This window comes from Nocardiopsis sp. NPDC057823 (assembly GCF_042797335.1).
Lineage (GTDB): Bacteria > Actinomycetota > Actinomycetes > Streptosporangiales > Streptosporangiaceae > Nocardiopsis > Nocardiopsis changdeensis.
Genome location: NZ_JBHVLR010000025.1, coordinates 1 through 55,981, shown reverse-complemented (window position 1 = coordinate 55,981; position 55,981 = coordinate 1). Strand labels below are relative to the sequence as shown.

Annotated in this window: 48 protein-coding genes (1 of these 48 cut by a window edge); 20 read left to right on the top strand and 28 right to left on the bottom strand. The window is 74.4% G+C overall.

Annotated features, from left to right (window positions below):
• From ACFVNO_RS28500 to ACFVNO_RS28485, 4 genes are all read left to right on the top strand, one after another.
• On the top strand, window positions 1–377 hold the 3' portion of the coding sequence (locus ACFVNO_RS28500) for a GreA/GreB family elongation factor (RefSeq protein ID WP_220563555.1). It extends 115 nt beyond the left edge of the window; only the last 377 of its 492 coding nucleotides appear in the window; its start codon lies beyond the left edge, outside the window; its stop codon occupies window positions 375–377.
• A gap of 251 nt (window positions 378–628) precedes the next feature.
• Entirely contained in the window at window positions 629–1,684 is a 1,056-nt protein-coding gene (locus ACFVNO_RS28495) for a medium chain dehydrogenase/reductase family protein (RefSeq protein WP_378897185.1), read from the top strand.
• Between the two features lie 28 nt (window positions 1,685–1,712).
• Window positions 1,713–2,804, top strand: coding sequence for a histidine kinase (locus tag ACFVNO_RS28490; RefSeq protein ID WP_355268753.1), 1,092 nt, complete (start codon window positions 1,713–1,715; stop codon window positions 2,802–2,804).
• Window positions 2,801–3,409 carry a response regulator transcription factor gene (locus ACFVNO_RS28485; protein WP_355268751.1) on the top strand — a complete coding sequence of 203 codons (609 nt, stop codon included), beginning with the start codon at window positions 2,801–2,803 and terminating at the stop codon, window positions 3,407–3,409. The genes ACFVNO_RS28490 and ACFVNO_RS28485 overlap by 4 nt, the downstream gene beginning before the upstream one ends.
• A 6-nt stretch (window positions 3,410–3,415) precedes the next feature.
• Here ACFVNO_RS28485 and ACFVNO_RS28480 read toward each other — a convergent pair whose 3' ends face one another.
• The 5 genes from ACFVNO_RS28480 to ACFVNO_RS28460 all read right to left on the bottom strand — a co-directional run bounded on the left by ACFVNO_RS28480 (window position 3,416) and on the right by ACFVNO_RS28460 (window position 8,246).
• Window positions 3,416–4,138, bottom strand: coding sequence for a DUF6882 domain-containing protein (locus ACFVNO_RS28480; RefSeq protein WP_355268749.1), 723 nt, complete (start codon window positions 4,136–4,138; stop codon window positions 3,416–3,418).
• Between the two features lie 93 nt (window positions 4,139–4,231).
• A complete protein-coding gene (locus tag ACFVNO_RS28475; RefSeq protein WP_355268747.1) occupies window positions 4,232–5,026 on the bottom strand; it encodes an ABC transporter in 795 nt (264 codons plus the stop codon).
• Window positions 5,023–5,961, bottom strand: a complete 939-nt coding sequence (locus ACFVNO_RS28470; RefSeq protein WP_355268745.1) for an ATP-binding cassette domain-containing protein — start codon at window positions 5,959–5,961, stop codon at window positions 5,023–5,025. The genes ACFVNO_RS28475 and ACFVNO_RS28470 overlap by 4 nt, the downstream gene beginning before the upstream one ends.
• Window positions 5,962–6,123: 162 nt before the next feature.
• Window positions 6,124–7,716 (bottom strand): MFS transporter, encoded by a 1,593-nt coding sequence (locus ACFVNO_RS28465; protein ID WP_378897178.1) that lies wholly within the window; start codon window positions 7,714–7,716, stop codon window positions 6,124–6,126.
• 11 nt (window positions 7,717–7,727) lie between these two features.
• Window positions 7,728–8,246 (bottom strand): NAD(P)H-dependent oxidoreductase, encoded by a 519-nt coding sequence (locus ACFVNO_RS28460; protein WP_378897175.1) that lies wholly within the window; start codon window positions 8,244–8,246, stop codon window positions 7,728–7,730.
• A 144-nt stretch (window positions 8,247–8,390) separates the two neighbouring features.
• Between ACFVNO_RS28460 and ACFVNO_RS28455 the strand changes: the two genes are divergently transcribed.
• The gene (locus tag ACFVNO_RS28455; protein ID WP_378897172.1) at window positions 8,391–11,621 is read left to right on the top strand and encodes a BTAD domain-containing putative transcriptional regulator; all 3,231 of its coding nucleotides are present in this window, start codon (window positions 8,391–8,393) and stop codon (window positions 11,619–11,621) included.
• Between the two features lie 25 nt (window positions 11,622–11,646).
• Here the strand turns inward: ACFVNO_RS28455 and ACFVNO_RS28450 are convergent, their stop codons facing one another.
• Window positions 11,647–12,381 (bottom strand): dienelactone hydrolase family protein, encoded by a 735-nt coding sequence (locus tag ACFVNO_RS28450; RefSeq protein WP_355268737.1) that lies wholly within the window; start codon window positions 12,379–12,381, stop codon window positions 11,647–11,649.
• Window positions 12,382–12,644: 263 nt separating this feature from the next.
• Between ACFVNO_RS28450 and ACFVNO_RS28445 the strand changes: the two genes are divergently transcribed.
• Entirely contained in the window at window positions 12,645–13,826 is a 1,182-nt protein-coding gene (locus ACFVNO_RS28445; protein ID WP_355268735.1) for a beta-1,3-glucanase family protein, read from the top strand.
• A gap of 58 nt (window positions 13,827–13,884) precedes the next feature.
• Here ACFVNO_RS28445 and ACFVNO_RS28440 read toward each other — a convergent pair whose 3' ends face one another.
• Window positions 13,885–14,970 carry an enoyl-CoA hydratase/isomerase family protein gene (locus tag ACFVNO_RS28440; RefSeq protein WP_378897167.1) on the bottom strand — a complete coding sequence of 362 codons (1,086 nt, stop codon included), beginning with the start codon at window positions 14,968–14,970 and terminating at the stop codon, window positions 13,885–13,887.
• Between the two features lie 188 nt (window positions 14,971–15,158).
• On the bottom strand, window positions 15,159–15,605 hold the full coding sequence (locus tag ACFVNO_RS28435; protein WP_355268731.1) for a MarR family winged helix-turn-helix transcriptional regulator: 447 nt from the start codon (window positions 15,603–15,605) through the stop codon (window positions 15,159–15,161).
• 76 nt (window positions 15,606–15,681) lie between these two features.
• Between ACFVNO_RS28435 and ACFVNO_RS28430 the strand changes: the two genes are divergently transcribed.
• A complete protein-coding gene (locus ACFVNO_RS28430; protein ID WP_355268729.1) occupies window positions 15,682–16,089 on the top strand; it encodes a nuclear transport factor 2 family protein in 408 nt (135 codons plus the stop codon).
• A 76-nt stretch (window positions 16,090–16,165) separates the two neighbouring features.
• Complete coding sequence (locus ACFVNO_RS28425; RefSeq protein WP_355268727.1) at window positions 16,166–17,461, top strand: MFS transporter; 1,296 nt, start codon at window positions 16,166–16,168, stop codon at window positions 17,459–17,461.
• 12 nt (window positions 17,462–17,473) lie between these two features.
• Here ACFVNO_RS28425 and ACFVNO_RS28420 read toward each other — a convergent pair whose 3' ends face one another.
• Window positions 17,474–18,076, bottom strand: a complete 603-nt coding sequence (locus ACFVNO_RS28420; protein ID WP_220563569.1) for a TetR/AcrR family transcriptional regulator — start codon at window positions 18,074–18,076, stop codon at window positions 17,474–17,476.
• 452 nt (window positions 18,077–18,528) lie between these two features.
• Between ACFVNO_RS28420 and ACFVNO_RS28415 the strand changes: the two genes are divergently transcribed.
• Together ACFVNO_RS28415 and ACFVNO_RS28410 are read left to right on the top strand one after the other, a co-directional pair.
• Entirely contained in the window at window positions 18,529–19,629 is a 1,101-nt protein-coding gene (locus ACFVNO_RS28415) for a sialidase family protein (RefSeq protein ID WP_355268724.1), read from the top strand.
• A 1-nt stretch (window position 19,630) separates the two neighbouring features.
• Entirely contained in the window at window positions 19,631–19,915 is a 285-nt protein-coding gene (locus ACFVNO_RS28410) for a ubiquitin-like small modifier protein 1 (protein ID WP_378897160.1), read from the top strand.
• 113 nt (window positions 19,916–20,028) lie between these two features.
• On the opposite strand, the gene ACFVNO_RS28405 is transcribed toward ACFVNO_RS28410, so the two are convergent.
• Complete coding sequence (locus ACFVNO_RS28405; protein ID WP_378897157.1) at window positions 20,029–21,237, bottom strand: DUF418 domain-containing protein; 1,209 nt, start codon at window positions 21,235–21,237, stop codon at window positions 20,029–20,031.
• Between the two features lie 608 nt (window positions 21,238–21,845).
• Between ACFVNO_RS28405 and ACFVNO_RS28400 the strand changes: the two genes are divergently transcribed.
• From ACFVNO_RS28400 to ACFVNO_RS28390, 3 genes are all read left to right on the top strand, one after another.
• Window positions 21,846–23,018, top strand: coding sequence for a sensor histidine kinase (locus ACFVNO_RS28400; RefSeq protein ID WP_378897152.1), 1,173 nt, complete (start codon window positions 21,846–21,848; stop codon window positions 23,016–23,018).
• Between the two features lie 52 nt (window positions 23,019–23,070).
• A complete protein-coding gene (locus tag ACFVNO_RS28395; RefSeq protein WP_355268716.1) occupies window positions 23,071–23,709 on the top strand; it encodes a response regulator transcription factor in 639 nt (212 codons plus the stop codon).
• 168 nt (window positions 23,710–23,877) lie between these two features.
• On the top strand, window positions 23,878–24,891 hold the full coding sequence (locus ACFVNO_RS28390; protein WP_355268714.1) for a zinc-binding dehydrogenase: 1,014 nt from the start codon (window positions 23,878–23,880) through the stop codon (window positions 24,889–24,891).
• 305 nt (window positions 24,892–25,196) lie between these two features.
• On the opposite strand, the gene ACFVNO_RS28385 is transcribed toward ACFVNO_RS28390, so the two are convergent.
• Window positions 25,197–26,654, bottom strand: a complete 1,458-nt coding sequence (locus tag ACFVNO_RS28385) for an SDR family NAD(P)-dependent oxidoreductase (RefSeq protein ID WP_355268712.1) — start codon at window positions 26,652–26,654, stop codon at window positions 25,197–25,199.
• A gap of 136 nt (window positions 26,655–26,790) precedes the next feature.
• Here ACFVNO_RS28385 and idi point away from each other — a divergent pair, with 136 nt between their 5' ends.
• Together idi and ACFVNO_RS28375 are read left to right on the top strand one after the other, a co-directional pair.
• On the top strand, window positions 26,791–27,327 hold the full coding sequence (gene idi / locus ACFVNO_RS28380) for an isopentenyl-diphosphate Delta-isomerase (RefSeq protein ID WP_355268710.1): 537 nt from the start codon (window positions 26,791–26,793) through the stop codon (window positions 27,325–27,327).
• A 159-nt stretch (window positions 27,328–27,486) separates the two neighbouring features.
• Window positions 27,487–28,182 (top strand): HAD family hydrolase, encoded by a 696-nt coding sequence (locus ACFVNO_RS28375; RefSeq protein WP_378897146.1) that lies wholly within the window; start codon window positions 27,487–27,489, stop codon window positions 28,180–28,182.
• A gap of 40 nt (window positions 28,183–28,222) precedes the next feature.
• On the opposite strand, the gene ACFVNO_RS28370 is transcribed toward ACFVNO_RS28375, so the two are convergent.
• The 10 genes from ACFVNO_RS28370 to ACFVNO_RS28325 form a co-directional block, all read right to left on the bottom strand.
• Window positions 28,223–28,537, bottom strand: coding sequence for a DUF6221 family protein (locus ACFVNO_RS28370; protein ID WP_220563579.1), 315 nt, complete (start codon window positions 28,535–28,537; stop codon window positions 28,223–28,225).
• A 150-nt stretch (window positions 28,538–28,687) separates the two neighbouring features.
• Complete coding sequence (locus ACFVNO_RS28365; protein ID WP_355268706.1) at window positions 28,688–29,533, bottom strand: glutamate ABC transporter substrate-binding protein; 846 nt, start codon at window positions 29,531–29,533, stop codon at window positions 28,688–28,690.
• Window positions 29,534–29,559: 26 nt separating this feature from the next.
• Window positions 29,560–31,158, bottom strand: a complete 1,599-nt coding sequence (locus tag ACFVNO_RS28360; protein ID WP_378897142.1) for a hypothetical protein — start codon at window positions 31,156–31,158, stop codon at window positions 29,560–29,562.
• Window positions 31,118–31,840, bottom strand: a complete 723-nt coding sequence (locus tag ACFVNO_RS28355; RefSeq protein WP_378897139.1) for an FHA domain-containing protein — start codon at window positions 31,838–31,840, stop codon at window positions 31,118–31,120. Before ACFVNO_RS28355 ends, ACFVNO_RS28360 begins: the two co-directional genes overlap by 41 nt.
• 9 nt (window positions 31,841–31,849) lie before the next feature.
• Window positions 31,850–33,196 carry a VWA domain-containing protein gene (locus tag ACFVNO_RS28350; RefSeq protein ID WP_355268700.1) on the bottom strand — a complete coding sequence of 449 codons (1,347 nt, stop codon included), beginning with the start codon at window positions 33,194–33,196 and terminating at the stop codon, window positions 31,850–31,852.
• Window positions 33,180–34,799 carry a protein phosphatase 2C domain-containing protein gene (locus tag ACFVNO_RS28345; protein ID WP_378897137.1) on the bottom strand — a complete coding sequence of 540 codons (1,620 nt, stop codon included), beginning with the start codon at window positions 34,797–34,799 and terminating at the stop codon, window positions 33,180–33,182. Before ACFVNO_RS28345 ends, ACFVNO_RS28350 begins: the two co-directional genes overlap by 17 nt.
• A 17-nt stretch (window positions 34,800–34,816) precedes the next feature.
• Window positions 34,817–37,411, bottom strand: coding sequence for a tetratricopeptide repeat protein (locus ACFVNO_RS28340; protein ID WP_355268698.1), 2,595 nt, complete (start codon window positions 37,409–37,411; stop codon window positions 34,817–34,819).
• On the bottom strand, window positions 37,408–38,679 hold the full coding sequence (locus ACFVNO_RS28335; protein WP_355268696.1) for a hypothetical protein: 1,272 nt from the start codon (window positions 38,677–38,679) through the stop codon (window positions 37,408–37,410). Before ACFVNO_RS28335 ends, ACFVNO_RS28340 begins: the two co-directional genes overlap by 4 nt.
• Window positions 38,680–38,940: 261 nt before the next feature.
• Complete coding sequence (locus tag ACFVNO_RS28330) at window positions 38,941–39,504, bottom strand: AAA family ATPase (RefSeq protein WP_378897132.1); 564 nt, start codon at window positions 39,502–39,504, stop codon at window positions 38,941–38,943.
• A gap of 267 nt (window positions 39,505–39,771) precedes the next feature.
• Entirely contained in the window at window positions 39,772–40,938 is a 1,167-nt protein-coding gene (locus ACFVNO_RS28325; RefSeq protein ID WP_355268692.1) for a macrolide family glycosyltransferase, read from the bottom strand.
• A 217-nt stretch (window positions 40,939–41,155) separates the two neighbouring features.
• On the opposite strand from ACFVNO_RS28325, the gene ACFVNO_RS28320 reads away from it, so the two are divergent.
• Complete coding sequence (locus tag ACFVNO_RS28320; RefSeq protein ID WP_355268690.1) at window positions 41,156–41,470, top strand: putative quinol monooxygenase; 315 nt, start codon at window positions 41,156–41,158, stop codon at window positions 41,468–41,470.
• On the opposite strand, the gene ACFVNO_RS28315 is transcribed toward ACFVNO_RS28320, so the two are convergent.
• The 4 genes from ACFVNO_RS28315 to ACFVNO_RS28300 all read right to left on the bottom strand — a co-directional run bounded on the left by ACFVNO_RS28315 (window position 41,467) and on the right by ACFVNO_RS28300 (window position 46,891).
• Complete coding sequence (locus ACFVNO_RS28315) at window positions 41,467–42,243, bottom strand: HdeD family acid-resistance protein (protein ID WP_355268688.1); 777 nt, start codon at window positions 42,241–42,243, stop codon at window positions 41,467–41,469. The two genes, ACFVNO_RS28320 and ACFVNO_RS28315, sit on opposite strands and share 4 nt — an antisense overlap.
• 217 nt (window positions 42,244–42,460) lie before the next feature.
• Window positions 42,461–43,750 (bottom strand): citrate synthase, encoded by a 1,290-nt coding sequence (locus ACFVNO_RS28310; protein WP_220563588.1) that lies wholly within the window; start codon window positions 43,748–43,750, stop codon window positions 42,461–42,463.
• Between the two features lie 706 nt (window positions 43,751–44,456).
• On the bottom strand, window positions 44,457–46,082 hold the full coding sequence (locus ACFVNO_RS28305; protein ID WP_355268686.1) for a peptide chain release factor 3: 1,626 nt from the start codon (window positions 46,080–46,082) through the stop codon (window positions 44,457–44,459).
• A 77-nt stretch (window positions 46,083–46,159) separates the two neighbouring features.
• Window positions 46,160–46,891 (bottom strand): TetR/AcrR family transcriptional regulator, encoded by a 732-nt coding sequence (locus tag ACFVNO_RS28300; protein WP_378897125.1) that lies wholly within the window; start codon window positions 46,889–46,891, stop codon window positions 46,160–46,162.
• A gap of 151 nt (window positions 46,892–47,042) precedes the next feature.
• Between ACFVNO_RS28300 and ACFVNO_RS28295 the strand changes: the two genes are divergently transcribed.
• Window positions 47,043–48,200 (top strand): acyl-CoA dehydrogenase family protein, encoded by a 1,158-nt coding sequence (locus tag ACFVNO_RS28295; protein ID WP_378897122.1) that lies wholly within the window; start codon window positions 47,043–47,045, stop codon window positions 48,198–48,200.
• Window positions 48,201–48,269: 69 nt separating this feature from the next.
• Here ACFVNO_RS28295 and ACFVNO_RS28290 read toward each other — a convergent pair whose 3' ends face one another.
• Window positions 48,270–49,082, bottom strand: coding sequence for an NAD(P)H-binding protein (locus ACFVNO_RS28290; RefSeq protein WP_220563592.1), 813 nt, complete (start codon window positions 49,080–49,082; stop codon window positions 48,270–48,272).
• A 144-nt stretch (window positions 49,083–49,226) separates the two neighbouring features.
• Between ACFVNO_RS28290 and ACFVNO_RS28285 the strand changes: the two genes are divergently transcribed.
• From ACFVNO_RS28285 to ACFVNO_RS28275, 3 genes are all read left to right on the top strand, one after another.
• Window positions 49,227–50,408: a histidine kinase gene (locus ACFVNO_RS28285; protein WP_355268679.1), complete on the top strand. Its 1,182-nt coding sequence runs from the start codon at window positions 49,227–49,229 to the stop codon at window positions 50,406–50,408.
• Window positions 50,405–51,091, top strand: coding sequence for a response regulator transcription factor (locus ACFVNO_RS28280; protein ID WP_220563594.1), 687 nt, complete (start codon window positions 50,405–50,407; stop codon window positions 51,089–51,091). Before ACFVNO_RS28285 ends, ACFVNO_RS28280 begins: the two co-directional genes overlap by 4 nt.
• Window positions 51,092–51,361: 270 nt before the next feature.
• On the top strand, window positions 51,362–52,303 hold the full coding sequence (locus tag ACFVNO_RS28275; protein WP_355268677.1) for a glutaminase: 942 nt from the start codon (window positions 51,362–51,364) through the stop codon (window positions 52,301–52,303).
• A gap of 84 nt (window positions 52,304–52,387) precedes the next feature.
• Here the strand turns inward: ACFVNO_RS28275 and ACFVNO_RS28270 are convergent, their stop codons facing one another.
• Together ACFVNO_RS28270 and ACFVNO_RS28265 are read right to left on the bottom strand one after the other, a co-directional pair.
• On the bottom strand, window positions 52,388–54,082 hold the full coding sequence (locus ACFVNO_RS28270; protein WP_378897116.1) for a serine/threonine-protein kinase: 1,695 nt from the start codon (window positions 54,080–54,082) through the stop codon (window positions 52,388–52,390).
• 246 nt (window positions 54,083–54,328) lie between these two features.
• Window positions 54,329–55,576 (bottom strand): cytochrome P450, encoded by a 1,248-nt coding sequence (locus ACFVNO_RS28265; RefSeq protein ID WP_355268801.1) that lies wholly within the window; start codon window positions 55,574–55,576, stop codon window positions 54,329–54,331.
• Window positions 55,577–55,981 lie beyond the last annotated feature (405 nt).

Below are 55,981 nucleotides of genomic sequence, written 5' to 3'. Positions count from 1 at the left end.
ACGACGGGGGCGCGGGGGGCATCATCCCCGCGCCCCGCTACATTCACGACCCGGCCGTGCGCCTGGCCCGGGTGCAGACGATCGAGCGGCTGCTGCGCGAGGCCGTGGTCGAGGAGGCGGCGCCCGACGACGGGGTGGCCGCGCCCGGCAAGGTGCTGACGATCCGCTACGACGACGAGGAGGACACCGAGGAGTTCCTGCTCGGTGTCCGGGACGCCTCGGTGGCGGACGCGGTGACGGTGTACTCGCCGCAGTCGCCGCTGGGGGAGGCCCTGCTGGGGGCCGTGCGCGGCGAGCGGCGGACCTTCACCTCCCCGCGCGGGGCGGTGATCGGGGTGACGCTGGTGGACGCCGCCCCCTACCGCTCGGCACGCTGACCCCGTCCCGGGGCGGCCGTCCCGGCCGCCCCGCCCCCCTTTTTTCCGCCGCCCTCCTTGACATCCTCCGCTTGTGAGTGTGTACTCACATACATAAGCGGAACCGAAGCGGCCCGAGACGCCACGGACGCCTCTCCGCACTCACGGCCGAACCCGGCCGGACCGCACTGCTGCCCGACCCCGGTCGGGCTCTTTTCGGCCCTGACAAGTGAGTGAGCACTCACAAACGAACCTCGAAGAAGGAGCCACCGATGACCGCCACCGGACACACCGCCCGCACCGCCCTCGAAGCCGTCCTGCACGGCCCCGGCTCGGCCGAGGAGATCACCCTGCGCCGCCGCACCCTGGAGCCCCCCGCACACGGCGGCGCCCTGGTCCGGGTGGAGGCCACCGGCGTCTCCTTCGCCGAGCAGCAGATGCGCCGCGGCAAGTACTACGACCAGCCGCCCTTCCCGTTCGTGCCCGGCTACGACCTGGTCGGCCAGGTGGAGGAGGTCGGCCCGGGCGCCGACCCCGCCCTGGTCGGGCGCCGGGTGGCCGCCCTCACCAAGACCGGCGGCTGGGCCGACCGGGTCGCCCTGCCCGCCGCCGACCTGGTCCCCGTCCCCGACGGGGTGGACCCGGCCGACGCCGAGGCCGCCGTGGTCAACGGGGTCACCGCGTACCGCATGCTGCACCGGCTCGCCCGGGTGCGGCGGGGCGACACCGTGGTCGTGCTGGGCGCCAACGGCGGGGTCGGCTCGCTGCTCGTCCAGATGGCCCGCCGCGCCGGGGCCACCGTCGTCGGCACCGCCTCGGCCCGGCACCTGGAGGCGGTCCGCGCCCTGGGCGCGCTGCCCGTCGACCGCCGGGACCCGGACATGTACGCGCGCATCCGGGAGCTGGCCCCCGACGGCGCGGACGCCGTGTTCGACCACGTGGGCGGGCCCGCCATCACCGACTCCTTCCGGCTGCTGGCCCCCGGCGGGACCCTGGTGTCCTACGGCACCGCCGCCACCCGCGACGAGCAGGGCAACGCGCGGATGCCCGTGCTGGCCCTGTTCGGCCGGCTGCTGCTGTGGAACGCGCTCCCCAACCGGCGCAGCGCGCACTTCTTCAACCTCTGGCAGGGGCACCGCTCCCCCGAGCGCTACCGCCGCCTGCTGGCCGAGGACCTGGGCGCGGTGTTCGCCCTGCTGGCCGAGGGGGCCGTCGCCCCGCCGGTCGCCGCCCGGGTCCCGCTGGAGGAGATCGACCGCGCGATCGCGCTGGCCGAGTCCGGCACCGTCGTCGGCAAGGTCGTCGTCGTGCCCGCGGGACGGGACTGACCGGGCCCGGGCCCGTAGGATGCTCGGCATGGGGCAGGAGCAGGGGACGGCGCGCACCGCGCTGCTCTCGTACGGTCTGACCGCCCTGTTCACCGCGCTGCTGTGGCGGGAGTGGGAGCGGGCCGCGGCCGACTCCGCCCTGTCCCAGGGCGCCACCGTCGCGGCCCTGGGCGTGTACCTGCTGGGGTGCGCGTCCCTGCCCGCGGCCGCGCCGCTGCTCGACCGCACCGCGCGGACGGCCGCCTGCGCCCTGCTCCTCCTGCTCGGCTGTGCCCTGGTCGCCGCGGTGGGACCCCAGCACTCCTGGATCACGATGTTCGCGCTGGCCGCCTGCGCGACCGCCCTGCCCCTGGCCCTGTCCCTGGGCGCGACCGCCCTGGTGCTGGCCGGGGTCGGCACCGCCGCGCTGGCCACCGGCCGGACCGAGGGGCAGCTGGGCGGCCTCGTGGTCATCGCCTCGGTGTCGGTGGCCGTGGCACTGGCCGTCCGCCTGGTGGAGGCCAACGCCGAACTGCGGCGCGGCCGCGACCAGGCGGCCCAGCTCGCGGTCCTGCGCGAGCGTGAGCGGTTCTCCCGCGACCTGCACGACCTGCTCGGCCACAGCCTCACCACGATCGTGGTCAAGGCCGGCGCGGGCCGCCGCATCCTGGAGGCCACCGGGGACACCGCACGGGCCGCGGCCGAACTGCGCGAGCTGGAGGACCTGGGCCGGCGCTCGCTGGCGGAGGTCCGCGAGGCCGTCGCCGGGACGCGGCGGGTCACCCTGGCCGGGGAACTGCTGCGCGCCGGGGCCGCGCTGGCCGCCGCCGACGTCGAGCTGCGCGTCCCCGGGGAGGTCCCCTCCGGCGGCGACGAGGCGCTCGGGTACGCGGTGCGCGAGGCCGTCACCAACGTGGTCCGCCACGCGGGCGCCGGCCGGGTGGAGATCTCCACCGGCCCCGGCTGGGTGGAGGTCCGCGACGACGGGCGCGCCGGCCGGGTCGTCCCCGGCAACGGGCTGGCCGGGCTGGAGCGCAGGCTGGCCGAGCGCGGCGGTACGCTCACCCTCTCCCCCACGCCCGGCGGCGGGCTCACCCTCCGCGCCGAGGTTCCCGTCGAAGAGAGCGGAGGACGCCCGTGATCCGGGTGCTGGTCGCCGACGACCAGGCGATGGTGCGCGGGGCCCTGGCCACCGTGCTCGACCTGGAGCCCGACATCGAGGTGGTGGCCCGTGCGGAGACCGGCGCGCGGGCGCTGGAGCTGGCCCGCGAGGTCCGGCCCGACGTCGCCCTGCTGGACGTGCGGATGCCCGGGGGCGACGGCATCGAGGTGTGCGCCGAGCTGACCCGTGCCCTGCCGGACTGCCGGGTGCTGATGTGCACCACGTTCGGCCGCCCCGGCTACCTGACCCGGGCGCTGCGGGCGGGGGCGGGCGGGTTCGTGGTCAAGGACGCCTCACCCGAGGACCTGGTGGACGCCGTCCGCCGGGTGCACCGCGGGCTGCGGGTGGTCGACCCCGACCTGGCCGTGGCCTCGCTGACCCACGGCACCAGCCCGCTGACGCCGCGCGAGCGCGAGGTGCTGGCCGCGGTGCTGAACGGCGGAGACGACGTGGCGGCGCTGGCCCGTTCCCTGGGGATGAGCCAGGGGACCCTGCGCAACCACCTGTCGTCGGCCATCGGCAAGACCGGGACCCGGACCCGCGCCGAGGCGGCCAGGGTCGCCGAGGAGCACGGCTGGCTCTGACGGGGTTCAGGCGTCGGGCTTGGACAGCGAGGCGTTGATGTTGCCGACCCGGCCGAGGTGGTCGAAGGTGACACGGGCCTCCAGCCCGGGCAGGGACAGGAGCAGCGTGCCCCGCTCCTCGTCGGTGAACCTCGGGGACAGGCCCCGCAGGCGGCCGTACGTGTACAGGGCCCGCTTGTGGTCGGTCAGCCGCAGATCCATCAGCCCCTGCTGGATGACCCTCATGACCCTGGTGGGTTCGGGCTCGGGCAGCCGCAGCTCGGGGTGTTCGATGATGAACGCCACCCGGGTGCCGCCGCCCACCTCGCCGTTGTAGGAGAACCAGCGGCCGGTGAGGAGCTTGGCCGCGTCGGTCAGCTGGCCGACCACCAGGGGCACCTCCCGGGGGGCGCCGGGCAGGGCGTCGAAGGGCACCTCGGCGGCGGCCAGCTCGGGGACGTCGTGCTCCCGGCCGAAGTCGCGGACGGCGGCGCTCAGCGCGGTCAGGTCCGGACGGAAGCCGGAGGGGTTGGCCCAGCCCCACATCCAGGAGCCCGGCCCGGGTGCAGCGCTGCCCAGCAGGTGGAAGCGGTCGCAGACCAGGGGGCGCTCGCCGGAGAACTCGAACCGGCCCTCCTGGAGGTCCACGTTCCAGCTGTGCTCGCCGATGAACTCCTGGAAGTACAGCTGGTGCTCGAAGGACATCAGGGCGGCGTCGTCGAGCATGTCGGGGAGAGTGTGCTTGCTCATGCCCGCGATGCTATGCACCGTGTCCGACACGACCGGACGCCGGGGCCGGGCGGTGCCCGGCCCCGGCGTATCGTCCCACCTCGCGGGCCCGCCTCAGACGTCCTGGCGGCGGACGGCCCGGTCCGCGGCGAACAGGACCAGGGCGCTCCAGGCGACCAGGACGAGCGCGGCGGCCGCCGGGTGGGGACCGTCGGGGCCGGCGATCCCGGCCAGGGAGTGCAGGGCCTCCCCCGGCAGCACCGGCAGCAGAAGGCTCCCGCCGGGGATCCATCCGGCCAGGGTCGGGGCCACCAGCAGCGCCAGGGCGGCGACCACCCCGCCCGCCGTGGAACGGGTCCACAGCGCCCCGGCGGTGGCCACCAGCGCGTGGAACGGCGCCATCAGCGCGGCTCCCGCGACCGCCCGCCACACCGCCGGGTCGGCGGCGTCCCAGACGGGCAGTCCGGCGCCGGACAGGACCAGCAGCGAGACCAGGGCCGCCCCGGCCGCCGCGACCAGGGCCACGGCCCCGGCGGCCGCGGCCACGGTGACGGCGCGGGCGAGGAGCACCCGGCCCCGGTCCGGGGTGACGGTGAAGGTCGTGCGGATCATGCCGGTGGCGTACTCGCCGCCCACCGCGGCGGCCGCCAGCACGGTCAGCACCAGCGCGGCGGCGTCCGCCCCCAGCAGGGAGGCGGTCAGCACGTCGAAGGCGGGCTGGTCGGCCAGGGGCACGCCGGTGGTCGGCTCCAGGGTCAGGCAGAACACGGCGGCGACCGCGAGCGCCAGCCCGACGGCGGCCGCGGCGGCGCGCCGGTCGCGCGCCGACCCGGTCAGCTTCGTCCACTCCGCGGCCACGGCCGCGCCGGTCCCCGCACGCCGCGCTGACCGCTTCGTCGTCTTCGTCATCGCACCCACTCCCCTTCGGCCTCCCCTTCGCCGGCCGCCCCGTCGGCGGCCCGCCCGTTCTCTCCGGTGAGGCGGATGAAGGCGTCCTCCAGGCGGGCCCTCACCGGTACCAGCGCGTGCAGCACGACCCCGTGCGCGGCGGCCAGCTCGCCCACCCGGGCGGCGTCCATGCCGGTGACCTCCAGCCGGCCGTCCCCGGCGGGCGCCGACGCGGCGCCCGCGCGGGCCAGCAGGGCGGACAGGCCGCCCGGGTCCGGGGTGGCCACCTCGACGCGCTCGCGCGCACCGGCCGCCAGTTCGGCGATGCCGACGTCGGCGACCAGCCGGCCCCGGGATATCACCAGCACGTGGTCGGCGGTGGCCTCCATCTCGTTCATCAGGTGGCTGGACACCAGCACGGTGCGGCCCTCGTCGGCGAAACCGCGCAGCAGGCGGCGCACCCACACGATGCCCTCCGGGTCGAGCCCGTTGAGGGGCTCGTCCAGGATGAGCACGCCTGGGTCGCCGAGCAGCGCCCCCGCGATGCCCAGCCGTTGGCGCATCCCCAGGGACAGGTGCCGGATGCGGTGCCCGCCCCGGTCCGCCAGGCCGACCAGGCCCAGCACCTCGTCCACCCGGGCCCGGCCGATGCCCGCGCCGCGGGCCTGCCAGAGCAGGTGGCCGCGGGCGGTGCGCCCGGGCTCCACCGCGCCGGGGTCGAGCAGCGCGCCGACCCGCCGGGTGGGCGAGGGCAGGTCGCGGTAGGGCATCCCGCCGACGGTGGCGCTGCCGGAGGTCGGGGCGTCCAGTCCCAGGACCATCCGCAGGGTGGTGCTCTTGCCCGCCCCGTTGGGCCCCAGGAACCCGGTCACCCTGCCGGGCTCCACCGTGAAGGTCAGTCCGTCCACGGCGACGGTCCCCCCGTAGTGCTTGACCAGTTCCCGTACGGCGATCATCGGTTCCCCCCTGCTGTCGGCCGGTCCCCTCCAGCCTGTCTCGCGGGGGCGCCCCGGACCCGGTCCGTCCGTCAGGACCCGCCCATGACACCTGTCACGGGTGCCGTGGACACCGGAGGGCCGGTGCCGCCCGGGGCGGCACCGGCCCGGACGGCACCGGGGTCAGCCGGCGACGGGCTCTCCTGTCGAGGGCTCCCCGGCCGGGGCGCCCTCCTCCGCCTCGGCTGCCCCCGTGGGCGGGACCCGGCGCAGGGCCACCGCCGCCAGGACCGCGATCCCGACGGCGAGCGCGGCGCTGATCCAGGCCACGGTGGTGAGGGAGGACGTGAAGGCGGCGGCCGCGGTGTCCAGGAGGTCCCGCGCCACCGGGGCGGGCAGGTCGGCGGCGGCCCGCCCCGCGCCCTCCAGTCCGTCGGACGCGTCGGCCGCGGCGTCCGCGGAGACACCCGCGGGCATCGCCCCGGCCATCGACAGCCGGTAGACCGCCGTGCCCACGCTGCCGAAGGCCGCGATGCCCAGGGCCACGCCCACCTCCATCGCGGTCTCGCTGATGGCGGCGGAGGCCCCGGCCTTCTCCGGCGGGGCCGAGCCCACGATGAGGTCCGTGCCCAGCGCCATGATGGGGCTGATCCCGGCGTAGACCAGGGTGAACCCGACCACCACCGTGACGAGCCCGTCCTCGGGCCCCACCCTGGTGAGCAGCAGGAACCCGAGGGTGGCCAGGGCCAGCGAACCGGCCAAAACGTAGGCGGGGCGCACCCGCCGGGCGAGGACGGGGGCCAGGGTGGAGGCGACGACCAGCCCGGCCGCCGACGGGAGCAGCCACAGGCCGGCCACCAGCGGGGACAGCCCGGCGACGGACTGAAGGTACTGCGTGACGAACAGGTAGACGCCGCCGATGAGCAGCAGGCCCAGGAGCATCACGGCCAGAGCGCTGGAGAAGGCGGCCCCGGAGAACAGGCGCAGGTCCAGGAGGGGGTCGCTCGACCGGCGCTGCCGGCGGACGAACAGCAGGCCGAGCACGACGCCGGCGGCGATCGCCGCCAGGGCCTCCGGCTCCGGGCCGTACCCGGCCAGCCGCTTGAGGCCGAAGACCACGGACAGGACTGCGGCCATCGAGAGCAGGACGCCGGGCAGGTCCAGGCGGCCGGGCTCGGGGTCGCGGTACTCCGGGAGCAGGAACGGGGCGGTGGCGAGCAGCAGCGCCATCACGGGGACGGCGAGCAGGAACACCGACCCCCACCAGAAGAACTCCAGCATGAGGCCGCCCAGGATCGGCCCGAGGGCGACGCCCGCGGAGAAGCTCGTGGCCCACACGCCGAAGGCCGGCCCCCGCTGCCGCGGATCGGTGAACATCGTGCTGATCAGTGCGAGCGTGGAGGGCATCAGGGTGGCTCCGGCGATGCCCAGCAGCACCCGGGCGGCGATGAGCATCTCCGGTGTCGTGGAGTAGGCGGCCAGCACGGAGGCGGCCCCGAACGCGGTGGCGCCCAAGAGGAGCAGGCGTCTGCGGCCGATCCGGTCGCCGAGGGTGCCCATGAGGACCAGCAGGCCGGCGACCATGAAGCCGTAGACGTCGATGATCCACAGCCGCTCGGTGGCGGTGGCCCCCAGGTCGGTGCTCAGGTGCGGCAGCGCGAGGTACAGGACGGTGACGTCGAGGGCCTGGAGGGTGGTGGGCAGGCTGAGGACGGCCAGGCCCGCCCAGGCCCGCCACCCCGGCCTCGCGGCGGGGGCGGTGGAGTTCGCTGACATGTTCGTGCCTTTCACGGGGTTCGGGGCCGGCGGGGCCGGAGCACCCGCCGGAGGAGGTGGTCGAGCAGCCGGTCGGCGGTGTCCTCGCACCACCGGTCGGTGGCGGTCCCTCCGTGCAGGGAGGCGGTCATCACCACCGGCCCGACCGGGAGGGAGCGGAGGAGGGCGCCGGCGCGGACGGCGTCGGTGCGGTCGCCCGCTACGACGAGGGCGATCGGCTTGTCCCGCCAGGTGTCCGCGCACCAGCCCACGGCGTCGCGCAGCCCTGCGGGCAGGTCGTCCCCGGCGGTGACGACGGCGAAGGCGTCGGCGTCGGCCAGCCAGGGGGCGAGGTCCCCGACGGCGCAGGGCACGGGCCCGGCGCACGGGTCCGCCGCCTCGGGCAGCGCGGCCTCGGCCAGATCGAGGAGGTCGGCCTCCAGGTCGCCCCGGTGGACGGCCCGGTCGGCGATCCGGACCGCGGCCGCCCGGCCCTCCTCCCCTCCGGCGCCGTCGAAGACGATCGCGACGCGCGGCGGTCCGTCGTCCATCGGCAAGCCCCCTCACCGGTTCGGCGGACGCCTCGTCCGCCCGCTGTGGGACCACTCCACCGGTCGGCGCGCACGGTTCTCCGACGGTTCTCCGACGGTGGACCGGAGGCGGGCCGTGCGCGGCCGCCCGGCTAGGTTGATCCCATGCGTTTCGGGGTGTTGGGGCCGCTGGCCGTGTGGACCGATGAGGGGACCCCCGTCCGCGTTCCCGAGGTGAAGGTGCGGACCCTGCTGACCGCGCTGCTGATGGAACCGGGGAGGGTGGTCTCCGCCGACCGCCTCGCCCACCACCTGTGGGGCGACGACCCGCCGGCCAACCCGACGAACACCCTCCAGACCAAGGTGTCGCAGCTGCGCCGGGCCCTGGAGCGGGCCGAACCCGGCGGCCGGGGCCTGGTGGCCCGGCGCCCGCCCGGGTACGTGCTGGAGGTGGCCGCCGACGGGGTGGACGCCGGGCGGTTCTCGGCGCTGGTCGAGCGGGCCCGCGCGACCGCCGACCCCCGAGCGCGCGCGGCGCTGCTGTCGGAGGCCCTGGACCTGTGGCGGGGGCCGGCGTTCGCGGACCTTCCCGACACCGGTTCGGCCGACGCGGCGGCCGTGCGCTGGGAGGAGCTCCGGCTCACCGCCGTGGAGGACCTGGCCCGGGCCCGGCTGGAGGCGGGCGAGCACGCGCCGGTGGCGGAGGGGCTCGCCGAACGGGTGCGGGAACACCCGCTGCGCGAACGGCTGCGAGCCCTCCACATGCTCGCCCTGTACCGCTCCGGGCGCCCGGCCGAGGCCCTGTCCTCCTACGCCGACCTGCGGGAACGGCTGGCCGAGGAACTGGGGGCGGACCCGGGTCCGGAGGTGGCGGAGCTGCACCTGAGGATCCTGGACCAGGACCCCGGGCTGGCCGGGCCCGCCGCCGCGCACCCCCCGGGCAGGGGCGGCGACCTGCCGGTGCCGCCGACCGCCCTGGTGGGCCGGGCGGCGGAGCTCGGCCGTGTCACCGGGCTGGTGGACCGACACCGCCTGGTCACCCTCACCGGGCCGGGCGGGGTGGGCAAGACCCGGCTCGCCCTGGCGGTGGCCGCGGCGCGCTCCGCGGACCACCCCGACGGGGTGTGGCTGGTGGAGCTGGCCGGGCTGCGCCCGGAGCGGGAGTCCGGCGCCGGACCGGAGGCGGTGGCCGAGGAGGTGGGCGCCGTACTGGGGCTGCGCGGCCGCGGCACCTCCGAGACCGACCCGGTGGCGCGGCTGTGCGACGCCCTCTCCGCCCGGCGGGCCCTGCTGTTGCTGGACAACTGCGAGCACGTGGTGGAGTCCGCCGCCGGCACGGTCACCGCGCTGCTGCGGGCGGCGCCCGGGCTGCGGATCCTCGCCACCACACGGGAGCCCCTCGCGGTGGACGGGGAGGTGCTGGAGTCGGTGGACCCCCTGGACCTGCCCGGCACCGACGACGGCCCCGACGCGGCGCTGGAGTCGGACGCGGTCCGGCTGTTCGCGGAACGCGCCGCCGCGGCCGCCCCCGGGTTCCGGCTGACGGACGACAACGCGGCCGCCGTGGTGACGCTCTGCCGCAGGCTGGACGGCATCCCCCTGGCCCTGGAGCTGGCCGCGGCGCGCATCCGGACCCTGGGCGCTCACGGCCTGCTGGAGCGGATCGACGACCGGTTCCGGCTGCTGGCCGGGCGGCGGCGGGACGCCCCGGCCCGGCAGCGCACCCTGCGGGCGGTGATCGACTGGAGCTGGGATCTGGCCTCGGAGGCCGAACGAGCCGTGCTGCGCCGTCTGTCGGTGCACGCCGAGGGGTGCACCCTGGAGGCGGCGGAAGCGGTGTGCGCCGGCCCGGGGGTGGCCGCCGAGGATGTCTTCGACCTGCTGGAACGCCTGGTGGAGCGGTCGTTGGTGGTGGCCGTACCCGACCCGGACCGCCCGCGCTTCCGGCTGCTGGAGACGGTGGGCGCCTACGCCGCCGAACGGCTGGTGGAGGCGGGTGAACGGGACACGGCCCGACGCGCGCACGCCGCCTACTACACCGCCCTGGCGGAACAGGCGGACCCGTACCTGACCGGGCGGGAGCAGGGCCGCCGGCTGCTCCTGTTGGACGCGGAGACCGCCAACCTGCGCGCCGCGCTGCACCACTCCCTGGAGCTCGGGGACACGGAGACGGCCCTGCGGCTGGCGCTGGCGGGCACCTGGCACCTGTTCCTGCGCGGCCGGTTCGGGGAGGCGCTGCAGAGGTTCGCCGCGGTCGGGGCGCGGACCCCGGGTACGCGGACCGGGTCCCCGTCGGCGCGGGAGGTCCGGGCGGCCTTCTCCCGGGCCGCCCTGGAGCTGTACGTGAACGGGTCCGCCGCCTCCGGGCCCGCCCCCTCCCTCCCGGCCGCGGCGGTGCCCGACGACCCGCCCGGGCGGGCGGCCCTGGCCCGGGCCGTCTGGTTCCTGGGCTCGGCCCACATGGGGTTCGGCGACCTGGGCGTCGCCGAGGAGCTGGTGGGCCGCGCGCTGCGCGACGCCCGCGCCCTCGGCGACACGTGGGTGGAGGCGGCCGCGCTCGCGACCCGGGCGAACATCGCGCACTTCTGCGGCGACCTGCCCGGGCTGCTCGGTGACGGCGAACGGAGCCTGGCCCTGTTCGACGGGCTCGGCGACGGCTGGGGGAGGCTCCAGGCCCTGGACGCCCTCGCCGCCCACGCCGAGATCAGGGGCGACCTGGAGCGGACCGCGGCCCTGCGCCGGGAGGCGGTCGGCGTCGCGGAGGGCCTGATGCTGTGGAGCGAGCTCGCGCGCCACTTGGCCGGGCTGGGCCGCGTCGCCCTGCTGGAGCGGGACTTCGACCGGGCGGACGACTTCCACGGGCGCTCCCTGCGGGTCGCCGTGGAGCACGGCGACCAGGCGGGACAGGAGTTCGCCGCCATCGGCCTGGGCATGGCCGCGCGGCGCCGCGGGGATCCGGACGGGGCCGAGGGGCACCTGCGCCCCTGGCTGGCGTGGAACCTGCGGCTCGGAGCGGAACCCGGAGCGGCGTTCGTCCTGGCCGAGCTGGGGTTCTGCGCCGAGCAGCGCGGGGACGCCGCGCAGGCGCTGGACCTGCACCGGCGGGGTCTGGCCTCGGCGCTGCGCGTCGGCGACCCGCGGGCGGTCGCCCTCGCCCTGGAGGGGACGGCCGGGGCACTGGCCCTCGGCGGGGACGCGGAACGGGCGGCGTCCCTGCTGGGCACCGCGGCGGCCGCCCGGGAGTCGCTGGGCGCGCCCCTGCCGGAGGCCGAGCGGGGGGACGTGGACCGGATCGCCCGGCGCGCGGCCGGTGCGCTGGGCGAGGACTCGTACAAGGCCGCTTTCGCGCGGGGGCGGACCGTCCCGCTCCCCTCCCGGGCGGAGGAGGTCGGCTGACCGGGCGGCCCCCGGGACCGGAGCCTCAGGAGTCCGCGGGAAGCGCCAGGTGCTCGGTGAGGAAGGCGTCGATCCGCTCCCAGGCGTCGGCCGCCGACTCCGGGTGCGGCCCGGTGCGCATCGCCCGGAACACCGGGCGCAGGGCCTTCGGCCCGTTGGGCGCCTCGTTGAGGAAGGAGTGCCCTGCCTCCGGGTACTCCTTGACGTCGTTGGCGACCCCCGCGGCGTCCAGGGCGGCGCGCAGCTCGCCGGCGGCTCCGCGCAGGCCGCCGTCCCGCGCGCCGAAGCTGCCGACGACGGGGCAGGCCCGGTCCAGGGCGCCCTCCAGGTTCCGGGGGATGAACCCGTAGTTGACGGCGGAGGCGTCGAAGTCGGCGACTGTGGCCAGGGCGAACCCGCCGCCCATGCAGAACCCGACCACGCCGACCCGGCCGGTGCAGTCGTCCCGGTCCAGGAGCCACCGCTTGGCGGCGGCGATGTCGGCGATGGCCCGCCCGCGCCCGGAGCGCATGGCCAGGAGCACCCTGACCACGCAGCGGGCCATGCCGCCCTCGCTGTACAGGTCCGGGACGACGGTGAGGTAGCCGAGGCGGGCCAGCCGGTCGGCGTGGGCGCGCATCTGCTCGTCGACGCCCCAGGCCTCGTGGGTGATGACGACGCCGGGCCAGGGGCCCTCGCCCGCGGGAACGGCGAGGTAGGCGCGCAGGCGGGGCGACCCCTCCCCGTTCCGGGTGTACTCGCCAAGGTCGATGTCCGCCACGGCTCCTCCTGGTCCCGGCCCTCCGGATCGCCTACACCCTAGGGCGTCCGCGTTCGGGCGGACCAGTGGCGGATGTCATCGGCCGGGACCGGCGAATGTCACAGGCCACCCTTAAAAGTGACATGAGTCACATCATCACTCCCTCACCACGGACAACGCCGCCCCCAGACGAACACCTTCGGTTACCGGGGTTGACCGGTGCGTTGCCTAATGGTCGTTTAGTTCCCGGTCCTCCACACCCGCTACCTCTGGGGAGACTCACCATGATCGACCGCAGACTGTTCCTCGGCGGCCTCGGGGCCGCCGCCACCGTCCCGCTCCTGGGCACGCTCGGCTGCACCCCCCGGGAGGCCACGGCCGACCTCACCGCCTCTTCCGAAGCGGCCAATCCGGGAGCGCTCCCGGTGGGCTTCCGGAACGAGACCGGGCGGTTCTCCGACGACGAGATCCTCGTCTACGTGATCGGCACCGACCTCACCACCGGGCGGCACAGCCGGGTGGACGCCGACGGCGTCTCCCACCCCGTGAGCCTGGACGACAACGGCCCGGACGGGTACACCGACTACTCGATCCCGTTCGCCGACCTGGCCGGGCTGACCCTGCCGTACATGTCCGGGCGGATCTACCTCTCCCTGGGCGGCCCCCTGCACATCCGCATCGTCACCGACGGCAACGGCGCCCCGGCCCCGCAGCTGCCCGCCGGATGGGTGGAGGGCTCCCCCGGGTTCGACGTGCTGCACGACACCGTCGAGTTCACCCACAACGACGCCGGGATGTTCTGCAACACCAGCATGGTCGACCAGTTCAGCGTGCCCATCGGCATCCGGCTGATCGGCGACGCCGACCAGAGCACCGGGTTCTTCCGCCCCGGCGGACGCGAGGCGGTCTTCCGGACCCTGGCGGCCGACCCCGTGTTCTCGTCCCTGGTCTACGACGACCTGCGGGTCATCGCCCCCGGCCACGCGCTGGACGCCGGCCTCTTCCCGGCCGACTACTTCGACCCCTACATCGACCGCGTGTGGTCGCACTACGCGGGCAACGACCTGACCGTCACCACCAACGCCGGGACCTTCACCGGCCGGGTGCAGGGCGGGCGGTTCGCGTTCGACGGCGGGGTGCGCGCCTTCGACCGGCCCTCCACCCGGGACGTGCTGTTCTGCGACGGCGCGCTGGCCGCCCCCAACGACGGGATCAGCGGCCCGGTCGCCGCGATCCTGGGGGCGGCGCTCAACCGGTCCACCCTGCTCACCGAGTCGGCCCAGCCCACCGACGACCCCTCCGGCTTCTACCTGGACGAGGTCACCAACCGGTACGCGGCGGTCTTCCACGAGAACACCGTGGACGGCAAGGCCTACGGGTTCGCGTTCGACGACGTGGCGGACTTCGCCTCCTACGTCCAGGACCACGGCGCGCAGCGGCTGGAGGTCACCCTCACGGCCTTCTGAGGGCCGCGGCCCGGGGGCGCCGACGCCGGTCGGCGCCCCCGGGCGGGTCCGGCCCCGGTCAGCGGCCGCCTCCCGCGGCGGGCGCGCCGGGACCGGCCAGGCCCAGCGGGCCGTCGGGGGCCGGGCGGAAGTGCCGGGCCACGTCCCGGGCGTCGACCCCGGCCAGGGTGTCGGGTACCCACTTGGGGTGGCGGTCCTTGTCGATGATCTGCGCACGGACCCCCTCGACGAAGTCGGGCGAGTCCAGGGCCGCGCAGGAGACCCGGTACTCCTGCTCCAGGACCTCCGCCAGGCCGGGCAGGTCCCGCGCCCGGCGCAGCGCCTCCAGGGTGACCTTCACCGAGGTCGGCGACTTGGACAGGATCGTGTCGGCGGCCGCGGCCGCCGCCGGGTCGCCGTGGCCGCGCAGCCGCTCCACGATCTCCTCCGCGGTGCCGGCGGAGTAGCAGGCGTCGATCCAGCGCTCGCCGGTCAGGGTCGGGGCGGGAGCGGTCCCCGCGTACCGGCCCACCGCCTCGGCCACGTCCCCGGCCCCGGCCGCGCGGGCCAGGGCCCCGGCCAGGTCGGCCAGCCGCGCGGAGGGCACGTAGTGGTCGGCCAGCCCCAGGGCGATGGCGTCGCCCGCGCCCACCGATCCGGCGGTGAGCGCCAGATGGGTGCCGGTCTCCCCGGGCGCCCGGGACAGCAGGTGGGTGCCGCCCACGTCGGGCACGAACCCGATGGTGGCCTCGGGCATGCCCACGGTCGAGCGCTCGGTGACGATACGGACCGATCCGTGGGCGGAAACGCCGACGCCTCCGCCCATGACCACGCCGTCCATGAACGCGACGTAGGGCTTGGGGTAGCGGGAGATGTACTCGTTGAGCAGGTACTCGTCCCGCCAGAACGCGGCGGCCGCCCCGTCGCGATCCCGGGCGCTGGCGGCCATGGCGCGGATGTCGCCGCCCGCGCACAGGCCCCGCTCGCCCGCCCCGTCGATGAGCACCGCGGCGACCGCGTCGTCGTGCTCCCAGGCGGACAGCGCCTCCCGCAGCGCGGTGACCATGTCGTGGTCCAGGGCGTTGATGGCGCGCGGCCGGTTCAGGGTGAGCCGCCCCAGGCGGCCCTCCACGCGGACCAGCACCTTCTCTCCGTCGGTGGACATCAGGCGGCCCCCTCCGGTACGCGCGCGGTGATCGGGTTCATGACCTCGTCGGCCCCTTCCAGGATTGGGTGCACCCTCGGATCGCGCACGATCTTCTCAGTGCCGTGCCCGGCGGGGTGCCGGTAGCCCCCGTGCGACGGCGGCGCCGGCCGGCACGGGGCCTCCGCGTGCGGGCGCCGGGCGGGCCGTCACGGTCGGTCCGCGTCCCGTCGGCGGTGGTCTCGCTCCATGAGCGAGGCCATCAGCCGCCGGAAGGTCCGCACGTCCTCCTCCGGCCAGCCCTCGGCCAGCTCGGCGAAGACCGACTCCTGCCAGCGGCGGGCGGAGCGGACCAGTTCCCGCCCCTGCTCCGTCACCACCAGGACGCGCGCCCGGCGGTCGTCTGGGGCGGTGTCCTTGCGGAGGTGGCCGCGCTCGACGGCCCCCGCCACCATGCGGCTCGCCCCCGACTGGTCCATACCCAGCTCCCCGGCCACCGCGTTCACGGTCGCCCGGTCGCCCAGGTCGGCCACCGCCTCGACCACCATCACGTCGCGGCCGTTCGCGTCGTCCCCGTCGGTGCCGTTCCAGCCGCGCGCCCAGTGGCGCACGAACCGGAAGAGCAGCCGCCCGGGGCCGTCCTCGTGCCCGGACATCGTCCCCTCCCCCTTTGTATGCGTTTCGCATACACTAGCGAAGGAATATGCGAACCGCATACATCTGGAGGCGCACATGGAACCGCTGCCCGAACCCCTCGGCCGCTGGCACCGGGCGGTCGACGCCCGCGACCCCGACGCGGTCCGCGCCGTCACCTCCGAGGACGTGGAGGTCGGCGGCCCCCGGGGCACGGCCCGGGGCATCGCCGCCCTCCTGGACTGGGTGCGCTCCTCCGGCATCCGGCTGGAGCCGACCGCGGTGTTCCCCGTGGACGGGCGGCACACGGTGGTCGCCCAGAACGCCACCTGGCCCGGCCGCCCCGACCATGTGCCGGGGACCGCCCCGGTCGTCACCGCCACCCTCTTCGAGGTCCGCGACGGACGGGTGTCCCGCGTGCTGCGCTTCGACGAGGGTGTCGCGGCCGCACTGTCCGCCGCCCGGCGGACCGGTACCGGTCACGGGGTGTGCGGGACGGGGACTTAGGGTGGCCGCGAGGCCCGGTCCGCACCCCCGCGGAACCCCCGCCGCAGCCGGGCCGGAAAGGTCCGGTGATCCTCCCGTGCCCGACGACCACTCCCCCGCTCCGCGGCCGAAGCCCGCCGAGCGCTCGCTCGGCGGGCGCTTCTGGGCGTTCTGGTCGGCCGCGCTGGCCGCGAACCTGAGCGACGGCGTCGCCATGATCGCGATGCCGTGGCTGGCCTCCTCCCTCACCTCCGACCCCGTACTGGTCGCCGCCGTGGCCACCGCCGGGCGGCTGCCCTGGCTGCTGCTGGCGCTGCCCGCCGGGGTGCTCATCGACCGGCTGCCCCGCATCCCCGTGATGGCCGGGGCCGGGACCGTCCGGCTGGCCCTGTGGGCGGCGCTGGCCGCCGTGGTCTTCTCCGGGGCGGCGTCGGTGCCGCTGCTGGTGGCGTTCGCGTTCTGCTTCGGGGCGCTGGAGGTCTGCTACGACACCGCGGCGGAGACCGTCGTCGCCTCGGTGGTCCCCCGGGACCGGCTGGAGCGCGCCAACGGGCACCTGCGCACCGGGGCCCTGGTCGTCCAGGAGTTCGGCGGGCGGCCCGTCGGCGGCCTGCTCGTCTCCCTCGGGCTGTTCGCGCCGTTCGTGCTCAACGCCGCCGCGCTGGTGGTGTCGGTGCTGGCCCTGCTCCGGGTGCGCGGTGTGGACGCGGCCGGACGCACCGGTACGGCCGGGCCCGGCCCGGAGCGGCGCGGGCTGCGGGGCGTCGGCGCGGACCTGGCCGAGGGGGTGAGGGCGATCCGGGAGCAGCCGCTGCTGCGGCTGGTCGCGGGGATCGCCCTGTTCGTCAACGGGTGTTACGCCACCGCACTGTCCACCCAGGTGCTGTTCGTGCGGGACGTGCTCGGTCTGGGACCGGTCGGGTTCGGCCTGCTCATGGCGTTCGCCGCGGTCGGCGGGATCGTCGGCGGCCAGTCGGTGGCCCGGCTGCGGGCGGCGCTCCCGCACGGCACGCTGCCGGTCGCCTGCCTGGCCGCCACCGGCATCGTCTACTGCGTGATCGCGGCGCTGCCGGCCCTCCCCGTGGTCGCCGTCGGGTACCTGCTGGCCGGCGGGCTCGTGCTCGGCTACGCGGTGGCGATGACCTCCATCCGCCAGCGCATCACACCCGACCGGCTGTTGGGCAGGGTCAACGCCGCCATGCGCACGGTGAGCTGGGGTGTCAGCGCCCTGGGCATGGCGGCGGGCGGGGTGATGGTCTCCGCCCTCACCCCGCTGACGGGACACGAGGGCGCCCTGCGCGCCCCCTATGCCCTCATCGGTGCGGTCGGACTGGCCGTCGCGGTGGTCTTCGGCCGCAGGCTCGCACGCCTGGTGCGCGAATACGACGTCTGAGTCCCCTCCGCCTCAGTCGGCTCTGCCGCTCAGCGAGCCCAGCAGTGTGTAGGCCTCGTCCATGCGGTCCGGGAAGACATCCGGGCCCGGGGCCAGGCGCATGGCCGTCAGTTCGCAGGCCATCGAGATGTGCGAGGCCAGGACGGCGACGTTCTCCGGGGCACCGACCTCCACCAGTGCCCCGGCGAGCCGGATCGCCCGCTGCTGGCGGGTGAGCAGGTAGCGGGACCGCAGGTCGGTGCTCTCCCGGAGCAGCCGCACCAGGACGACCGAGTGCGCCGGGGAGAGCGCGGCGTGCGGGCGGGCCGCGACACCGGCCTCCCTCAGCAGCTCGACGGCGGCGCCCAGATCGGCGCCCAGGGGTCTGGGGGCCTTGTCGCGCACGTAGGCGCACAGACGCTCGACCTCGGCTCCCTCGTCGGCGAACAGCACCTGCTGCTTGTCGCCGAAGTAGCGGAAGAAGGTCGTACGGCCCACCTCCGCGCGCTCGGCGATGGCGGCGACCGTGACGTTGTCGAAACCGTGCTCGGCGAAGAGCTGGAAGGCGGCGGACACGATCATGGCTCTGGCCTTGCGGCGTTTGCGGGCGTGAAGTGTGTCGGGGGGGTGGTGCATGAGGCGGACCCTATCGAGTGGACCCGGTTCTACCTGGGGCGTGGGACCATTGGGACGGTAGTCCCGAAACGCCCCCTGAGGGCCGGGAGAGCGGGAAGTCGTCTGGACCTGATGGGGGTTTTGGAACGCATCCGCACGGGCTCAGGCCCCGTCCCGTACGGTGACGCCGGTTGGGGCGGAATTTTATTGCAGAGCGCCCCTGGTCTGACAACCGCAGTACCTCCGATTGACGAATCCCCTCGCCCATATGGTTTCCGGCCGTGTGGAGGTTATGGCCTCCCGGGGGCCGCATTTCCCGGCGGCACCAATTCTGCACCCACGGTAAATCGTTCGGGTTCCTAACTATTGAAGGCTCATAGAAGACCGGAACCCGACCCGCTACCGGCGGTGCCCCCGTTTGTCGTGAGGACGTGCGAGAGTGTTGTGACCTGCTTCACGATACGGAGCCGAACATGACGTATTTGCTGGTCATCGGCACGCGCAAAGGTCTCTTCACCGCCACCGGCGAGGATCGGCGCACCTGGGAGGTGCGCGGCCCGCACCGGCTCGACAGCGCCGACTACGCGAGTATGAGCGCCGTGTACGCGGTCGGGATCGACCCGCACAGCGGGCGCATCCTGGCCGGCGCGGAGAGCTCGCACTTCGGCCCGAGCGTCTGGTACAGCGATGACGCCGGGGAGCACTGGCGGGAGCCCGAGACGGCTCCGCTGGTCTTTCCCGAGGACACCGACGCCTCGCTCACCCGGGTCTGGCAGTTCGCGTTCGGCGAGACGCCCGGTGTCGTCCACGCCGGGGTGGAGCCGCACGCCCTGTTCCGGTCCGCCGACGGCGGGGAGAGCTTCGAGCTGGTCCGCGCCCTGTGGGACCACCCGCACCGGGCCGACTGGTTCCCCGGCGCGGGCGGCGGCGCGGTGCACACGATCCTGCCCGGGGTACTGGGCCGGGGCGAGCGCTCGCCCGAGGCGATGACCGTGGCCATGTCCACCGGCGGCGTCTACCAGACCGGGGACGGCGGGGCGAGCTGGGCGCCCGCCAACCGGGGCATCTCCGCGGTCTTCCTGCCCGAGGACGAACCCGAGTACGGGCAGTGCGTGCACAAGGTGGCGCTGGCCCCCGACGGTTCGATGTACGCCCAGAACCACCACGGGGTCTACCGGTCCGAGCACCCCGCCCGGGAGGGCTGGCGCCCGGTGGAGGAGGGGCTGCCCACGGACTTCGGGTTCGCGGTGGTGGCGCACCCCCACCTGCCCGGGACGGCGCTGAACTTCCCGGTGGTCAGCCAGGAGGTGCACCTGCCGCCGGAGAACCGGCTGGGCGTGTACCGGACCGACGACGGCGGCGGGCGGTGGGTCCCGGCCACCGAGGGGCTCCCGGAGGAGCCGTACTTCGGCATCGTGCTGCGCGACGCCGCCTGCACCGACGGGGCCGACTCCCCGGGCTTCTACTTCGGCACCCGGGGCGGGGACGTGTACGCGGCCGACGACGGCGGCCCCTGGCACCGGGTGGCCGCGCACCTGCCCGACGTCCTGTGCGTGCGGGCGACGGAGGTGTGAGATGAGCGTGACGGTCCACCTTCCCGGTCTGCTGCGGGCGGATGCCGGGGGCGCCGCCCACCTGCCCGTGGACGTCGGCCCGGCGGCGGTGCTGCGCGACGTGCTGGACCGGCTGGTGTCGGAGCACCCCGGCCTGGACCGGCGCATCCGCGACGAGCAGGGGCGCCTGCGCCGGTACGTCAACGTGTTCGTGGACGCCGAGGAGTGCCGGGTCCTCGACGGCCTGGACACCCCGGTGCCCGAGGGCACCGACGTCCGCATCCTCCCCTCGGTCGCCGGCGGCTGACCCCGCCCCGGCGGCGGGTCGGCCCCTCCCGGCCGCCCCGCCGGCCCGGCGGGGCGGTGCCGCACGGAGGCCGGAGCGAGGCGTTGCGCACCGGCCGGGCGTCGCCCGGGGCGCTACCCGGCCTGCACGGGCCGCGGACGTGGTCGGCGGCGCAGCGGCAGGACGCGCAGATGGGTGATCATGCGCCACACCCACTCCAGCGGCCCGTAGCGGAACCGGGCCGACCACAGGCGGGCGAACACCAGCATGGCCGCGAAGTACCCGGCGGCCAGCACGTACTGGGCGAGCATGGGGATCTGCGTCTCCCAGGGGCCCATCGCGAGCAGGAAGACCGCCGTACTGCCCAGGTAGACGGTGAGCGTCATGCGCCCCAGCGGGGCCAGCGCGCCCAGGGCGCGCGCCGTACCGCGCCGCCTGCGCATCAGCCACCACACCAGCCCCAGGTAGAACAGGGCGCCGCCCAGGCCCATCAGGGTGCCGGCGGCCGAGGTGAACATGTGCGAGGCCGGGTGCACCAGCGGCATCCCGTCCGGGCCGAGCACCGGCACCCCGTCGGCGCCGAACTCCATGGGGAACAGCAGGTCCGAGCCGAACATCAGGGCCATGCCCAGGACCTGTCCGGCCAGGCCGGTCCACACCATGGCCGCGGGCAGCCGGGAGGGCTCCCCCGAGCGCTCGGGGTCCAGCTCGGGCCGCCGGGCCAGCCAGATCCCGACGCAGAAGAAGCCGAGGGTCTGCGGGACCAGGAGCAGCAGCAGCGCCCATTCGCCCGATAGCGGTACGAGGTTCTCGACGAACGGCGCGACCGCGAAGGCGACCGCCGCGGCGACCAGCGGCCGGCTCCGCCCGCCGGCCAGCAGCACCGGCATCAGCGGCGCCAGCACCAGGGCGGTGACGGAGTAGTGGGTGAGGATGTCGCCGGAGAACACCAGCAGGTGCGGCAGGCCGAACAGCAGGCCCAGCGAGACGTAGCGGCGCAGCATCAGCGCGAACGGCCGCTCCCCCCGCCCGTCCGCCGCCTTCCAGGCGAGCACCGCGCCGACGCCGAGCAGCACCATGAGCATGGACCGGGCCTTGCCCGACATGAGCAGGGTCAGCGCCGTGTCCACGGCCGAGGCGACGGTGTCCGGTGCCCGTTCGCCCGCCCTCTCGGCGGAGAAGACGACGACGGTCACGTTCATCAGGACCACGCCGATCATCGCCAGCGCCCGCGCCACGTCGAGGAACTCGACCCGCCGCGGCGCGGCGGGCGGTCCCTCCGCCGCGGGCCGCCCCGCCTCCGCGGGCGGCCGCACCTCCCCGGTGCCCACCGTCTCCGTCATCCGCTCTCCCGCCATCGGGCTCCCCTTCGTCGTCTCCCCGTCCCACCACACCCCCGCCGGCCGTTCCGTAAGGCCACGGGCACCCGCACGTACGGACATCCGCCACACGCGGCCGTTCCACGGGCCGGGGCGCAGGCGTCCACGCCGCGCGAACAGCCCCGCCACACGGGCGGCCGTTGTCAGCGGCCGCACGCGGAAGCGCCTGCCGTGAACGGGCGCCCGCGAGGTGCGGTCGCCCCCAGCGCCCGAGCGGCCTCCACGGGCCGCGTACGCGGGCATCCGCACCCGTGCCGGGTGAGCGGCCGGGAGGCCGCGGGCACCCGCACGTACGGACGCCCGCCACACGCGGCCGTTCCACGGGCCGGGGCGCAGGCGTCCACGCTGCGCGGGACTGCGCGGTACGGGTGTCCGTGCCGCGCGAACGACCCCTTGCGGGGCTGTGCGGTGCGGTGCCCGCACGGTGTCGGTGGTGTGCGTCGGCGCGGGGTGCGCCGACCTTTCCAAGGGTGGCGGGCGGGCCCCGTCGGCCACATCGGCTGAAAGAGCGGTCCCCCGCCTCGTCCTTTCGGCCGAGGGCCGGGAAGGGGTCGCGGCCTAGGCTGAAGGGCATGGGGCTGAACAGGATCGTCGAGGTGCTCGGCGGACCCCTGGGGGAGAGGATCCTCTGGGGCGGCGCGGGCGCCGTGCTCGCGCTGGCCGTCGTCGCGGACCTGCTGACCGTGCGCAGCGGGCTGGCCGCGACCCCGTGGCCGGGGCCGCCGCACGGGCCGTGGGACTGGCTGCCCGCGGCCTCGGGCGCGGCCGCCGGCGGGCTGGTGCTGCTCGCCCTGCGGCCGCGGGCCGGAGCGGCCGCCACCGGGGCGGCGGCGCTGGCCGCGCCCCTGGTGGTGGCGTCCTCCTCGCTGGCGCTGTGGCCGCTGCCCAAGGGGATGTTCGGCTACCCCGTCGCGATCTCCGAGGCGTGCGTCCTCCTCCTGGCCCTGGCCGTCACGGCGCTGCGCTGCGACGCGCGGTGGATCGCGGCGGTGTCGGCCGCCGCCTTCCTGGCCGCCGCCTCCGACCGGCTCCGGGAGGGGGCCGGCGACACCCTCACCCCGGCCCTGCTGCTGGTCGCTGTGGGTCTGGCGCCGGGGCTGTACCTGCGGTGGCGCCGGTACCAGCGGGAGTACCACGTGGAGCGGGCGCGGGCCCAGGAGCGGCTGGCGGTCGCCCGCGACCTGCACGACGTGGTGGCCCACGAGGTCACCGGGATCGTCGTCCAGGCGCAGGCTCTGCGCCGGATCGCCGACACCAGGCCGGAGGCTGCGGTGCGGGCGCTGCCGGAGATCGAGGCGGCCGGGGCGCGCGCCCTGGAGGCGATGCGCTCCCTGGTGTCACGGCTGCGCGAGCCCGACGAGGCGCCGCCGGTGCCGGACGCGCGGGAGGGCCTGGACCGCCTCGCCGGCGGCGCGGGCGGCCTGGAGGTGGCGGTGCGCGTGGAGGGCTCCCTGGCCGGGCTGGCGCCCGAGGTGGGCGCCGCGCTGGTGCGGATCGCCCAGGAGGCCGTCACCAACGCCCGGCGCCACGCGCGCGGCGCCTCCCGGGTGTCGGTCGAGGTGGAGGCCGGCGACGGCGTGCGCATGGCGGTGCGCGACGACGGCCGCGGCTCGGGCGGCGCGGGCGGGTTCGGGCTGGTCGGCATGGCGGAGCGGGCACGGCTGCTGGGCGGCGAGCTGACCGCGGGCCCCGGCGCCGACGGCTGGGAGGTGCACGTCCGCCTCCCCGAGAAGCCCTGTGGATAACCTCCGGGGCGGCCCCGGACCGGGCACAGTGAAGGTGGAACGGGGGTGCCGGATGGCGATCAGGGTCCTGCTGGCCGACGACCAGCAGATGGTGCGGACGGGGTTCCGCTACATGTTGGAGGCCGAGGGCGACATCGAGGTGGTCGGCGAGACCGGGGACGGCCTGGAGGCGGTCCGGCTCGCCCGGGAGAGGCTTCCCGACGTGGTCCTCATGGACATCCGCATGCCGGGGATCGACGGCCTGGAGGCCACCCGGCGGCTGGCGGCCGACCCGGTCAAGGTGGTCGTGGTGACCACGTTCGACCTGGACGAGTACGTCAACGAGGCGCTCTCCTCGGGCGCCGTCGGCTTCCTGCTCAAGGACGCCGGCGCCGGGCTGCTGGTGGAGGCGGTGCGCGCCGCGGTGCGGGGCGACGCGCTGATCTCGCCGGAGATCACCGTCCGGCTGATCCGGCACTTCGCCACCGGGGGCCGCCCGGTGCGGGCGCGCGACGACGGCGGGCTCACCCCGCGCGAGCTGGAGATCGCCCGGACGGTGGCGCTGGGCCGGACCAACACCGAGATCGCCGCGCTGCTGCACGTCACGGTGAGCACCGTCAAGACCCACCTGGCGAGCATCCAGGCCAAGCTGGGCACCCGCAACCGGACCGAGCTGGTCGCCTGGGCCTTCCGCAACGGGCACGCGCAGTGAGCGCGGGCCCGGACGCGGGCGGGGCCCGGCCTTTGACGAAACCCTGACCCGCCACACGGCCACCCCTGGATCCGGCTCGACCCGTCGCGCAGGATCGTGGTGGCACGCCCCCGGCTCGGGGTAAAGGAACCGGGGAGACCGACGACCACTACTCCTGCGAGGCTCTGCATGGCGACGATGCGCGCTGCCCGGCTCAACGTTCGGACCAACACCCTGGAGGTCAAGGAGGTCCCCCGGCCGGTGCCCGGGCGCGGACAGGTCCTGGTGCGGGTGAAGGCCGCCGGGGTGTGCCTGTCCGACGTGCACCTCATCGACGGCACGCTCAGACCGCTGTACCTGGAGGGCGACGAGGTCACCCTGGGCCACGAGGTGGCGGGGGTGGTCGAGGAGCTCGGCCCGGAGGTGGCCGACACCGAGGTGGGCGAGCGGGTGGCGCTCCAGGCTGGCCAGCTCGACCACCACGGCCGGGTGCTCACCCGGGGCGTGGACTACGACGGCGGCTGGGCGGAGTACGCGCTCGCCGACGAGGAGACCCTCGTCCCCCTCCCGGACGACCTGCCCTTCGAGCAGGCGGCGATCATCCCGGACGCGGTGTCCACCCCCTGGGCCGCGGTCACCACCACCGGTGACGTCGGCCCGGCCGAGGCGGTCGCCGTGTGGGGTGTGGGCGGTCTGGGCGCCCACGCGGTGAAGCTGCTGCGCCTGGTGGGCGCGGCGCCGATCATCGCCGCCGACCCGGACCCCCAGGCCCGGCAGCGGGCCCTGGACTTCGGCGCCGACGCGGCCCTGGACTCCACCGCCCCGGACTTCCTGACCAGGATCGGCGAGCTCACCGACGGCCACGGGCTGGCGGTGGCGTTCGACTTCGCCGGGGTGCCGGTGGTGCGCGAGCAGGCGCTCCAGGTGCTGGGCGAGCACGGCCGCCTGGTCCTGGTGGGGCTCACCGACAAACCCCTGGAGGTCAAGGACGGCACCCGGTTCAGCTACCTCAAGCAGCAGATCCTGGGCCACTACGGCTCGGAGCCCGAGCACGTGATCCAGCTCGTCCAGCTGGTCCGGGCGGGCCGCCTGGACTTCTCCACGTCGATCAGCGGCACCTTCCCCCTGGAGGAGGCCCCGGCGGCGGTGGAGCAGCTGGAGAAGCGGGTCGGCTCGCCGGTCCGCCTCGTGCTACAGCCGTGACCACCGGCCGGACCGGTCCCCGGTCCGGCCGGACTCCGACTCCGCGCAGACACCGTCGCCCCGGCCGAGCCTGGCCGGGGCGCCCCTGACGGACCGACCTCGATCCGACCGGCCCCCGGCTCCCCTCAGGCCCCGTCGCCTCGGCCGGGGCGATCCCGAGGAACGGGCCCGATCCGGGCGGACCGGGCTCTACCCCCGGGCCGCCCGGCCAGGACCCACCCGGCCCGGGGCACGCCACGACGTGATCCCCCGCCGGTACGGGCCCGGCCCCCGACTCCGCTCGGGTCCCGGCGGCACGGTCACGGTCACCAGGCGGCGGGGGCGTAGTCCTTGAGGAAGCAGCCGTGCACGTCCTCGCCGCGCTCGCCCCGGACGATGGGGTCGTACACGCGCGCGGCCCCGTCCTCCAGGTCCAGGGGGGCGTGGAACCCGGCCTCGGCCATCCGCTCCTTGTCGGGGTGGGGCCGCTCGTCGGTGATCCACCCGGTGTCGACGCTGGTCATCAGGATGCCGTCGGTCTCCAGCATCTCCTGGGCGCTGGTGCGGGTGAGCATGTTGAGCGCGGCCTTGGCCATGTTGGTGTGCGGGTGGCCGGGGCCCTTGTAGCCGCGGCCGAACACCCCCTCCATGGCGGACACGTTGACGATGTAGGTGCGCCGCGCGGTCGAGGCGGCCAGCGCCGGGCGCAGCCGGTCCACCAGCAGGAACGGCGCGGTCACGTTGCACAGCTGGACCTCGAGCATCTCGACGGGCTCGATGTCGCCGATCCGGTCGGTCCAGCTGTTGTCGGCGGCCAGGTCGGGCAGCAGGCCCCCGGCGTCGACGGCGGTGCCCGCGCGGACCCGCTCCAGCGACGCCGACCCGGTGGTGAGCGCAAGCGAGGTGAGCATCTCGGGCGTGAGCGCGTTGCCGTCGAGGGCGTCGGAGGACTCCAGGGCCTGCCGTCCCACGCCGCCCAGCACGAGCGGGCGCGGCAGGTGGTCGCCGGTCAGGGGGTGGGACTCGGCCTCGATGAGCGGCCCGTAGGACGCCGGGGAGCGGCGCACCGTCTGGGCGGCGTTGTTGATGAGGATGTCGAGCGGCCCCCGGGCGGCCACCTCGTCGGCCAGGCGCAGCACCTGGGCCGGGTCGCGCAGGTCGATGCCGACGATGTCCAGCCGGTGCAGCCACCGGTCGCTGTCGGGCATCGCGGCGAACCGGCGGACGGCGTCGTTGGGGAACCGGGTGGTGACGGTGGTGTGCGCCCCGTCGCGCAGCAGCCGCAGCGCGATGTACATGCCGATCTTGGCGCGGCCGCCGGTGAGCAGGGCCCGCCGCCCGGTCAGGTCGGTGCGGGCGTGGCGGCGCTCCCTGTTGAAGGCGGCGCAGGCCGGGCACAGCTGGTGGTAGAACGCGTCGACCTCGCGGTACTTCTCCTTGCAGATGTAGCACCCGCGCGCCTTGCGCAGTACCCCGGCGAGCTCGCCGGTGGCGCCGCTGCTGAGGGCCCGCCCGTTGGTCTCGTCGTCGATGCGGTCGGGGGCGGCGGTGGCGGTGGCGGCCAGCACGGCGTCGTCGTGGGCCCTGCGGGCCTCGCGGCGCTCCCTGCGGCGGGTCTCCTTCACCGTCTTGAACAGCTTGGCGCTGGCCCTCTGGAGGGCGAGGGAGTCGGGGTGGTCGCTGGGCAGCTCTCCGACCCGGGCGATCACGTCCAGGCACACCCGCATCCGCTCGGGGTCGATGCTCCCGGCCCCTTCTGCGGCCACCGTGTTCGTCTCCGTCATCCGCTCACTCCACATGGACGTCCTGCCGGGCGCGACTCTTCGCCCAGAGGAACCTTATGCGCACGAAACGGTGTCCGGGACGGGCGACCATGGAAGGACGAGACGACGCGGGTGCCCCGCGGGTTGGGAGAGACCAGTGACCAGACCGACGACCGGCGAGCGCGAGCTCGTCGTGCTGCTCGACGAGGGCCTCGAACCGGTGGGGACGGCGGACAAGGCCGCGGTGCACACCACCGACACCCCGCTGCACCTGGCGTTCTCCTGCTATGTCAGGGACGGTTCGGGCCGGATCCTGCTGACCCGCCGCGCCCTGGGCAAGACCACCTGGCCGGGGGTGTGGACGAACAGCTGCTGCGGCCACCCGGCGCCGGGCGAGGACCTGGAGGCCGCGGTGCGCCGCCGGGTGGGCCAGGAGCTGGGGCTGTCCCTGTCCGAGGTGCGCCCGGCGCTGCCGGACTTCCGCTACCGGGCGGTGTCGGCGGAGGGGATCGTCGAGAACGAGTTCTGCCCGGTGTTCTGGGCGCTGACCGACGACGCCCCGTCCCCGGATCCGGCCGAGGTGGCCGAGTTCTCCTGGGCGCGCTGGGAGGACCTGGTAATGGTGGCCGAACGCACCCCGTGGCTGCTCAGCCCGTGGGCGGTGGAGCAGATCCCCCTCCTGGACCGCCTCTGACCCCGGGCTCCATCCGGCTCCGCCCGCCGCGCCGCCCGCCTCCTCCGCTGCCGCCGCCGACGCGGGCGGCGGCCGCTCCCGGCCGGGCGGCGCGGCGGGGCCCCGGATCGGGGTAGGACTCCGGTCGGCACGTCCCTCCTCCCCCCTGGAGCCGCACCGATGTCCCCTGTCCCCCCGGGCCGGGCCGCGCGCCCGGCCGTGGTCGCCTTCGACGTCCTCGACACCCTGTTCCCGCTGGCCCCGCTGGAGTGGCGGTTCCGCGAGGCGGGCATCCCCCGGGTCCTGATGGCCCGCTGGTCCGATCACCTGGCGCGGGACGTGTTCGCGCTGGCGCTGGTGGGCGGCGGGCGGTCCTTCGAGGACGTGGTGCGCACCGCACTGCGCGACGTCACGGGCCACCAGATCGCCCCTGCCGCGGAGGACGCGATCGTGGACGGGCTGTCGGAGCTGGAGCCGCGCCGGGAGGCGGCCGCCGCCCTGGCCGCGGTGCGCGACGCGGGCCTGCGGGCGGTGGTCTTCGGCAACACGGGTCCGGCCACGTCCCTGGAGCTGGTGGAGCGGGCCGGCCTGGAGGGGCTGGTGGAGGGGGTCATGGGCGGCGGCCCGGGCCGGGCCTGGAAGCCCTCCCCGGAGGCCTACCGGGCGGCGGCGCGCTCCCTGGGCGTGGTGCCGGGGCGGCTGGCGCTGGTGACGGCGCACGGCTGGGACGTGGCGGGGGCGGCCCGCGCGGGGCTGGTCACGGGCTGGTCGGCGCACCTGGAAAGGCGGTTCCCCGCGGTCTTCGGCGCTCCGGACGCGACGGGCGCCGACCTGGTGGAGACGGTGGAGGCGCTGCCGGGCCTGGCCGCGCCGTGAGCGTCCCCCGTTCCGTCCGCCGCTCCTCCCGGGCCCCCGGTCAGTCCTCCCAGGAGGCGTCGTACTGCGGGTGCCCCCGGTAGACGGCGGCCAGGTACTTCACGGCCAGCCGCCAGGCCAGCAGCTCGGACCAGGGGTCCTCGCCCTGCCGCGCGGGGACGGGGGGAGCCCCGGCCATGGTCGGCTGGAGGCTGCGCATGCTGGCGTGGTGCGCGCGCGTGTACCCCTGCACGATCTTGCGCTTGGCGGCGACTTCGGCCAACGCCCGGTCCCGGCCGCGTGCTCCCACGGGTACGGCCTTCGACGCGCGCTCGTCCTCGTCCAAACGCGCGTTGAGGAACTCGACGATGGTCAACGGACAACTCCTATCCTGAGCCCCCAATGCCTTACATAAGGGTCAGTATCTGCCATAACCCCCGAGTGGGCCACCACCGGCGGACCGCCCGCGGCGTGCCCCGACACACCCGCGGGAGCGGCACCGCCGCTCCCGCCGGAGTCCCGCGGATCAGTCGCAGCCCTCGAACTGGGGAACGCTGTACACCATCTCCAGGTCGGTCTCCCCGAACCAGCGGTCCAGCATCTCGGCGGCGTCGCCCTCCTGGTACATCCGGCTGATCGCCTTGTTCACAGCCTCGCAGGCCTCGATGTCGCCGTACGGCAGCCCCACACCGTACTTCTCATCGGTGAACGGGTTGTTGACGAACCGGAAGGCGTCGGGGGTCTGGGCGAAGAACCCGGCCAGGATCAGGTTGTCGGTGGAGACCGCGTCCACGTTCCCCGTCCTCAGCTCCTCGATGCAGTCGCTGTAGGTGTCCTCCTCCCTCCTCTCCACCGACACGCCCAGGCCCTCGGTGATGCGGTCCACCGAGTTGGAGCCCTCGCTCTGGCAGACGGACATGCCCTCCAGGTCGCGCACCCCCTGGATGCCGGTGGCGTCGGCTCTCACCAGCACGTCCTGTTTGGCCACGTAGTAGGGGCCGCCGAAGGTCACCTGGTTCCTGCGCGCCGGGGTGATGGAGTAGGTCGCCACGACCATGTCCACCTCGCCGCTCTCCAGCTTCTCCTCGCGTTCGGCGGAGTTGAGCCCCACGAACTCGACGTTCTCCCGGGGGATCCCGAACTGGTCGGCGATGTACAGGGCCACGTCGACGTCGAAGCCCTCGTACTCGCCGCTGCCCTCCGCGGTCTCCAGACCCAGCCCGGGCTGGTCGTACTTGACGCCCACGACCAGCGAGTCCGCGTCGACCAGCGACTCCTCCCCGCCCAGCACCGCGGAGCAGGCTGGCAGCCCGAGCACCGCCGTGGCGGCCAGTGCGGCCGCGGCGGCGACGCGGCGGTGTCGAAACCTCATCGGCCTTGTCCTTGTCTCTCGGGGGGTCAGCGGTACTCGGCCAGCCGGGGGCGCACGCCCAGGGCGACGAGCAGGAGCAGCGCCAGGGATCCGGCCGGCAGCAGCCACGTCCAGGGGGCCAGCGCCGCGTCGCCCTGTCGGATGCCCCGGGCGAACTCCTCCCGGTGCACCTCGGTGAGGCCGTCCAGCGCCTCCTCGTAGGCCGCGAAGGTGCCGTTCTCCGAGTCCGCGACACCCATCCGGATGCCGATGGCCTCCCCGAGGTCGTCGTTGCGCACCGCCTCCCGCATGAGCCGGTCCTGTGTCTGGATCTCGTTGTAGGCGCCCAGCACGTCGGCCAGCCGGTCCTGCTGGCCCGGCAGCAGGGCGTCGTGCGCCCGTTGGCCCAGGTATCCCAGGGTGCCGGGGTCGTCGGGGTCGGAGCCGTCCGCGCCGGGCAGCTCGGGGTAGGAGGCGGCCACCTCGTCGACGGCCGTGTAGTAGTCGGCCAGGTTGTTCACCGGCCGGGACAGCACCTGCTGGGACCGCTCCAGGTACACCTGCTGGTAGTTGTCGGCCTGCTCCGGGTCCAGCAGGTAGCGGCTCTGGTCGGCCTGCATGTCCGTGGCGATCGCCCCGCCCCGGGCCAGCGACATCGCCGCGTCCAGGCCCTCCTCCTTGGCGTCCCTCTGGTGCCCGCCGCTGCCGACCAGGACCTGGATCACCCCCGCGGTGAGGACCACGGTGAGCACGGAGGCGGCGATCAGCGGCAGGTTGAACCGGCGGCGGAACTTCAGCCGCAGGTACACCTGGAGGCCGAGCAGGGACAGCAGCACCGCCACGCCGACGCCGCCGACCCACAGCAGGCCCAGGGTGACCGCGGCCTGCCCGTCCTCGTGGTTGGCGCGCACGATCGCCGAGGAGTCCAGCCCGAGGTTGAACGCCTTGGGCAGCAGCTCGGTGTGCATCAGCCGGGTGGCCGCCCGGTACGACTCCAGCGCCTCGGCGTTCACCTCGCCGGGGGCGGCCTCGGCCTCGTCGTTGCGCAGCAGGGCCTGGGTGACGAGCCGCTCGTAGGCGCCCAGTCCGTCCAGGACCTCCTGGACGTTGCGCTCCTCCACGGTGTCGCCCTCGGTGAGCGACGCGGCCTGGAGCAGCGACTCGTTGGCTTGCTCCCGGCTGGCCTCGTACTGTTCGAGGGCGTCCTCGCGCCCGGAGCCGAGGCCGTGGTCGGTGCCCATGAGCAGCACGTCGGCGATACGGGCGTCCATGTCGGCCAACGACAGGTACAGGTCGGTGGTGGCCATGGCCTGCGGGCCGGCGCCGCGGCCGAGCACGTCCAGGCCGGCGCGGGCCTGGCCGAGCGTGTGGGAGGCGGACGCGAACAGGCCGATGATCGCGGCGGCGCTCACCAGGGTCAGCAGCCACACCCGGGCGGGGGTGGTGGCCAGCCACCGCCGGAAGCGGGACCACCCGTCACGGGCGTAGGTCCCGGTGCGGGCGGCCCTGGCGCGGGCGGTCCCGCCCGCGGGGGCTCCGGGTTCCGGGGGGCCGCCGGAACGGGTCGGCTCCGACGGGGCGGTGGGGGAGGGAATCAACGGGGGCTCACCCCTTCTGGAGGATGATGACGGTCCATGCGCCGACATAGATCCGGTCGTTGTCGTTCAGGGGGACCTCCACGTTGGGGGCGACGGGGTTGTCGGTCCCGTTGATCGTGGTCCCGTTGGTGGAACCCGGGTCGACCAGGACCCAGGTGCCGCCGGGGCGGGCGATCAGGATCGCGTGGATGTGGGAGATCGCGGGGTCCCCGCCGGGACCGCCCAGGTCGATCTCCGGGGTGAAGCCGCGGGTGGCGCTGGCCCGCCCGATGTGCACCCGCTCCCCGGTCAGGTCCACCCTGCGCGGCTGGACGGCGGCAGGGAAGGCGATGCGGGCGGGGTCGAGCATGCCCTGGTTCACCATGTACTGGTAGTAGGCGGGGTCGGCCGTGACGGTGGCCCGCCAGCCCACCCGGATCCCCGGGGCCCCTCCGCCGGGGTCCCGGCGCTGGTGGGAGGCGAAGTCGTATCCGCACTCCTCGCAGAACCTCCCGGTCCTGGGGGTCGAGCACTCCGGGCAGGGCCCGCCCCGGGGCGCGCCGGAGGACCGCCGCGGCGGCGGGGCCTGCGGCGGCCGGTTCGGCCGGGGCACGTGGGCCGTCGGCGGCGTGTGCGCCGACGGGCCCTGCGACCAGGCGGGTGGCGCGGGCTCGTACGCCTGGAGGCGCAGCCCGCAGATGTCGCAGAAGTCGGTCGCCGTGGAGTGGTGCCCGGATGGGCAACTCGGCATGGGTCCCTCCTACCCGGGTCCGGGGGCACCGTCGTCCGGCCCCGAGGGGCGGGGCCGGGTCCGAACGGTCCGGGTCGAGTTGGTGTCCAGTGTCATCTCGTCGATCTTCTCGACGGTGGGGCGGAGCCGAACGGTTCCGGTGACCGGGTCCAGGACGTCGACCACCTTTCCGAGGAGTCTGGCGGTCTCCTCGTCGCCCGTCTCGTTCGCGAGCGCGACGGCTCGGCCCAGCCGCGTCGTCGCGGTGTCCTCGTCCCCTGATCGCCGGGCCTCCAGCCCGTCCTGAATGGCCTGGGCCAGCTCCACCTGGCCCGTGTAGTGGGCCACCCGGGGGTTGATCTCGGTGGCCCTGTCCTCGTCCGTCGTCCACTCCGCGAGGATGTTCCCCGAGGCCAGGACCCTGTCCTGGGCGCCGTCGAGACCGGGGAGGACCACGCGCACCCACCCGGCGCGCAACTGGCGCCCGGGATCGCCCGGGGGGACCTCCACGCAGATGTGGTAGTCGCGGTTCTCCGTACCCCAGGAACCGGTGGGGTAGTCCTTGGCCTGTGCCGCCCGCTCCACGCCGCGGTCGCTGAGGTCCTGGACGGTGGGGGCGACCTGTTTGACGTAGCGCACCACGGCATGCTGGGGCGTCCACAGGCGCAGCGCCACGTCGGCGACGGCCTTGCCCATGGAGGCCCGCGCCATCGCCCGGAAGTCGGCGGCCATGTCGGCGGGGTCGGCGATGATCCCGGGGCCGCCGCCGAGCAGGGCGGCGTCGATCCTGCGGAGCTCCTCGACCTTCCAGTCGGTGCCCACGCCGCGGCAGTCGCAGACGAAGCTCCCCGCGATCCGGCTCAGGGTCCGCTCGAAGTCCTGCGAGACCTCGTTGTTCTGGCCGTCGGTGAGCAGGATGGCGTGCTTGACCCCGCCGTCGACGGTGGCGAACAGCTCGGCCGCCCGGGTGAGCCAGGCGCCCATCCGGGTGCCCCCGTCGGCGCGCAGGCGGCCGACGGCCTCCAGCGCCTCGGCCCGGGTGGAGGGGTCGACGGTGGCCAGGGTGTTCCCGGCGGGGTAGATCATCTCGGCCTGCCGGTGCCCGGCGATCACCGCGAAGCGCACCCCGTCGCGGAGCGTCTCGACGGCGGCGCGGGCGGCCTGCTTGGCGGCGTTGATCTTCTCCCCGTACATGGAGCCGGAGGTGTCGACGATGATCAGCTCCGTCGCCCGGACGTCCGCTCCGACGAGCACCGGCCCGGTGGAGGTGATGCCGACGACCGCGTGCACCTCCCGCCCGCCCAGGGGCAGGAACCGGTTCTGGTCGACCTCGACCCGGAACTCCGGCTCGGCGGTGGGTTCAGCCCTGTTCGGCACGGGAGCCCCCTGTGGGTACGGGAATGACGACGACGGTGATGTTGTCCTTGCCGCCCCCTTCGAGGGCGAGCCGGACGTAGGTGCGGGCCGCGTCCAGCGGACGGGTCCCCGCCCCGGGCACCGCTTCGGTCAGGGCCTGCGCCTCGGGGTAGTAGTTCCACAGGCCGTCGCTGCACAGCAGGACGGTCCCGGGGCCGGTGGGGGTGACGGTGGAGATGTGCGCGTCGATCTCGCCGGAGTCGGCGCCCATCCACGCGATGAGGGCGTGCGCGTTGGCCGAGCGCATCGCCTCCTCCCGGGACAGCGCGCCCATCTGCACCATCGCCTCGCTCCAGGAGTCGTCCCGGGTCAGCAGGGCCGAACCGCTGGAGGAGGGGCCGCCGGAGAGCCAGTAGGCGCGGCTGTCGCCGACCCAGCCGATGGTGACGGTGCCCGCGGCGGGGTCCACCACGGCGGAGACGAAGGTGCAGGCCGGCGCCGAGCTCGGGGAGTCGGCGATGGCGGCGACGGCCTCGGCCGCCCTGGTCATGGCCACGCCGGTGGCCTCGCGGGCGTCGACGCCGCGCCGCACCTGCTCGGCCAGGACGGTCGCGCCGGTCTCGGCGGTGATCCGGGAGGCCTCGTCGGAGCGGGGCGAGCTGGAGACGCCGTCGCAGACCACCGCGCACACCACGCCGGCGGCGTGCGGGGAGTCGTCGGGGACGACCCGGATGGCCATGGCGTCCTCGTTGCGCCGGTGTCTGAGCCCGCGGTCGCTGACGCCGACGGCGGCGCGGGCGCGCACCTCGACGTGGTCGCGGCCGGTGGGCTGGAGGAACCCGCACCGTTCGCAGTAGCCGTCCACGACCCGGCCGGAGCACCACACGCACAGGTCGGGGCCCGCGGGCCGGACGGCCCCGGAGCCGCCGGGCGGGGGCCAGTCGGGGACGACCGGCTCGGGGGCCGGCCTGCGCGGCTGCGGGTCGCGGCGGACGGGCTGGGTGGCCAGCGAGTCGATGGCGTCCCAGTCGTCGTCCACGGCGAGGCTGTCGGTGAGGGAGCGGCCGGGCCCCCGCGGGGTCGTCTCCGCGGGCGGCGCGCCCGGCACCGGTGGCCCCGAGGGCCCCGCGGGGGGACCGCCGTGGGCCGCGGGCGGGGGGCCCGCGGGCCGCGGCCCCTGGGGCGCTATGGGGCCCGGAGGGGCCGCGCCGGCGGGCCGGGTGCTCCCGGAGGGCGTCGCGTCCGAGGGGATGACCCCCGCGACCGTGACGTCGGCCGGGTTGACGGTGCGGTAGACGCCCTGCGGATGGGGCTCCTCGCGGGCGGTCCGGCCCGACGGCGTGGCCCCGGAGGGGGTCGGCCCGGACGGGGTCGGCTCCGAGTGCCCCTCCCCCCGGCCCTCGTAGCGCTCGGCGCCGTACAGGCTCACCTGTGGCGCTGTGGGTCCGCCGTCCGCCGGGACCAGCCCGGGCGCGGCCGGGTTCGGGCCGGTCTGCACCGTGTCCGGGTTCTCCGCCGGGGCCTGCCGCACGTCCTCGGGCAGGGGGTGGCCGCAACGCTCGCAGAAGGCGTCGCCGGCGGACACCCTGTCGGCGCACCCCGGGCAGGTCCGCACCTTCGTCATCGCTGTTCCTTCGATCCTCACAGCAGCGTCACGGGTCGTAGGGAGTTGGCCTTGTCGATCAGCTCGTACCGCTCCGTGACCGAGGTGGACCGGTGCGCCAGGTCCCGGTAGCGCCGTTCCAGGTTGGCGCGCACACCGTCCTCGGTGAGCGGGCCGCCCAGCAGCGCCGTCCCGTCGGCCCGGCCGCCGGCCTCCAGCCAGTCCAGCGCGGACTCCAGGGCCCGCGCGGCCAGCCGGTCGGTGGACTCGCCGTCCAGGCCCAGCCGCTCCAGGCGCTGGCCGGCGCGCACCAGGTCGTCCGCCTCCCGGCCGGGGTGGCGGGCCACCAGCACCGAGATGAGCGCCGTCTGGGCGTGCACGTACAGGCTGGACAGCTCCGGCACCGTGTCCAGGACCGCGATGGCCCCGTTCCGGTCGCCCTGGGCCAGCCGGATGCGGGCCAGGCCGAACGCGGCGCTGACGAAGGAGTGGTCGGTGTTCCACACGTTCTGGTAGTGGCGTGCGGCGATCGCGTGCTCGCCGGTGCGCTCGCAGGCCAGGGCCAGTCCGAGCTTGGGGGCGATCTCCCCGGGCAGGTGGCCGTACAGCTCGTCGAAGTGGTCGCGGGCGCCCTGGAAGTGGCCGGTGCTCAGCTCGGCGACCGCCAGGTACCACATGGTGCGCCAGTCGCCCGGGATGCGCTCGCTGAACTGGTGCAGGACGTCCATGGCCTGCCCGTGCCTGCCCAGTGTGATGAGCGTCCGGGACAGCATCAGCAGGGTCTCGGGGGTGGGCTCGGGCATGGACCGCAGCGCCGCGACCAGGTCCTCCGGCGGCAGGGCCTGGAAGCCCCGCAGGTGCTGGGAGGCCGGGTCGGTGGGGTCGATCAGCGGCGCGGGCAGCAGCGTCGCCGCCTCGGTGGGCGAGGGCGGGACGAGCATCCGGTCGGCGCGGCCCACGTCGGAGCCGATGGTGAAGTTCTCGCCGCCGAACAGGGTCGAGGGCGCCGGGTGGGGCGCGCCCTCGAGGTCGGAGAGCACCTCGCGCAGCACGCCGGTGAGCTGGTCGGCCATGTCGGAGGCGTCGTGGAAGCGGCGCTCCATCTCCGGGTGGGTGGCCCGGCGCAGCAGCCGGTCGTAGGACTCGTGGCGCTCCAGCAGCGGTACGGAACCGCGCGGCGGCAGCTCGTGCGGGAACTCGCGCATGAAGCTGAACCGGAAGCTCAGCACGGCCAGCGCCCGCCCCACCGAGTACAGGTCGGCGCTGACGGTCGGGCCGGGGCCGCGCAGCTCGTCCTCGGGGACCCGGTAGCCGGGGGTGGTGTAGACGGGGCTGACGGTGTCGTCCATGCGGCGCACGCCGCCCAGGTCGATGAGCTTGATCTGCTCCTCGCTCTGGATGACGTTGTCGGGTTTGAAGTCGCAGTACAGCAGGCCTTTGGAGTGCAGGTAGCCGAGCGCCCGCAGGACCTCCAGGCCGTAGGCGATGACCTGGTCGACCGGCAGTACGGCGTCGGGGTCCTGCTCGCGGCGCTCCATCAGGAGTTCGCGCAGCGACTTGCCGCCGACGTACTCCATCACGATGTGCCCGGCGGGGATGCCCGTGCGCGCGTCGGGGTGCTGGGAGAAGTTGATGATCTTGACGATGTTGGGGTGCTCGACCTCGGAGAGGAAGGCCCGCTCGGCCGCCGCGGCCTTGTGCGCCTCGGCGTCGCCGGCGTTGAGCAGGCCCTTGAGCACCACCCAGCGGTCGTTGACGTTGCGGTCGCGGGCCAGGTAGATCCAGCCCAGGCCGCCGTGGGCGAGGCAGCCCAGCACCTCGTACTGGCCGCCGACCTTGTCCCCCGGGCCCAGCTTGGGGGTGAAGGAGTACTGGGTGCCGCACTTGCGGCAGAACCCCTCGGTGCGCCCCTGCTGGTCGCCGCGGGTGCGGCCGACCTTCTCCCCGCAGTTGCCGCAGAACCGGTTCTTCTCCGAGACGACGGGGTTCTCCATGATCGCCTCGGCCGGGTCCCGGTAGGGCACCGGGGGGACGAGGACCATGCCCGCGCCGAGCATGCCCCGGGTGGAGCGCCGGGTGCGCCCGGACCCGGGGCCCGTGCCGCCGCCGACCGAACCGGTGATGCTGCCGGGGCCGGATCGGCCGGAGAGGCGGATGTTGCCGGAGATGGGGTGGGAGTGGATGGGGTCGCTGATGTCGTCGCCCTCGGAGGAGCCCAGCCACTGGTCGAGGCCGGTGCCGCCGGAGGAGGACGTGCCGGGCGGGGTGCCCGGGGGCGTGCCGGAGGGAGTGCCCGGCGGGATGCCGGACGGCGTCCCCGGAGCGCTCGGCGCGGCGAAGGAGTACTGCGGTCCCGTGGGCGGCGGACCGCCGGACGCCGGCGCCCCGAAGGACGCCTGCGGGCCCGAGGGGTGGGGCCGTGCCGGGTGGGGGTACGGCGGGGGCTGCGGGGCCGGCTGCCGCGCGTACCCGGGCTGCGGCCCGGTGCCCCGGGGCGCGGGGGCCGTGAAGGAGGGGTTCTGCCGGGGGCCGGGCGCCGGGGGCACGGCGCCGGGCGCGGGCTCCAGACCGCACACGACGCAGAAGCCGTCCTCGATCGCTCCGCCGCACCCGGGCTTCGTGCACTTCGTCATCTGCTCACACCACCATCGCTCTCGCCGTCTGACGCGTCTGGACCCGGCGTGGTTCTGTCCTGGGTGGTTTCGGTCACCCCGGGCTCCTCCAGCGCCCTGCGATAGGCGGCCAGGGCGACCGTGGCGGCCCGCAGGTCGCCGGGCGCCGTCCACAGCTCCCGGTGCGCGCGATCGTGGAGTCCGGCGACCTCCGGGTCCTCGGCCAGGCCCAGCCGGACCGAACGGGCGCGGTAGGACTCCAGGCGCCCGCGCAGCTCGTCCCTCCGCTCCAGCAGGCCCTCCAGGTTCTCCTCGCGCTCGCGGGCGTCGTCGGAGGCGGCGTGGACGGCCGCCTGCGTCTCGCCGAGCAGCACGCCCAGCTCGCGCCAGCGACCCCGGGAGCGCAGGGCGTCCATAGCGTCGATCCGGGCGCGCAGCGCGGGCACCGGGTCGGGGACGTCGATCGCCCGCGGTTCGCGGATACGGCCGGCCACGTGGGCGCGCCGCTCGCGCAGGGAGGCCAGGGCGGCCTCCAGGTCGTCGACGGCCGAGACGAGGCGGGCGGTGCTCTCACGGTAGGAGTCGCGCATGCGCAGGGCGTCGCGCAGCTCGCCGCGCGCCGCCTCCAGGCGCTTGCGCAGGCGCTCCATGCCCGAGGTGTCGACCCGGCGGTCGGCGCCCAGCAGGGAGAGGGGGTCGCGGCGGACGGTGTCGCCGATCCCGGCCAGCTCCGAGCGCAGGGACTCGTCGTCCCTCTCGTCGCCGGCCTCCTCGATCATGTCGCTCAGGGTGCCGACCTCCCGCCACAGGGAGTCGAGGTCGGCCAGGCGGGGGTGCAGGGAGTTCCAGGCGGTCTCGGCGGCCGAGACGACCTCGGTGACCTCCTCGTAGTCGGCGGTCATCCGGGCGACGGCCTCGGCCAGGGTGATGTGCTCGGTGTCGGTGTCCAGCAGCCCGCGCTCGTGCAGCGGGGCCTTCTCCAGCGGCAGCTCCAGGCAGGGCCCGGTGAGCAGGAAGGTCAGCCGGACCTGGTCGGAGGGGCGTCCGCCGCCCTGCCCGTGGTGTCCGGTGGCCTCCTCCACCGTGCGGCGGAAGGCGTCGTAGGTCGTCCACAGGCGGTGGACGTGGCGCTCGGCGTGCTCCCAGCGCTCCCGGGTGAGGCCGCGCAGGTCCGCGCCCTTGAGCATCCGGTGGCCGACGTGGTCCTCCAGGTCGGCCAGGTTGAGCGTGATCCGCTTCAGCTCCCCGCGCACCCGGTTGAGCGCGTGCTCGATGCCCTCCCGGCTCATGGGCGGCGTATTCGCCTCCGACGCGCTCGCCACCTTCCGTACCACTCCCCGCGTCCGTCCGCCCCGCGCCCACCGGGTGGACGCGCACGGTCAATGCTCCCTTTACCTAGAAGAGTCTGGCGGCGGGCCCTGTCGATCACAAGGGAGGACCGGATTTACGGCCGTGAACGGTCACCCGCGCCATGTCGGCGAACAGGGGCCGCTCCGTCACCTTCCAAGGTCCTCCCCCACTCCGGACACAAAAGGGCATGCGCGGAATACTCACCCCCGGTGGTCTGAATCCCGCTCATCGCCCGCCAGCGCCGCCAGCACGAACCGGCCCCGCTCGGCCACCGGGACCCGGGGCAGCTCCACCAGGTCGTAGCCGTACCGCGGGTAGGCCTCCCGCATGGCGCGGTCGGTGCGCAGGGCCTCCTCCCACGACTGGTGGCGCTCGGCGTCCCCGGTGAAGATCTCCGGCCAGGGCGGTGCGAGGAAGACGGTGCGCCGGTACCGGAAGCGGCGCGCGGCGGCGTCCACGTGCGCCGGCACCGGAAGCCCGCGCAGCAGGAGGTAGCCGACCAGGTCGGGCACCCCGCGGTCGCAGAACACCGGTCCGGGCAGCGCCGCGGCCTCCCGGTGCGAGCGGATCTCCCAGGCCAGCATCAGCTCCGCGAACAGGGAGTCGTCGCGCCAGGCCAGGCCGGGGCCGTCGATCTCGCGCTGGTCGCGGATGACCGCGCGGCCCGCCTCCCCGGTGCGGGCGTACCCGAGTCCGGCCAGGTGGTCGATGAGGGTGGTCTTACCGGAGCCTGGCCCTCCGGTGACGACGACGAGGTGGTCCACGCGTGCTTCCTTCCGCGGGGTCGGGGATACGGGAGGGGCGCGCCCCGGCGCACGGCCGGGACGCGCCCGAGAAGAGGGATCCGGAGAGGCCGGGGCCTGCTTCGAACGCCCTCCTGTGCCGCTGGGCGTTCATGGGGCGCCCGGCGGGGTTCCGGAGGTCCCGGAGGAGCGGTTCTCGAGGGGTCCTGTGGCCGCGGGCCGTCCGTCGAGGACCTTCCGCCACTCGACGGGCGGGCCGCGGCGCAGCGGAGGTTCAAAAGGACACGGCTAGGGGATCTCGGCCTCGATGAGGTCGGCCGCGTACGCCGTGCCCTCGGTCCGCAGCCTGGCGGAGATCTCCGCCAGGCGGGCGGCCGTCCCGGGGTCGGAGGTCAGCTCCAGCAGCGCCGACCGCAGGGCGGCCGGGTCGTCGGCCTTGCCGTCGAGCCGCCGGGCCACCCCGAGCTCCTGGAGGCGGTCGGCGTTGTCGAACTGGTCGACGGCCTGGGGCACGGCGATCATCGGAACGCCGTGGTACAGCCCCTCGCTGGAGCCCCCCATACCCGCGTGGGTGACGAACGCGTCGGCCTGCCGCAGCACGGACAGCTGCGGCACCCACCGGTGCACCTCCACGTTCGCGGGCACCTCGCCCAGGTCGGCCGGGTCGGTGTACCTGCCGATCTGGAGCACCACGTGCCAGCCCGGCAGCCCGGCGAACGCCTCGACACAGGTGCGGTAGAACCCGGGCCGGTTGGTGTAGGCCGTTCCCAGGGACACCAGGACGACCTTCTCCGCGTCGGCGGGCCGCTTCCACTCCCCCTGGTCCGCGCGGTCGCCCAGGCAGGGCCCGACGAAGGTGACCGTGTCGGCGACGGTGTCGGCGAACGGCTGCATCTCGCGCGGGATGAGCGCCAGCGCCCGGTCCGGGCTCCCGGCGAAGGAGGTGTGGTCCATCCCGGTGATCCCGTTCTCGGCCAGCCAGGCGTCGAACTTGGCGAAGTGCTCGGCGGCTCCGGGCTGGTCGGCCAGCCAGGTCATCACCGTGGCCGAGTGGTCGGCCCAGGCGACGTAGGTCGGGGAGAGCTGCACGCTGGGGATCCCCCACCGGATCCCCAGCACCCGGGCGGCGTACCCGCCGATGTCGTACAGGAACACGTCGGGCCGGTCCGCGTCGTAGGCGTCCCGGATGACGGGCAGGACGTTGATCGCGTCGTCGAGGAACACGTCCATGCCCTCGACCGGGTCGTCCGGCCACTCCTCGTCCCCGGTGGGCAGGGTGGTGGTGAACGGGACGAGCTCGGCCCCGGTGGGGGTGATCAGGTCGGCCATGAGCGTGTCGTTGGCGACCGTGACGCGGTGGCCCCTGCGGACCAGTTCGCGAAGGATCTCCAGGCTGGGCAGGGTGTGGCTGACGGCCGGGACTCCGACCATGGCGATGTGGGCGCGACGGGTCATCGCGGGTCCCTCCAGATGTCGAGGAGCTGCTACGGGTAGGGCGAGGGGGCGCCCGGCCCGCTCACGGGGCGGGGGCGCCGGGGCGTCGGTGACGCCGGGCCTCTAGCCGTAGATCTGGAGGAAGTGCACGCCGCCATCGTAGCCGCACCCCGACCGCCGCGCGCAAGGGCCGGGGCGCTAGGCTCGGGCGCCCGTCCCCGCCGCGACAGGAGCCGCCGTGTCCGACCGCCCGTTGTCCCTGGTCGTCTCGGTGCGGGTCCTGCCCGGGCGCCGCGACGCGTTCGTCTCCGGGATCTCCCGGCACGCCGCGGTGTCGGTCCGCGAGGAGCCGGGCTGCCTGCGCTTCGACGTGACGGCCGACTCCGAGGACCCCGACCTGTTCCGGGTGTACGAGGTGTTCGCCGACGAGGCGGCCCTGGCCGCGCACCGCGCCTCGCCGCACTTCGCGGCCTGGCAACAGGAGAAGGCCGCCTCGGTCGTCCCCGGAAGCCAGGTCGACCGCGGCGGCCTTCTCCTCGTCAGCGAGTCCTAGGGCTGGGAGCCCGGGTCGCCGCCCTCCTCGGGGGCCCGGTGGCGGCCGCTGCTGCGGCGCACCGCGCCGGTGTCGCCGGTGTCCTCCCCGGTCGGCCGCTCGGGCGCGTTCGGGTCGCCCCGGTACCCCTCGCGGTAGCCCTCGGAGTACCCCTCGTCGAAGGCGCTCACCGGGTCCTCGGGCATCTCCGACATGTCGGCGGAGGCCATGGCGTCCGCGTCGGCGATGGTGTCGGCGGCGCCGCGCAGCCGGACCCCGGCGACGATCATGACGACGCCGAAGATCAGCGCGTAGACGCCGACCACGAACACGATCGCCTGGGCGCCGGCCAGCGGCCAGAACCACAGCAGCAGGCCGAACACGACCGAGAGCGCGCCGGCGAAGATCAGCAGCCACTCGGAGCTGATGCGGGCGCGCAGGCGGACGGCGGTGACGATCTCGGAGACGCCGGTGACGATGGCCCACGCGCCGATCACGAACACCAGCGCGATGACCGCGGCGACCGGCCAGATCAGCGCGATCAGACCCACGATGGCGCTGAGCACCGCCTGGGCGACGAGCGGGGCGCGCGTCCCCGGGGCGGCCCGGTAGGCCGCGTATCCGAGCATGATCGCGTCGACGAGGGCGTAGGCACCGAACACGATCGCCAGGGTGACGGTGGTCACCCCGGGCCAGATCAGCGCGATCAGTCCGAAGAGCACCGCGGCGACCCCTCGGAGGACCACCATCCACCAGTTCCTGCTCATGGCGCCGAGGACCTCCCCGGTCGGCATGTTCCGCATCATGGCCGCCTCACCTCCCTTGTGCGCTCCCGTCGGAGAGGGCGCATCCTGCGACTCCCCTCAAGGTCGCACGCCGACGGCAGGGCATCCGCAAAATACGCGGAAAGGGACGGTTCTGTACCGGTATGGATAGGTGGAATAACCGGACAAAAAGGACGCCCGCCCTGCCGGGAGGCGGGGCGGGCGTCGCGTACGCTCCGGTCGGGGACTAGCCCAGGCCCGGGTAGCGGCGCTCGGCGGAGCCGATGTAGTGCTGGCGCGGGCGCGCGATCCGGAAGGCCGGGTCGTGCAGCTGCTCGCGGTAGTGCGCGATCCAGCCGGGGAGCCGGCCGATCGCGAACAGCACGGTGAACATGTTGGTCGGGAAGCCCATGGCCCGGTAGATGACGCCGGTGTAGAAGTCGACGTTCGGGTAGAGCTTGCGCTCGGTGAAGTAGGAGTCGGCGAGCGCGGCGGCCTCGAGCTTGAGGGCCAGCGCGAACAGCTCGTCGGGGTTCTCGTCGCGGTCCAGGATCTGGGTCGCGAGGCCCTTGATCTCCTTGCTGCGCGGGTCGAAGTTCTTGTAGACCCGGTGGCCGAAGCCCATGAGGCGGACCTCGCGGGCCTTGACGCGCTCGAGGAACTCCTCGATGGTGACGCCCGAGTCGCGGATCTCGTCGAGCATCTCCAGCACGGCCTGGTTGGCGCCGCCGTGGGACGGGCCGGACAGGGCGTTGATGCCCGCGGCGATGCTGGCGAAGATGTCGGCCTGCGAGGAGCCGACGGTGCGCACGGTGGCGGTCGAACAGTTGAGCTCGTGGTCGGCGTGCAGGATGAGGAGCAGGTCCACGGCCTTGCCGAACAGGTCGCCCAGCTCGCCGCTGGCGGCGTTGTCCCCGAAGGTCATCCGGATGAAGTTCTCGACGTAGTCGAGGGAGTCGTCCGGGCCGATCGGCTCGGCGCCGATGGAGTTGCGGTAGATGCGGGCCGCGATCGTCGGCAGCTTGGCCAACAGCCGGATCGTGGCGAGCTCCACCTGGGCCTCGTCGGACGGGTCGACGCTGTCGGCGTAGTACGCGGACAGCGTGTTGACGGCGCTGGCGAGCAGGGCCATCGGGTGGCCGTTGCCGGGCATCGCGTCCAGGAACGCGCCCATCTCGGCCGGGATGTCGGCGTTCTCGCGAAGCTTGTCGGAGAACTCCTTGAGCTGGCCGGGCTCCGGCAGCTCGCCGTAGATCACCAGGTAGGCCACCTCGAGGAAGGTGCTGCCCACGGCGAGGTCCTGGATCGGGTATCCGCGGTAGCGGAGGATCCCGGCGCCCCCGTCGATATAGGTGATCTTGGAGCTGCACGAAGCGGTGTTGCCGAACCCCGGGTCCAGGGTGGTCATACCCGTCGAGCCCAGCAGGGTCTTCAGCTCGATGGTCTGCTCACCCTCGGTGCCGGTGAACACCGGCAGCTTCAGCACGCCGCCCTCGTAGTGGAGCTCCACCGTGCGCTCTTTGTCGTCTTCGCTCATGCCCGAGGTCAACCTTTCCAGGCGGGGGATACGTGAGGTGCGTCAGACGCGGGGCGGTCCGCCGCCACGTTCTTGTTCACTCGTTATTGTTCTGTTTTGTTAAACGACGATTAAGCAAAATCATATAAGTTTCACCGATTCACGGACAGGTGACATGCAACACATACCCAGACGTGAGCGGAATTACCGCACGGTGAAGATTTACAATCTTTGCCAGATGTCGTTTACTCCGTGATCGCCCTGAGACATCGCAGGACCCCGGAGGGTTCTCCCCCGACGCCTCGACACCTCCTGTGCCGGTCCCCTGAGCACCCCGATCACCTCACGGACCCCATCTTCCGAGTGTCCTTCACAGATATGGACATACCCGGACACGACGGGGTGCGATCAGTTGTCCGAACGCGCCCTAGCGGCCATCTATCAGGGTACCTTCGCCCTGATCACGGGGGTTGACGCGGGGTACCCCAGGTGCGGTGATCTTGGCCTCTGCCGCGGGCGCCGCAGTCCGCACCGTTCCCCGGAATACGCACGGGGGCTTCCCGGATGGGCAAAGAGTGTGCCCGTGGAACGGGAGTTCACACCCGCCCGCCCCGGGCGCGCCATCCGGCCCCGTGTTCCACGGGTGTGTCGGCGGTGTGATAACGGCGCCGGCCGCGGAGAAGCGGGAGCGCCTTTTCCGCGCCCCCGCCCCGGTGCCCGCGGAGTGCTACTCGTCCTCGACGACGCCGCCGGCCAGCAGCGGTTCCATGAACAACGACGGGTGGTCGCGCTCGATGACCCGCAGCCGCCACTTGTTGTGCACCAGCACCAGCAGTTCACCGTCGGAACGGCGGCGCAGCACCTCGGCCCCGGAAAGGCCGTGCAGGGTCGGCGCCGACTCCTCGTCCGTGCGCCGGGCCACCGAGTACTCCAGCGGCGAGACCTCGACGGGGCTGCGGAACTCCTGCTCCATCCGGTGCTTGACCACGTCGAACTGGAGCGGGCCGACCGCCGCCAGCACGGGGGCCTGCTCGCCGCGCACGTCCGAGGTCAGCACCTGCACCACGCCCTCGGCGTCGAGCTGGGCGATCCCCTTCTGGAACTGCTTGTACTTGCCGGCGTCCACGGCCCGGGCCACCACGAAGTGCTCGGGGGCGAAGCTCGGAATGGGCGGGAACTCCACCTTGGGGCCGTCGTAGAGGGTGTCGCCCACCTTCAGCGCCTGCGCGTTGACCAGCGCGATCACATCGCCCGGGAAGGCCGTGTCGATGGTGGAGCGGTCCGCGCCGAACACCGCCTGCGTGTACTTGGTCGCGAAGGGGCGGCCGGTGGCGGCGTGCGTGAGGACCATGCCCCGGTCGAACCGCCCCGAGCTGACCCGGACGAACGCCATCCGGTCCCGGTGGTTCTTGTCCATGTTGGCCTGCATCTTGAAGACCTGGCCGGAGAACGGGGCCTCCACCGGGCGCGGCCGCTCGTTCACGTCGTCCTTGGCCGCCGGGGCGGGGGCCAGGCCCACCACGGCCTCCAGCAGCCGGCCGACGCCGAAGTTGGTGAGGGCGGCGCCGAACAGCACCGGTGACGACTTCCCCGCCAGGAACGACTCGCTGTCGAAGTCGGCGCCCAGCGCCTCCAGCAGCTCCAGCTCCTCCTGGGCCTGCACCCAGGCCTCGCCCTCCAGCTCGGCGGCCCGGTCGGCGTCCACGGTCTCCTCGATGGCCTTGGTCGCACCGCCCGGGGTGCGGGTCATCTTGGTGTACTCCCCCGTGTCCCGGTCGATCAGCCCCCGGAAGTCGCCGGCGATGCCCACCGGCCAGTTCAGCGGGGTCGGGCGCAGCCCGATCCGCTGCTCGATCTCGTCCAGCAGCTCCAGCGGCTCGCGCCCGGGGCGGTCCCACTTGTTCACGAACGTGATGACCGGCATCCGGCGCGCCCGGCACACGTCGAACAGCTTCAGCGTCTGCGGCTCCAGGCCCTTGGCCGAGTCCAGCAGCATGACCGCGCAGTCCACCGCCGACAGCACCCGGTAGGTGTCCTCGGAGAAGTCCGCGTGGCCGGGGGTGTCGAGCAGGTTCAGCACCCGGCCCTCGTAGTCGATGCGCAGCGCCGCCGAGGTGATGGAGATGCCGCGGTCCTGCTCCATCTCCATCCAGTCCGAGGTCACGCCCTTGCGGTCGCCCTTGCCGTGGACCGCGCCGGCCGACGTGATCGCCGACGAGTGCAGCGCCAGCGCCTCGGTCAACGTCGACTTGCCCGCGTCCGGGTGCGAGATGACCGCGAACGTCCGCCGTCGGCGGGCCTCTTCGGCGACCTCAGCCCCGTGCCGGGTAGCACCCGCCGTGTCCACACTCATGCGCGCTCGCCTCTTGGTTCTCTCCCGCTGTCCAACCGTTCCAGCCTACGCGTCCCCCGGCGCGGCCGGACCACCGGTCAGCTCCGAGGCTCGGCCTCGTCCACGGCGGCGCTCAGGCGGCGCACCAGCTCCTCCCGGCCCAGGTCGGCGGGGTAGACGGCGACCATGACCCGGTCGCGCCCGGGGGCCCGCCCCGGGTGCAGCATCGGACCGGCGGCGCGGCGGACGAACTCCATGGCGGCGTCGTAGCGCTCCCAGACCCCGCGGGTGTCCTGCCCGGGGTCGCGCAGCCAGCCGCGGAGCACGTGGTTGTGCGCGGAGATGAGGGCGGCGGCGGCCACCCCGGCGGCCAGCGACCGCTCCTCGGGGCCGCCCTCGCCCTCGCGGGCGGCCAGGTAGCGGCTGAACGCGGACTGGTAGCGCGCGGTCATCGCCACCTCGCGGTCGCGCAGCCGGGGGTGGACGCGGACCAGGCGGTAGCGGGGGACGGTGACCTCGGGGTCGTGCAGGTAGTCGCGCAGCACCAGGCGGGCTGCGGCGAACACCACGTCCAGGGGCTCGCCGGAGGCGGTCTCCAGGTGCCGGGAGACCTCGGCGAACAGCTCGTCGTGCTCGGCGAAGAGGATGTCCTCCTTGGTGCCGAACCGGCGGAACAGGCTGCGCCGGCTCACCCCTCCGGCGGCCGCGATGTCGTCCATCGTGGTGGCCTCGAAGCCGTTCTCGGTGAACAGGCGGACGGCGGCCAGCACCACGTCGCGGGTGGGCACGCGCGCGGACGCCCCCCTGGCGACCGATCGCTCACGGACCATCGTTCCCCTCCCCTGGCACGCCCCCCGAAAGGTATCCGACTCCCGACGGTGTACTTCGCACCGTCCACCCCCTATTCTGACACTGAATGCCAACCAAAGGCACCCAGTGCCAGCGATCGGGGGAGGGCGCACCTCCCGCGGAGGAACGCAGATGAGCGACTTCGACCTGTTCAAGACCACCGAGGAGCACGAGGAGCTGCGCGCCGCCGTACGCGCCGTCGCCGAGGACAAGATCGCCCCGCACGCGGCCGAGGTCGACGAGAAGAGCGCCTTCCCCCAGGACGCCCTGGAGGCCCTGGTCGCCACCGACTTCCACGCCCCGCACATCGCGGAGGAGTACGACGGTGTGGGCGCCGACGCGCTGGCCACCTGCATCGTCATCGAGGAGGTCGCCCGTGTCTGCGCCTCCTCCTCCCTGATCCCGGCGGTCAACAAGCTCGGCACGATGCCGGTCATCCTGGGCGCCTCCGAGGACGTCAAGCGCCGCTACCTGCCCGAGGTCGCCTCCGGCGAGGCGATGTTCTCCTACGGCCTGTCCGAGCGCGAGGCCGGCTCCGACACCGCCGGCATGCGCACCCAGGCCGTGCGCGACGGCGACGACTGGGTCCTCAACGGCCAGAAGTCGTGGATCACCAACGCGGGCGTCAGCAAGTACTACACGGTCATGGCGGTCACCGACCCCGAGGGCCCGCGCGGGCGCAACATCACCGCGTTCGTGCTGCACGCCGACGACGAGGGCTTCACCCTGGGCGAGCCCGAGCGCAAGCTCGGCATCAAGGGCTCCCCCACCCGCGAGCTGTTCTTCGACAACGTCCGCATCCCGGGCGACCGGATCGTCGGCGAGCCCGGCGAGGGCCTGAAGATCGCGCTGCGCACCCTGGACCACACCCGCGTCACCATCGGCGCGCAGGCCGTCGGCATCGCCCAGGGCGCCCTGGACCACGCGGTCGCCTACGTCAAGGAGCGCAAGCAGTTCGGCAAGGCCATCGCCGACTTCCAGGGGGTCCAGTTCATGCTGGCCGACATGGCCATGAAGCTGGAGACCGCCCGCCAGATGGTCTACGCGGCCGCCGCCAAGTCCGAGCGCGGCGACGCCGACCTGTCCTTCTTCGGCGCCGCGGCCAAGTGCTACGCCTCCGACGCCGCCATGGAGATCACCACCGACGCCGTGCAGCTGCTGGGCGGCGCGGGCTACGTCAAGGACTTCCCGCTGGAGCGCATGATGCGCGACGCCAAGATCACCCAGATCTACGAGGGCACCAACCAGATCCAGCGCCTGGTGATGGCCCGCCAGCTGCTCAAGAAGTAGCCCACGGACCGGACGCCCGGCCCCCGCTCCGCGAAAGTGGGGGGCCGGGCGTCCTTGCGTCCGGCCCCATCAGAGGGTGGACTCGCGGGCGAACCGGGCCAGCGGGATGGGCTCGCGGCCCAGCGCGGCGTGGACGTCGTCGGTGACCTCGGCGGCGCGGCCGCGGACGGCTGCGGCGAAGCGCTCGTTGAGGGTGTCGATGTAGCGCTCGCCCCAGCCGCGGTCGGAGGCCCGGAAGTAGAAGCGCGACTCGTCCACCGGCTTGAACCGCCACACCGGGCTGTCCGTGCCCCTGGTCCAGCGCACGACGGCGCCGACGGTCAGCGCCTGCGGCCCGGTGAGGGTGTACTCCTTGCCGCCGTGGTCGCCCACGAGCGACTCCACCGCGACGGCCGCGACGTCGCGGGCGTCCACGAAGCTGATCTCGGTGCGCCGCTTGACCGGCAGCTCCAGGCGCCCGTTGCGGGAGCGGGCCAGGTTGGCGAAGGTGCCCTCGGTGAAGTCCTGGAACAGCCAGTTGGGGCGCAGCACCGTCACCCGGCCGAACAGCTCCTTGGCCTTGAACTCGGCCGCCCGCTGGTCGGAGTCGGAGGGCGCGTGCTCGGTGCCCATCGCCGACATGACCACGGCCCGCTCCACCCCCGCCTCGGCGGCGCGCTCCAGGAAGGCGGCCACCCGGTGCCCCAGGGCCATGCCCACGGGGGTCACCACGAAGACGCCCGAGGCACCCTCGAGCACCTCCGCCCAGTTGGAGGTGTCGGTCCAGTCCAGCCGCCTCTCGGCGGTGCGCGAGGCACCGGCGGCGGGCAGGCCGCGCCGTTTCAGCTCGGTCAGGACTCGTCGGCCCACCATGCCGGTGGCTCCGGTCACCAGAGTGCTCATCGACTCCACGGTACCCACGGCGGCGACGGAAGTGGACGCACACCGCGCGGGTGGCGACCGAAGTAGGGAAGCCCACCGCCATCGGTATCGTCCGCGTGTGCGAGGGGACCGCCGCGGCCTGCCGGAACATAGACTCGCGCTGAGATGAACACCGTCACCGGGCCGTACAGGCGGGATGTGCGCGACTGGATCGTGGACCTGTCCATGTTCCTGCTCGCCCTCGTGTTCGCGGCCATGACGCTCCTGGACTTCCCGCCGCCGGGGCCTCCGCACGGTGACGTCCCCGTGATCACCGTGCCCGACCACCCCACCTGGTGGGAGGCGGCCGAACGGCTGGCGGCCCTGGCGGCCTGCACGTCCCTGTGGTGGCGGCGCCGCCGGCCGGTCCAGATCGCCGTGTCCCTCATCGCGCTCTCGGTCGTGACGGACCTGGTCTCGGGCGCGCTGCTCATCGCCCTGTTCTCCCTGGCCCTGCACCGGCCGCCCAAGGTGAGCCTGGTGGTCTTCGGCCTGGGCATCGCCTCGGTGGGCCTGAAGTCGCTGGTGCTGCCCGACCCCCACCTGCCCGCCCTCATCGCCTTCCTGCTGAGTGTGGCCGTCCAGGGCGCGGTCATCGGCTGGGGGCTGAGCGTCCACCACCGTCGGGAGCTGGTGGACTCCCTGCGCGAGCGGGCCGTGCACGCCGAGACGGAGGCGCAGCTGCGCGCCGAGCACGCCCAGCACCAGGTGCGCGAGGCCATGGCGCGGGAGATCCACGACGTGCTCGGGCACCGGCTGTCGCTGCTGAGCGTGCACGCGGGCGCCCTGGAGTACCGGCCGGACGCGCCCGCGGAGGAGATCGCGCGCTCGGCGAAGGTGATCCGCGAGAGCGCCCACCAGGCCCTCCAGGACCTGCGCGAGGTGATCGGGGTGCTGCGCGCGCCGGTGGGCGAGCTGCCCCAGCCGACCATGGCGGACCTGCGCCAGCTGGTGGAGGAGGCCGACGAGGCCGGGGCGCGGGTGGCGTTCACCGAGGACTACGACGGGACCGTCCCGGACCGTACGGGGCGCACCGCCTACCGGATCGTGCAGGAGGGGCTGACGAACGTGCGCAAGCACGCCCCGGGCGCGGACACGCGGGTGTCGGTGCGGGGCGCGCCCGGGGAGGGCCTGACCGTGGAGGTGCGCAACGGCCGGGCCCCGGCCCCGGTGCCGCGGGGCGGCTCCGACGGCCAGGGGCTGGTGGGCCTGACCGAGCGGGTGTCGCTGCTGTCGGGCCGGCTGGAGCACGGCCCCACGCCCGGAGGTGGCTGGCGCCTGTCCGCTTGGCTACCGTGGCCCGCATGAGCGAGGCGCAGCGCGACCACCGGGACATCGGCGTGGTCATCGTCGACGACGACGCACTGGTCCGGGTGGGGCTGGTGATGATGATGGGCGGGGCACCCGACATCAAGGTCCTGGCGGAGGCGGAGGACGGGGGCAGGGTCCTGGACCTGGTGGAGCGGTACTCCCCCGACGTGGTCCTCATGGACATCCGGATGCCCACCGTGGACGGGCTGACCGCCACCGAGCGCCTGCGGGCGCTGGAGGACCCGCCGGAGGTGCTGGTGCTGACCACGTTCGACGCCGACGAGCACGTGCTGCGGGCGCTGCGGGCGGGTGCGGCCGGGTTCCTGCTCAAGGACACCCCGCCGGCGGAGATCGTGGAGTCGGTGCGCCAGGTGGCGCGGGGCATGTCCGTGCTCTCCCCCACGGTGACGCGGCGGCTGGTGGAGCGGGTGGGCGACAGCGACGCGGACGCGCGGGCCGACCGGGCCCGGGGGCGGCTGGCCGGCCTCAACGCCCGGGAGCTGGAGGTGGCGGTGGCGGTGGGCCAGGGCCGGTCCAACGCCGACATCGCGGCGTCGCTGTTCCTGAGCGTGCCGACGGTCAAGACGCACGTGTCGAGCATCCTCACCAAGCTGGGGCTGAACAACCGGGTGCAGGTCGCGCTGCTGGTGCACGACGCCCGCCTCGTCCAGGACGGCTAGCCGTGTTCTTTCGTACCTCCGCTGCGCTTGGGCCCGCCGGGCGCCTCACGAACCCCCCGGCAGTACAGGGGGCATCCGAGAACAGGCCCTGGACACCCCCGCCCGACACGCCGGGCGCGGTAGCGGCCCCCGCCGGAGCCCCGCCCGTACTGTGAGCGACCGGAGCGGCACCAGGAACAGGGGGAGGGGTCCGGTGAGCGGTTCCACGCCAGGCCGCGGCGGCGGTCATGCCCGGAGGGCGGCGCGCCGGGGCGTGCCCGGGGGCGGCCGGTGAGCCCCGCGTCCGGGCCGCCCGGCGACATCGACCTGGACGACGTCCTCGCCGCCGTGATGGCGCGGGTCCGCCCGCACATCGGTGAAGGGAAGGTCGCCGACTACATCCCGGAGCTGGGGCGGGTGGACCCGGCCCGCTTCGGGTTCGCGGTGGCTGCCGCGGACGGGTCGGTGCACACCGTCGGCGACACCGGAGTGCGCTTCTCCATGCAGAGCATCACCAAGGTGTTCACCCTGGCGCTGGTCACCCAGGCGGGTGAGACGCACATCTGGGACCGGGTGCACCGGGAGCCCTCCGGCAGCGCGTTCAACTCGCTCTACCAGCTGGAGTTCGAGAACGGCGTCCCGCGCAACCCGTTCATCAACCCGGGCGCGATCGTGGTCACCGACGAGCTGCTGGCCAACACCGGGGACGCGTTCGCCGCCCTGCGCGGGCTGCTGCGCGCCGAGACCGGCAACCCCGACCTGGATGCCGACGGGGTGACCGCCCGCTCGGAGCTGGAGACGGGCGACCGCAACAGGTCGCTGGCCTACCTGATGGCGGGGTTCGGGAACATGCGCAACCCCGTCCCGGAGGTGCTGGACCACTACTTCAGGCAGTGCTCCATCACCATCAGCACCGAGGAGCTGGCCCGGGCGGGACTGCTGCTGGCCCGGCACGGGGTGCGGGCGGACGGGAGCCGGATGATCGACCGGAACGCCGCCCGGCGCATCATGGCGATCATGCTCACCTGCGGCACCTACGACGCGGCGGGCGAGTTCGCCTACCGGGTGGGGCTGCCCTGCAAGAGCGGGGTGGGCGGCGGCATCCTGGCCATCGTGCCGGGCCGCTACTCCGTCGCCGCCTGGGGGCCGGGCCTGGACGCCAAGGGGAACTCGGTGACGGGCGCCCTGGCCCTGGACACGTTCACGCAGGTGACGAACTGCTCGGTGTTCTGACCGCCCGGCGCCCCGGCCCCCGGTGTCCCGGCCGGCCGCGCGGGCCCCGGGAGGGTCCCCGGGCCCCGCGGTGCGGCGGGCGCCTCAGGCGGCGGGGACGAAGGTCTCCGAGATCCGGTCCAGCAGCTCCCGGTTGATGTCGGCGTGGTCGTTGTCGGCAACCAGGAAGAGGGCGTAGCCCTTCTCCTCGGTGTGGAAGCCGCGGTTCACGGCGTGCATGCGCCCGTTGCGGCCGTCGTAGGTGAACTCCCAGTCGGCGGCGGTGATGTAGGCGTCGGTCCAGTCGTCCTCGACCTCCTCGATGCCGACCAGCTCGTAGCCCGGGAAGTTGCCGCTGCCGACCGGCTCGAAGTCGCGCCAGTCCTGGGCGGCGTCCGGACCGGGGTCGTCGGTCTGGTCGACGAGCAGGTAGCCGCCGTCGGGGTTGTCGAAGTAGACCATGTGGCCCTCCCGGCGCAGGGTCCAGCCGTCCGGGTACTCCACGGTGAAGCCGCTGGAGTCCTCGTGGACCGCCAGACCGCCCGCCCAGGGGTCCTCTTCCTCCTCCGGCTCCTCGGGCGACTCCGAGGGCTCCTCCTCGGGCTCGCCGCCGCCGTCCCCGCCGTCCCCGCCGGCGGGCGGCTCGGACTCCTCCTCCGGCGGGGCGGCCGCCCCGGACTCCTGCTGGGAGACCAGGCCGGCACCGGAGGCGCCGCTCCGGTTCATGCTGATGTAGAGCGTCGTCCCGGCGGCGACCACCAGGACCACGAGGGCCGCGGCGACCACGAGCAGGCCGCGCCGCCGGGACCGGTCCCGTTCGGTGCCGCGGGGCGCCGCGGCGGGGGCCGGTGCGGCCGGTTCCGGGGCGGGCGGCGGAGCGGCCGCCAGGGCCGCCTCCTCGGACCGCGGCTCCGCGGTCGGCACCGTCGTGGTGAGGGTCGGCGCCACCGGGGCGGGGGCGGCCGCCTCGGCGCGGTCCCGGATCTCCCGCAGCCGGGCCCGGACCGCGTCGATGCCGGGCCGGTCCTCCGGCTTCTTGGCGCACAGCTCCCGCAGCAGCGGGGCCAGGGGGCCGGCGTTGACCGGGGCCGGCAGCTCCTGGGTGACGATCGCGGTCAGCGTCGCCACCGGGGTGGGCCGGTCGAAGGGCAGGGTCCCCTCCAGGGCCTGGAACAGGGTGATGCCCAGGGACCACACGTCCGAGGCGGGGGTGGCGGAGTGCCCGTGGGCGATCTCCGGGGCCAGGTAGCTGGGCGAGCCGATGAGCAGCCCGGTGCTGGTCAGGTGGGTGGAGCCGTCCAGGTGGGCGATGCCGAAGTCGGTGAGCACCGCCCGGCCCCTGCCGTCGATGAGCACGTTGCCGGGCTTGATGTCGCGGTGGACGATGCCGCTCGCGTGCGCCTCGGACAGCCCGGCCGCCATCTGCTCGCCGATGTCGGCGACCCGCGCGACCGGCAGCACCCCGCCCTCGCGGATGACGTCGCCCAGGGAGGAGCCGCTGACCAGCTCCATGACGATCCAGGGGCGGCCGTCCTCCTCGGCCACGTCGAACACGGTGATGATCGACGGGTGGCTGAGCTGGGCGGCGCTGCGCGCCTCGCGGAGCATGCGGGTGCGCAGGACCTCCACCTCGTGCGCGGGCAGGTTCGGCGGGGTGGTCAGCTCCTTGACGGCGACCGGCCGGTCCAGGAGGGTGTCACTGCCCTTCCAGACCCGGCCCATGCCGCCCGCGCCGATGACCTCGTCCAGGCGGTACCGGTTGGCCAGGAGTCGACCGGAGTCGGCTTCCGAACTGTTCATGGGCGCGCGATCCTCTGCGGGGAAGGGCGTACAGGGGAGAAGACGGGTGTGCGGGGGAGAAGTCTGGAGCGGCCGGGGGACCGAGAGAGAATTCTAGGTTCCCCGGAGGGCGCTCGACCCTCCTCCCGGGGGTGCCGGTCTCCTCCCTTCGAGGTGACATAACCCCGCAAACCGCCCTGACATGCGACGATTCCACCGCGGCGGCCCGCCGAGGGGCCGGTTCGGCGGGGCCGGTACCCGGGCGTGTCAGCCCCGGCGCACCAGCAGCCTCTTCAGGAGGTTCGACAGGGCCGGCACCGCGCCGCCCCGGGCGGGTTCGGCGGCGGGCGCGGGTGCGGGCTCGGGCTCGGGTGCCGGGGCGGCGGGAGCCTGCGGGGTGAAGCGGACCGGGAGGGAGACCGGGGACCAGGACAGGGTGGCCAGCCGCCACCGCAGGTCCTCCGGGGGGACGGCCAGGGCCGGGTCGGGCAGCCGCTCCAGGATCCGGCGGGTGGCGATGGTCGCGATCGCGGTCGCCTCGTCGCGGGCGGGGCAGCGGTGGGGACCGGCCCCCCAGGCCACGTGGGCGCGGTTGGCCCCGTCGGCCACCTGCTCGGCGTTGTCCTTCTGGAAGAAGTGGTTGGCGGCGGCGAAGGCGAGCAGGATGGGCGACCCGGCCTCGATGACGCGGCCGTTGTCCAGCGGGACGTCGACGCGGGGGTAGATCACCGGGTAGTTGGTGATCGGCGGGTCGCGCCACAGCACCCGCTCCACCAGGTCGCTCAGAGCGGCCGGGGAGGGGCCGCCGGGGACGCGCAGGGACGGGTCGGCCAGGACGGCCCGCAGGGCGGAGTCGATGAGGGCGGCGGTCGGCTCGTTGGCGGCCGCGATGACGAGGAGGAGCTGCATGATGACCTCCTCGTCCGAGAGTCCGGCGCGGTGCCGGATCAGGCGGCTGGTGAGGTCGTCGCCGGGTTCGCGGTGCTTGGCGTCCACGACCTCCGACAGCGCCCGCTCGGCCTCGGCGTTGGAGCGCTCGGCGTCCACCCCGGCCCACAGGTTGCGCATGGCGGCGACGAACCGCAGCCCCTGGTCCTCGTCCATGCCGAACAGGTCGTTCATGACCAGCAGCGGCAGCATCCGCGCGTACTCGTTGAGCAGGTCGGCCCGGCCGCGCGCGCAGAACTCGTCGATGAGCCGGTCGGCGTAGCGGGTGGTGACGGAGGCCAGGTGAGCGGGGGTGACCGCGCCCAGGGCGTCGGTGATCGCACGGCGCAGCCGCTGGTGCTCGGCCCCGTCCAGGAACAGGGCGCTGGCACGGGGCGCCATCATCGGCAGCAGGGGGTCGTCGGGGCCGATCCGGCCCTCGGTGAAGTCCCGCCACAGCCGTGCGTCGTGCGTGAACGTGGTGGTGTCCCGCGACCAGGAGATCAGGGTGGCGTAGTCGGTGACGACCCAGCCGTGCACCCCGGGAGAGAGCTCGGCGGGGACCACCGGCCCGTGGTCCGCGCGCATCTTCGCGTAGACGCCGTACGGGTCGGGGTGCGGCTCGCTCTGGTACAGCGCGGCGTGGGGGCATCCTGAAGACACGGCGACCTCGGGGAGTGGGCTGACGCGGCCTGGACACGGCGGTCCCGGACGTACCCGGCCCGGAACCCCTGCGGGTGTGCGGGCTCACACTAGCGCCCGGGGTCCCGCCGGGGCGAGGCCCGCCCCCTCCCGTGCCCCGCCGCCCGCCCTGCGGCCTGGGGCGATGCCGCCGTGACCGGTCCCGGCCACGGCGTCGGGCGTCCGCGGCTCAGCGGCCGAAGCGGTGCAGCCGCTGGCTGTTGGTCACCACGAACACGCTGGAGAACGCCATGGCGGCACCGGCCAGCATCGGGTTGAGCAGTCCGGCGGCGGCCAGCGGGATGGCGGCCG

Excerpts from the sequence above, each read along its gene's own strand:
- ACFVNO_RS28340 (WP_355268698.1), bottom strand. The coding sequence starts at position 37,411 with ATGACGAAGTGCACGAAGCCCGGGTGCGGCGGAGCGATCGAGGACGGC.
- ACFVNO_RS28460 (WP_378897175.1), bottom strand. The coding sequence starts at position 8,246 with ATGGACGACGGACCGCCGCGCGTCGCGATCGTCTTCGACGGCGCCGGA.
- ACFVNO_RS28395 (WP_355268716.1), top strand. The coding sequence starts at position 23,071 with ATGGCGATCAGGGTCCTGCTGGCCGACGACCAGCAGATGGTGCGGACG.
- ACFVNO_RS28455 (WP_378897172.1), top strand. The coding sequence starts at position 8,391 with ATGCGTTTCGGGGTGTTGGGGCCGCTGGCCGTGTGGACCGATGAGGGG.
- ACFVNO_RS28310 (WP_220563588.1), bottom strand. The coding sequence starts at position 43,750 with ATGAGCGAAGACGACAAAGAGCGCACGGTGGAGCTCCACTACGAGGGC.
- ACFVNO_RS28365 (WP_355268706.1), bottom strand. The coding sequence starts at position 29,533 with ATGAGGTTTCGACACCGCCGCGTCGCCGCCGCGGCCGCACTGGCCGCC.
- ACFVNO_RS28480 (WP_355268749.1), bottom strand. The coding sequence starts at position 4,138 with ATGAGCAAGCACACTCTCCCCGACATGCTCGACGACGCCGCCCTGATG.
- ACFVNO_RS28270 (WP_378897116.1), bottom strand. The coding sequence starts at position 54,082 with ATGAACAGTTCGGAAGCCGACTCCGGTCGACTCCTGGCCAACCGGTAC.
- ACFVNO_RS28345 (WP_378897137.1), bottom strand. The coding sequence starts at position 34,799 with ATGACGAAGGTGCGGACCTGCCCGGGGTGCGCCGACAGGGTGTCCGCC.
- ACFVNO_RS28420 (WP_220563569.1), bottom strand. The coding sequence starts at position 18,076 with ATGCACCACCCCCCCGACACACTTCACGCCCGCAAACGCCGCAAGGCC.
- ACFVNO_RS28385 (WP_355268712.1), bottom strand. The coding sequence starts at position 26,654 with ATGACGGAGACGAACACGGTGGCCGCAGAAGGGGCCGGGAGCATCGAC.
- ACFVNO_RS28290 (WP_220563592.1), bottom strand. The coding sequence starts at position 49,082 with ATGAGCACTCTGGTGACCGGAGCCACCGGCATGGTGGGCCGACGAGTC.
- ACFVNO_RS28360 (WP_378897142.1), bottom strand. The coding sequence starts at position 31,158 with ATGTCGGCGCATGGACCGTCATCATCCTCCAGAAGGGGTGAGCCCCCG.
- ACFVNO_RS28430 (WP_355268729.1), top strand. The coding sequence starts at position 15,682 with ATGGAACCGCTGCCCGAACCCCTCGGCCGCTGGCACCGGGCGGTCGAC.
- ACFVNO_RS28280 (WP_220563594.1), top strand. The coding sequence starts at position 50,405 with ATGAGCGAGGCGCAGCGCGACCACCGGGACATCGGCGTGGTCATCGTC.
- ACFVNO_RS28400 (WP_378897152.1), top strand. The coding sequence starts at position 21,846 with ATGGGGCTGAACAGGATCGTCGAGGTGCTCGGCGGACCCCTGGGGGAG.
- ACFVNO_RS28445 (WP_355268735.1), top strand. The coding sequence starts at position 12,645 with ATGATCGACCGCAGACTGTTCCTCGGCGGCCTCGGGGCCGCCGCCACC.
- ACFVNO_RS28295 (WP_378897122.1), top strand. The coding sequence starts at position 47,043 with ATGAGCGACTTCGACCTGTTCAAGACCACCGAGGAGCACGAGGAGCTG.
- ACFVNO_RS28300 (WP_378897125.1), bottom strand. The coding sequence starts at position 46,891 with ATGGTCCGTGAGCGATCGGTCGCCAGGGGGGCGTCCGCGCGCGTGCCC.
- ACFVNO_RS28440 (WP_378897167.1), bottom strand. The coding sequence starts at position 14,970 with ATGTCCACCGACGGAGAGAAGGTGCTGGTCCGCGTGGAGGGCCGCCTG.
- ACFVNO_RS28415 (WP_355268724.1), top strand. The coding sequence starts at position 18,529 with ATGACGTATTTGCTGGTCATCGGCACGCGCAAAGGTCTCTTCACCGCC.
- ACFVNO_RS28435 (WP_355268731.1), bottom strand. The coding sequence starts at position 15,605 with ATGTCCGGGCACGAGGACGGCCCCGGGCGGCTGCTCTTCCGGTTCGTG.
- ACFVNO_RS28495 (WP_378897185.1), top strand. The coding sequence starts at position 629 with ATGACCGCCACCGGACACACCGCCCGCACCGCCCTCGAAGCCGTCCTG.
- ACFVNO_RS28325 (WP_355268692.1), bottom strand. The coding sequence starts at position 40,938 with ATGACCCGTCGCGCCCACATCGCCATGGTCGGAGTCCCGGCCGTCAGC.
- ACFVNO_RS28475 (WP_355268747.1), bottom strand. The coding sequence starts at position 5,026 with ATGACGAAGACGACGAAGCGGTCAGCGCGGCGTGCGGGGACCGGCGCG.
- ACFVNO_RS28375 (WP_378897146.1), top strand. The coding sequence starts at position 27,487 with ATGTCCCCTGTCCCCCCGGGCCGGGCCGCGCGCCCGGCCGTGGTCGCC.
- ACFVNO_RS28315 (WP_355268688.1), bottom strand. The coding sequence starts at position 42,243 with ATGCCGACCGGGGAGGTCCTCGGCGCCATGAGCAGGAACTGGTGGATG.
- ACFVNO_RS28405 (WP_378897157.1), bottom strand. The coding sequence starts at position 21,237 with ATGACGGAGACGGTGGGCACCGGGGAGGTGCGGCCGCCCGCGGAGGCG.
- ACFVNO_RS28465 (WP_378897178.1), bottom strand. The coding sequence starts at position 7,716 with ATGTCAGCGAACTCCACCGCCCCCGCCGCGAGGCCGGGGTGGCGGGCC.
- ACFVNO_RS28285 (WP_355268679.1), top strand. The coding sequence starts at position 49,227 with ATGAACACCGTCACCGGGCCGTACAGGCGGGATGTGCGCGACTGGATC.
- ACFVNO_RS28355 (WP_378897139.1), bottom strand. The coding sequence starts at position 31,840 with ATGCCGAGTTGCCCATCCGGGCACCACTCCACGGCGACCGACTTCTGC.
- ACFVNO_RS28410 (WP_378897160.1), top strand. The coding sequence starts at position 19,631 with ATGAGCGTGACGGTCCACCTTCCCGGTCTGCTGCGGGCGGATGCCGGG.
- ACFVNO_RS28390 (WP_355268714.1), top strand. The coding sequence starts at position 23,878 with ATGGCGACGATGCGCGCTGCCCGGCTCAACGTTCGGACCAACACCCTG.
- ACFVNO_RS28470 (WP_355268745.1), bottom strand. The coding sequence starts at position 5,961 with ATGATCGCCGTACGGGAACTGGTCAAGCACTACGGGGGGACCGTCGCC.
- ACFVNO_RS28490 (WP_355268753.1), top strand. The coding sequence starts at position 1,713 with ATGGGGCAGGAGCAGGGGACGGCGCGCACCGCGCTGCTCTCGTACGGT.
- ACFVNO_RS28305 (WP_355268686.1), bottom strand. The coding sequence starts at position 46,082 with ATGAGTGTGGACACGGCGGGTGCTACCCGGCACGGGGCTGAGGTCGCC.
- ACFVNO_RS28335 (WP_355268696.1), bottom strand. The coding sequence starts at position 38,679 with ATGAGCCGGGAGGGCATCGAGCACGCGCTCAACCGGGTGCGCGGGGAG.
- ACFVNO_RS28265 (WP_355268801.1), bottom strand. The coding sequence starts at position 55,576 with ATGCGCGCGGACCACGGGCCGGTGGTCCCCGCCGAGCTCTCTCCCGGG.